This window comes from Bradyrhizobium sp. JYMT SZCCT0180 (assembly GCF_018130165.1).
In the GTDB taxonomy this organism is placed as follows: domain Bacteria; phylum Pseudomonadota; class Alphaproteobacteria; order Rhizobiales; family Xanthobacteraceae; genus Bradyrhizobium.
On record NZ_JAFCLZ010000027.1, the window covers coordinates 1 to 55,125 of the forward strand.

58 protein-coding genes, 1 tRNA gene and 1 pseudogene are annotated in these 55,125 nt (G+C 62.5%); 25 read left to right on the forward strand and 35 right to left on the reverse strand.

Translation table 11 applies throughout. The features are described 5' to 3' along the window. Positions 1–239: 239 nt before the first annotated feature. A complete protein-coding gene (locus tag JQ641_RS31535) occupies positions 240–2,552 on the reverse strand; it encodes a GumC family protein (RefSeq protein ID WP_211999893.1) in 2,313 nt (770 codons plus the stop codon). 217 nt (positions 2,553–2,769) lie between these two features. Between JQ641_RS31535 and JQ641_RS31540 the strand changes: the two genes are divergently transcribed. The 4 genes from JQ641_RS31540 to JQ641_RS31555 all read left to right on the forward strand — a co-directional run bounded on the left by JQ641_RS31540 (position 2,770) and on the right by JQ641_RS31555 (position 7,609). Beyond that, positions 2,770–3,369, forward strand: coding sequence for a polysaccharide biosynthesis/export family protein (locus tag JQ641_RS31540; RefSeq protein WP_211999903.1), 600 nt, complete (start codon positions 2,770–2,772; stop codon positions 3,367–3,369). Between the two features lie 2 nt (positions 3,370–3,371). After that, positions 3,372–4,505 (forward strand): glycosyltransferase family 4 protein, encoded by a 1,134-nt coding sequence (locus tag JQ641_RS31545; RefSeq protein ID WP_211999904.1) that lies wholly within the window; start codon positions 3,372–3,374, stop codon positions 4,503–4,505. Positions 4,506–4,655: 150 nt separating this feature from the next. Further along, complete coding sequence (locus JQ641_RS31550; protein ID WP_211999911.1) at positions 4,656–6,185, forward strand: undecaprenyl-phosphate glucose phosphotransferase; 1,530 nt, start codon at positions 4,656–4,658, stop codon at positions 6,183–6,185. Positions 6,186–6,334: 149 nt separating this feature from the next. Next, on the forward strand, positions 6,335–7,609 hold the full coding sequence (locus JQ641_RS31555; RefSeq protein ID WP_211999919.1) for an O-antigen ligase family protein: 1,275 nt from the start codon (positions 6,335–6,337) through the stop codon (positions 7,607–7,609). On the opposite strand, the gene JQ641_RS31560 is transcribed toward JQ641_RS31555, so the two are convergent. Then, on the reverse strand, positions 7,581–8,111 hold the full coding sequence (locus JQ641_RS31560) for a MarR family winged helix-turn-helix transcriptional regulator (RefSeq protein WP_211999922.1): 531 nt from the start codon (positions 8,109–8,111) through the stop codon (positions 7,581–7,583). The two genes, JQ641_RS31555 and JQ641_RS31560, sit on opposite strands and share 29 nt — an antisense overlap. An 82-nt stretch (positions 8,112–8,193) precedes the next feature. Here JQ641_RS31560 and JQ641_RS31565 point away from each other — a divergent pair, with 82 nt between their 5' ends. Continuing rightward, on the forward strand, positions 8,194–9,387 hold the full coding sequence (locus tag JQ641_RS31565; protein ID WP_211999923.1) for an FAD-dependent oxidoreductase: 1,194 nt from the start codon (positions 8,194–8,196) through the stop codon (positions 9,385–9,387). 105 nt (positions 9,388–9,492) lie between these two features. Here the strand turns inward: JQ641_RS31565 and JQ641_RS31570 are convergent, their stop codons facing one another. The 8 genes from JQ641_RS31570 to JQ641_RS31605 form a co-directional block, all read right to left on the reverse strand. Further along, a complete protein-coding gene (locus JQ641_RS31570) occupies positions 9,493–10,677 on the reverse strand; it encodes a saccharopine dehydrogenase family protein (RefSeq protein WP_211999924.1) in 1,185 nt (394 codons plus the stop codon). Positions 10,678–10,713: 36 nt separating this feature from the next. Then, positions 10,714–11,892: a saccharopine dehydrogenase family protein gene (locus tag JQ641_RS31575; RefSeq protein WP_211999928.1), complete on the reverse strand. Its 1,179-nt coding sequence runs from the start codon at positions 11,890–11,892 to the stop codon at positions 10,714–10,716. A gap of 121 nt (positions 11,893–12,013) precedes the next feature. Continuing rightward, a complete protein-coding gene (locus JQ641_RS31580; protein ID WP_211999930.1) occupies positions 12,014–12,799 on the reverse strand; it encodes a DUF169 domain-containing protein in 786 nt (261 codons plus the stop codon). An 80-nt stretch (positions 12,800–12,879) separates the two neighbouring features. Then, positions 12,880–13,686: a YdcF family protein gene (locus tag JQ641_RS31585; RefSeq protein ID WP_211999932.1), complete on the reverse strand. Its 807-nt coding sequence runs from the start codon at positions 13,684–13,686 to the stop codon at positions 12,880–12,882. A gap of 246 nt (positions 13,687–13,932) precedes the next feature. Beyond that, positions 13,933–14,640 (reverse strand): hypothetical protein, encoded by a 708-nt coding sequence (locus tag JQ641_RS31590; protein WP_211999934.1) that lies wholly within the window; start codon positions 14,638–14,640, stop codon positions 13,933–13,935. Continuing rightward, the gene (locus JQ641_RS31595) at positions 14,612–16,507 is read right to left on the reverse strand and encodes a DEAD/DEAH box helicase (RefSeq protein ID WP_211999936.1); all 1,896 of its coding nucleotides are present in this window, start codon (positions 16,505–16,507) and stop codon (positions 14,612–14,614) included. The genes JQ641_RS31590 and JQ641_RS31595 overlap by 29 nt, the downstream gene beginning before the upstream one ends. Next, positions 16,489–17,469 carry a HamA C-terminal domain-containing protein gene (locus tag JQ641_RS31600; RefSeq protein WP_211999940.1) on the reverse strand — a complete coding sequence of 327 codons (981 nt, stop codon included), beginning with the start codon at positions 17,467–17,469 and terminating at the stop codon, positions 16,489–16,491. Before JQ641_RS31600 ends, JQ641_RS31595 begins: the two co-directional genes overlap by 19 nt. Before the next feature lie 46 nt (positions 17,470–17,515). After that, a complete protein-coding gene (locus JQ641_RS31605; RefSeq protein WP_211999942.1) occupies positions 17,516–17,824 on the reverse strand; it encodes a DCL family protein in 309 nt (102 codons plus the stop codon). Positions 17,825–18,442: 618 nt separating this feature from the next. Between JQ641_RS31605 and JQ641_RS31610 the strand changes: the two genes are divergently transcribed. Further along, positions 18,443–19,384 (forward strand): acetamidase/formamidase family protein, encoded by a 942-nt coding sequence (locus JQ641_RS31610; protein WP_211999946.1) that lies wholly within the window; start codon positions 18,443–18,445, stop codon positions 19,382–19,384. 21 nt (positions 19,385–19,405) lie between these two features. Here JQ641_RS31610 and JQ641_RS31615 read toward each other — a convergent pair whose 3' ends face one another. After that, the gene (locus JQ641_RS31615) at positions 19,406–19,753 is read right to left on the reverse strand and encodes a GrlR family regulatory protein (protein ID WP_249150906.1); all 348 of its coding nucleotides are present in this window, start codon (positions 19,751–19,753) and stop codon (positions 19,406–19,408) included. A 292-nt stretch (positions 19,754–20,045) separates the two neighbouring features. Here JQ641_RS31615 and JQ641_RS31620 point away from each other — a divergent pair, with 292 nt between their 5' ends. Next, complete coding sequence (locus JQ641_RS31620) at positions 20,046–20,243, forward strand: hypothetical protein (protein ID WP_192733542.1); 198 nt, start codon at positions 20,046–20,048, stop codon at positions 20,241–20,243. A gap of 74 nt (positions 20,244–20,317) precedes the next feature. Beyond that, complete coding sequence (locus tag JQ641_RS31625) at positions 20,318–20,788, forward strand: GcrA family cell cycle regulator (protein WP_211999947.1); 471 nt, start codon at positions 20,318–20,320, stop codon at positions 20,786–20,788. 36 nt (positions 20,789–20,824) lie between these two features. Here the strand turns inward: JQ641_RS31625 and JQ641_RS31630 are convergent, their stop codons facing one another. The 5 genes from JQ641_RS31630 to JQ641_RS31650 form a co-directional block, all read right to left on the reverse strand. Beyond that, positions 20,825–21,214, reverse strand: a complete 390-nt coding sequence (locus tag JQ641_RS31630; protein WP_211999948.1) for a cupin domain-containing protein — start codon at positions 21,212–21,214, stop codon at positions 20,825–20,827. Positions 21,215–21,254: 40 nt separating this feature from the next. Beyond that, entirely contained in the window at positions 21,255–22,001 is a 747-nt protein-coding gene (locus tag JQ641_RS31635) for an SDR family oxidoreductase (protein WP_211999951.1), read from the reverse strand. 203 nt (positions 22,002–22,204) lie between these two features. Then, on the reverse strand, positions 22,205–23,173 hold the full coding sequence (locus JQ641_RS31640; RefSeq protein ID WP_211999953.1) for an SDR family oxidoreductase: 969 nt from the start codon (positions 23,171–23,173) through the stop codon (positions 22,205–22,207). A gap of 148 nt (positions 23,174–23,321) precedes the next feature. Beyond that, complete coding sequence (locus JQ641_RS31645) at positions 23,322–24,230, reverse strand: dihydrodipicolinate synthase family protein (RefSeq protein ID WP_211999954.1); 909 nt, start codon at positions 24,228–24,230, stop codon at positions 23,322–23,324. A gap of 233 nt (positions 24,231–24,463) precedes the next feature. Beyond that, positions 24,464–24,601, reverse strand: coding sequence for a hypothetical protein (locus JQ641_RS31650; RefSeq protein WP_211999955.1), 138 nt, complete (start codon positions 24,599–24,601; stop codon positions 24,464–24,466). 225 nt (positions 24,602–24,826) lie between these two features. Between JQ641_RS31650 and JQ641_RS31655 the strand changes: the two genes are divergently transcribed. The 7 genes from JQ641_RS31655 (at position 24,827) to JQ641_RS31685 (ending at position 32,380) form a co-directional block, all read left to right on the forward strand. Next, on the forward strand, positions 24,827–25,078 hold the full coding sequence (locus JQ641_RS31655) for a hypothetical protein (protein WP_211999956.1): 252 nt from the start codon (positions 24,827–24,829) through the stop codon (positions 25,076–25,078). A gap of 279 nt (positions 25,079–25,357) precedes the next feature. Beyond that, positions 25,358–26,296 (forward strand): ABC transporter permease, encoded by a 939-nt coding sequence (locus JQ641_RS31660; protein ID WP_249150908.1) that lies wholly within the window; start codon positions 25,358–25,360, stop codon positions 26,294–26,296. Next, entirely contained in the window at positions 26,293–27,180 is an 888-nt protein-coding gene (locus tag JQ641_RS31665) for an ABC transporter permease (protein WP_211999958.1), read from the forward strand. Before JQ641_RS31660 ends, JQ641_RS31665 begins: the two co-directional genes overlap by 4 nt. Next, positions 27,177–28,739 (forward strand): ABC transporter substrate-binding protein, encoded by a 1,563-nt coding sequence (locus tag JQ641_RS31670; protein ID WP_211999962.1) that lies wholly within the window; start codon positions 27,177–27,179, stop codon positions 28,737–28,739. Before JQ641_RS31665 ends, JQ641_RS31670 begins: the two co-directional genes overlap by 4 nt. A 19-nt stretch (positions 28,740–28,758) precedes the next feature. Continuing rightward, positions 28,759–30,327 (forward strand): ABC transporter substrate-binding protein, encoded by a 1,569-nt coding sequence (locus tag JQ641_RS31675; protein ID WP_211999970.1) that lies wholly within the window; start codon positions 28,759–28,761, stop codon positions 30,325–30,327. Beyond that, positions 30,327–31,304, forward strand: coding sequence for an ABC transporter ATP-binding protein (locus JQ641_RS31680; protein ID WP_211999972.1), 978 nt, complete (start codon positions 30,327–30,329; stop codon positions 31,302–31,304). The genes JQ641_RS31675 and JQ641_RS31680 overlap by 1 nt, the downstream gene beginning before the upstream one ends. Continuing rightward, positions 31,301–32,380 (forward strand): ABC transporter ATP-binding protein, encoded by a 1,080-nt coding sequence (locus JQ641_RS31685; protein ID WP_211999974.1) that lies wholly within the window; start codon positions 31,301–31,303, stop codon positions 32,378–32,380. The genes JQ641_RS31680 and JQ641_RS31685 overlap by 4 nt, the downstream gene beginning before the upstream one ends. 29 nt (positions 32,381–32,409) lie before the next feature. On the opposite strand, the gene JQ641_RS31690 is transcribed toward JQ641_RS31685, so the two are convergent. Next, entirely contained in the window at positions 32,410–32,574 is a 165-nt protein-coding gene (locus JQ641_RS31690) for a hypothetical protein (RefSeq protein ID WP_211999976.1), read from the reverse strand. Positions 32,575–32,724: 150 nt separating this feature from the next. Here JQ641_RS31690 and JQ641_RS31695 point away from each other — a divergent pair, with 150 nt between their 5' ends. The 5 genes from JQ641_RS31695 (at position 32,725) to JQ641_RS31715 (ending at position 34,659) form a co-directional block, all read left to right on the forward strand. Further along, complete coding sequence (locus tag JQ641_RS31695; protein ID WP_211999978.1) at positions 32,725–32,898, forward strand: hypothetical protein; 174 nt, start codon at positions 32,725–32,727, stop codon at positions 32,896–32,898. Positions 32,899–33,119: 221 nt separating this feature from the next. Then, positions 33,120–33,374 carry a GlsB/YeaQ/YmgE family stress response membrane protein gene (locus tag JQ641_RS31700; protein WP_192733557.1) on the forward strand — a complete coding sequence of 85 codons (255 nt, stop codon included), beginning with the start codon at positions 33,120–33,122 and terminating at the stop codon, positions 33,372–33,374. A gap of 362 nt (positions 33,375–33,736) precedes the next feature. Further along, on the forward strand, positions 33,737–33,985 hold the full coding sequence (locus tag JQ641_RS31705) for a hypothetical protein (protein WP_349628652.1): 249 nt from the start codon (positions 33,737–33,739) through the stop codon (positions 33,983–33,985). A gap of 186 nt (positions 33,986–34,171) precedes the next feature. After that, a complete protein-coding gene (locus JQ641_RS31710; protein ID WP_192733559.1) occupies positions 34,172–34,327 on the forward strand; it encodes a hypothetical protein in 156 nt (51 codons plus the stop codon). Between the two features lie 179 nt (positions 34,328–34,506). Continuing rightward, positions 34,507–34,659: a hypothetical protein gene (locus tag JQ641_RS31715; protein ID WP_211999984.1), complete on the forward strand. Its 153-nt coding sequence runs from the start codon at positions 34,507–34,509 to the stop codon at positions 34,657–34,659. A 196-nt stretch (positions 34,660–34,855) separates the two neighbouring features. On the opposite strand, the gene JQ641_RS31720 is transcribed toward JQ641_RS31715, so the two are convergent. Next, a complete protein-coding gene (locus JQ641_RS31720; protein WP_211999985.1) occupies positions 34,856–35,665 on the reverse strand; it encodes an ABC transporter substrate-binding protein in 810 nt (269 codons plus the stop codon). A 29-nt stretch (positions 35,666–35,694) separates the two neighbouring features. Between JQ641_RS31720 and JQ641_RS31725 the strand changes: the two are divergent. Beyond that, a pseudogene (locus JQ641_RS31725) lies at positions 35,695–36,452 on the forward strand (IS5 family transposase). Between the two features lie 386 nt (positions 36,453–36,838). Here JQ641_RS31725 and JQ641_RS31730 read toward each other — a convergent pair. From JQ641_RS31730 to JQ641_RS31760, 7 genes are all read right to left on the reverse strand, one after another. Continuing rightward, positions 36,839–36,916 (reverse strand) — tRNA-Pro (locus tag JQ641_RS31730). Between the two features lie 185 nt (positions 36,917–37,101). Then, complete coding sequence (locus tag JQ641_RS31735; RefSeq protein ID WP_211999988.1) at positions 37,102–37,671, reverse strand: MerR family transcriptional regulator; 570 nt, start codon at positions 37,669–37,671, stop codon at positions 37,102–37,104. A gap of 112 nt (positions 37,672–37,783) precedes the next feature. Then, the gene (locus tag JQ641_RS31740) at positions 37,784–38,113 is read right to left on the reverse strand and encodes an integration host factor subunit alpha (protein WP_192734233.1); all 330 of its coding nucleotides are present in this window, start codon (positions 38,111–38,113) and stop codon (positions 37,784–37,786) included. Between the two features lie 129 nt (positions 38,114–38,242). Beyond that, positions 38,243–39,220: a beta-ketoacyl-ACP synthase III gene (locus JQ641_RS31745; protein WP_211999989.1), complete on the reverse strand. Its 978-nt coding sequence runs from the start codon at positions 39,218–39,220 to the stop codon at positions 38,243–38,245. Next, a complete protein-coding gene (gene plsX, locus JQ641_RS31750; protein WP_211999991.1) occupies positions 39,217–40,278 on the reverse strand; it encodes a phosphate acyltransferase PlsX in 1,062 nt (353 codons plus the stop codon). Before plsX ends, JQ641_RS31745 begins: the two co-directional genes overlap by 4 nt. 301 nt (positions 40,279–40,579) lie before the next feature. Then, positions 40,580–41,167 (reverse strand): YceD family protein, encoded by a 588-nt coding sequence (locus JQ641_RS31755; protein ID WP_211999992.1) that lies wholly within the window; start codon positions 41,165–41,167, stop codon positions 40,580–40,582. 10 nt (positions 41,168–41,177) lie between these two features. Further along, entirely contained in the window at positions 41,178–41,729 is a 552-nt protein-coding gene (locus JQ641_RS31760) for a ubiquinol-cytochrome C chaperone family protein (RefSeq protein WP_211999994.1), read from the reverse strand. A gap of 152 nt (positions 41,730–41,881) precedes the next feature. On the opposite strand from JQ641_RS31760, the gene JQ641_RS31765 reads away from it, so the two are divergent. Both JQ641_RS31765 and JQ641_RS31770 read left to right on the forward strand, forming a co-directional pair. Further along, positions 41,882–42,367, forward strand: a complete 486-nt coding sequence (locus JQ641_RS31765; protein WP_211999997.1) for an outer membrane protein assembly factor BamE — start codon at positions 41,882–41,884, stop codon at positions 42,365–42,367. A gap of 235 nt (positions 42,368–42,602) precedes the next feature. Then, positions 42,603–43,607: a Bug family tripartite tricarboxylate transporter substrate binding protein gene (locus tag JQ641_RS31770; RefSeq protein WP_211999999.1), complete on the forward strand. Its 1,005-nt coding sequence runs from the start codon at positions 42,603–42,605 to the stop codon at positions 43,605–43,607. A 255-nt stretch (positions 43,608–43,862) separates the two neighbouring features. Here the strand turns inward: JQ641_RS31770 and JQ641_RS31775 are convergent, their stop codons facing one another. From JQ641_RS31775 to JQ641_RS31820, 10 genes are all read right to left on the reverse strand, one after another. Then, positions 43,863–45,983: a sodium-translocating pyrophosphatase gene (locus tag JQ641_RS31775; protein ID WP_212000001.1), complete on the reverse strand. Its 2,121-nt coding sequence runs from the start codon at positions 45,981–45,983 to the stop codon at positions 43,863–43,865. 445 nt (positions 45,984–46,428) lie between these two features. Continuing rightward, complete coding sequence (locus JQ641_RS31780) at positions 46,429–46,638, reverse strand: cold-shock protein (protein ID WP_192733570.1); 210 nt, start codon at positions 46,636–46,638, stop codon at positions 46,429–46,431. Between the two features lie 203 nt (positions 46,639–46,841). Then, positions 46,842–47,834, reverse strand: coding sequence for a thiamine-phosphate kinase (thiL, locus tag JQ641_RS31785; RefSeq protein WP_212000012.1), 993 nt, complete (start codon positions 47,832–47,834; stop codon positions 46,842–46,844). After that, complete coding sequence (nusB, locus tag JQ641_RS31790) at positions 47,827–48,324, reverse strand: transcription antitermination factor NusB (RefSeq protein ID WP_192733572.1); 498 nt, start codon at positions 48,322–48,324, stop codon at positions 47,827–47,829. Before nusB ends, thiL begins: the two co-directional genes overlap by 8 nt. A gap of 2 nt (positions 48,325–48,326) precedes the next feature. Continuing rightward, complete coding sequence (gene ribH, locus JQ641_RS31795) at positions 48,327–48,818, reverse strand: 6,7-dimethyl-8-ribityllumazine synthase (protein ID WP_212000013.1); 492 nt, start codon at positions 48,816–48,818, stop codon at positions 48,327–48,329. Positions 48,819–48,988: 170 nt separating this feature from the next. Next, positions 48,989–49,597, reverse strand: a complete 609-nt coding sequence (locus tag JQ641_RS31800) for a riboflavin synthase (RefSeq protein ID WP_212000105.1) — start codon at positions 49,595–49,597, stop codon at positions 48,989–48,991. A gap of 114 nt (positions 49,598–49,711) precedes the next feature. After that, positions 49,712–50,857, reverse strand: coding sequence for a bifunctional diaminohydroxyphosphoribosylaminopyrimidine deaminase/5-amino-6-(5-phosphoribosylamino)uracil reductase RibD (ribD, locus tag JQ641_RS31805; protein ID WP_212000014.1), 1,146 nt, complete (start codon positions 50,855–50,857; stop codon positions 49,712–49,714). Then, the gene (gene nrdR / locus JQ641_RS31810) at positions 50,854–51,336 is read right to left on the reverse strand and encodes a transcriptional regulator NrdR (protein WP_192733576.1); all 483 of its coding nucleotides are present in this window, start codon (positions 51,334–51,336) and stop codon (positions 50,854–50,856) included. The genes ribD and nrdR overlap by 4 nt, the downstream gene beginning before the upstream one ends. Positions 51,337–51,361: 25 nt before the next feature. Beyond that, entirely contained in the window at positions 51,362–52,663 is a 1,302-nt protein-coding gene (gene glyA / locus JQ641_RS31815) for a serine hydroxymethyltransferase (protein ID WP_212000015.1), read from the reverse strand. Between the two features lie 325 nt (positions 52,664–52,988). Further along, positions 52,989–53,615, reverse strand: a complete 627-nt coding sequence (locus tag JQ641_RS31820) for a glutathione S-transferase family protein (RefSeq protein WP_212000016.1) — start codon at positions 53,613–53,615, stop codon at positions 52,989–52,991. A 162-nt stretch (positions 53,616–53,777) separates the two neighbouring features. Here JQ641_RS31820 and JQ641_RS31825 point away from each other — a divergent pair, with 162 nt between their 5' ends. Both JQ641_RS31825 and JQ641_RS31830 read left to right on the forward strand, forming a co-directional pair. Then, positions 53,778–53,987, forward strand: coding sequence for a hypothetical protein (locus JQ641_RS31825; protein ID WP_212000017.1), 210 nt, complete (start codon positions 53,778–53,780; stop codon positions 53,985–53,987). Positions 53,988–54,132: 145 nt separating this feature from the next. Beyond that, positions 54,133–55,059, forward strand: a complete 927-nt coding sequence (locus JQ641_RS31830) for a ketopantoate reductase family protein (protein ID WP_212000018.1) — start codon at positions 54,133–54,135, stop codon at positions 55,057–55,059. Positions 55,060–55,125 lie beyond the last annotated feature (66 nt).

A 55,125-nucleotide genomic window follows, 5' to 3' on the forward strand; every position in this document is an offset into this window, starting at 1 on the left:
GCGACAATTCAAACCGCTGATTTGCCCGACGAGGAAAGCGGAATTTTGCCCGTCGGGTTAATTTGTCGCAGCGCGAGCAATCCATCCGCCGTCATTCCCCGATGCGCAATTGCGCATCTGAGGGCGATGCGTAGCATCGAGCCCGGAATCCATCGTGCAACAGAGCATGCGGCCTGATGGATTCCGGGCTCGCGCTGCGCGCGCCCCGGAATGACGAGAGAGTCGGGCTTACCGCCCCCTTACGCCGCCACCACGCGCGGGGCGCGTTCGGCGGCGTCCGAGGGCTGGCACGGCTTGCGCAGCATCGTGACGTCGGAGAAGCCGACCGCCCGGAGCTGATCGCACATGATGCTGCGGGCGTCCGAATCCATCGAGGCGTCGGGGACTACGACCGCGCGGGCATGCGCGGTCAGTAGTTCCGCCGGCAGGTCGGAGGCCGAGCCGGCATCGAGCAACACATGGTCGTAGACCCGCAGCAGCGCGTCGATCGCCAGCGTCAGCCGCGGCGATTGCAGTTGGGATCGATCAAAACCCGGACGTCCGGCGCTGACGAGATGGACGCGCGACAGCCGGTCTTTGGTGATGATCTGCGCAAAAGTTGCTTCGCCCTGCATCAGTTCGGCGAGCCCGGGGGCTGCCGGATCGACCGAGACCGCCGTCATCGTCGGCGAAGACGCGGTCAGGTCGACCACCACGATCTTGGCCTGCCGCGCCATCAGGCGCGCCAGCGTCAAGGCGGTCAGCGTGATGCCTTCGCTCGACGCGGTGCCGAGAACGGTCACCTTGCGCGCGGCCTCCCCCGCCTGGCCGAGCCGGTCGGCCAGTTGCTCGATCTCGTCGATCCCTGCCGCGAGCTCGGCACGAGGTTCGCTGAAGGCAGGCTTTGAATCGTCCGTCACGGGATGATCAGGTTCCGGTCCGAAATCATCTTGCGGCTCGAAATACGGTGCAGTCGGAGGCGCGGAGACGCCAGCCGGTTCCGCGGCCGAAGTCACGGCAGCGGGCATGGCTGCGGCGGCCGCGCGCGGCGCGGTCATGCGCAGCAGCTCGCCGGTCACGATCGCGCCTGAGGTCAGCAGCAAGGTCGCCAGCGTCGCGATCAGCACGATCGGGAGCTTCTTCGGATAGGCCGGCGTATTGGAAACGGTGGCGCGCGAGATGATGCGGCCGTCAGCCGGCGCGGCCTCGATGTTTTCGCGGGCGGCCGCCTCGCGGTATTTCGCCAGATAGGATTCCAGGAGATCGCGCTGCGCCTTGGCTTCGCGCTCCAGCGCGCGCAGCTGAACGTCCTGGCCGTTGGACGCAGAGGCCTGCTTCTTGACCAGATCCAATTCGTTTCTCAGGCTATCGACCCGGCCGCTGGCGAGGCGCGCGTCATTCTCGAGCGAGCGCGAGATCTTGCTCGCCTCCTCGCGCAACTGACGATCGAGATCGCCGAGCTGCGCCTTCAATTCCTTGATGCGGGGGTGACCGTCGAGCAGCGTCGACGACTGTTCGGCGAGCTGCGCGCGCAGCGTCACCCGCTGTTCGGACAGCCGGCGGATCAATTCGGAATTGAGCACCTCGGAAGCCTCGATCGGCTTGCCGCTCTGAAGCATGTCCTTGATCATGCGCGCCTTGGACTCGGCGTCCGATTTCAGCGCGCGGGCGTTGTTGAGCTGGGTGTTGATCTCGCCCATCTGCTGGTTGGACAGCGAAGTGTTGTTGGTGCCGATGAACAGGCTCGACTTCGACCGGAAATCTTCCGCGCGCTGCTCGGCTTCCGCGACTTTCTTGCGCAGATCCTCGATACCGCCCGACAGCCAGCCGCTGGCGGATTTCGCCTGGTCCTGGCGCGCGCCCTGCTGCAACGCCAGATACCCTTCCGCGATCGAATTGGCGACGCGCGCGGCCAGCTCCGGATCGCGCGACTGGAATTCGATGACGATGACGCGCGACTTGTCCACCGCATACGCCGTAAAGCGCTCGTAATAGGCGTCCAGTACGCGCTCTTCCGGCGTCAGCGACAACGGATCGCGTCCTATGCCGAACAGCGCCAGCAGCGACTTCAGCGGCGAAAAGCCCTGCAGCACCGGATCGAATTCCGGGCGCTCGGCCAGTTTGTTCTTCTTGATGATTTCGCGCGCCAGATCGCGCGATAACAAGAGCTGCACCTGGCTCGTCACCGCCTCGGCGTCGACCGTGTTGCGCTCTTCATTGCGCTCGCCGTTCGGCCGCAGGAACACGTTCTCGCGGCCATCGACCAGGATGCGGGCTTCGGATTTGTAGCGCGGGGTGATCATGTTGACGGCGGCGATCGACAGCACCAGCGCCAGCACCGTCGGGACGATGATCCAGGCGCGCTTGTGGATCAGGGCCTGACCGAGCGCGTGGAGGTCGAGATCGCCGGATTCGGACGCGGCAACCTGTTTCGCAACGGCAGGCTTGGTGACGGCAGGCTTGGCGACGACGGGCTCTGTGGCGACGGTCTTGGTGACGGCCGGTGCGGGCTTTGGAAGCGCCCGCTCCAACACGGCCTTGATCCGGTCCGTACGCCAAAACTCAAAACGCATCGCACACTCCCGCGGACGCCACTTAAAATCGTGACGCGTTTTCGCTCGAAAACGCCACGACCCTACCTCGACCCCGGCGATTACACTCCATTAAGGTTGCTGCTGAGTTAATCCGCGCGAATTGCGGGCTGCAATGACTGCCCCGCAGGGCCGCGGTCATGTTTTGTTAACCATGAACGCCCTTAATCGGGCGGATAGCTTTTCAGGATTCTCCCCCATGCGAGGCGCGCTCGCCCCGATCCCATGTCTGGTTGCTGCGCTGGCGCTTGCGGGCTGCATGGGCCGGACCACGCCGGTTGCCGTGGCGCCCGCCCCGATGGCGGTCGCCTATGCCGAACCGGCGCCGCCGCGCTTTGACGCGGCCTATCATCTCGATACGGGCGACAAACTCCGCGTCGTGGTCTACGGCCAGGAAGGCCTCACCAACACCTATGCGATCGATGCCAGCGGCTCGATCACGATGCCGCTGATCGGTTCGGTCCCGGCGCGCGGCAGCACGCCCGCGGGGCTGGCCGCCGATATCGGCGCCAGGCTGCGCCGCGGTTTCATCCGCGAGCCCTCGGTCGCCGTCGAGGTCGAGGCCTATCGGCCCTTCTTCATCCTCGGCGAAGTGGCGGCGCCCGGACAATATCCTTATGTACCGAACATGACCGTTGAAAGCGCCGTTGCCATCGCTGGCGGCTTCTCGCCGCGGGCGCTGCGCGACCGGGTGACGGTCACGCACACCGACGGAGCCGGAACGGCGCGCTACGTGGTGCCGCCGGGAACGTCCATCAGCCCGGGCGATACGGTGCTCGTTGGCGAACGCTGGTTCTGATTATGCCTGTCGCCGACGGTCAGCCCCTTCGTATCCTGCACGCGACGCGCGCCCCGGTGGGCGGTATTTTTCGCCATATCCTGGATCTCGCCAACGGCCAGGCCGATAAGGGCCATCACGTCGGCATCATCGCCGACAGCCTCACCGGCGGCGAGCGCGCCGAGCAGGCGCTGGCGGAAATCGCCCCCCGCCTCAAGCTCGGCGTTCATCGCGTCGCCATCCACCGCGAACCGCGCCCCAGCGACACCCTGGCATGGGTGCGCTTCCTGCGCCTGGTCCGGAACCTGAAACCGGACGTGCTGCACGGCCATGGCGCCAAGGCCGGTGTGTTCATACGCGCCGGGATCGCCGCCAGGAATACGATCCGGGTCTATACGCCGCATGGCGGGTCGCTGCATTACCCACTGTCGACGTTCAAGGGCAACATCTACGCCCGCCTCGAGCGCGCGCTGATGGACTCGACAGACCTGTTCCTGTTCGAAAGCGCGTTTGCGCGCAACACCTATCAGCGCACCATCGGCACCCCGAAAGGGCTGGTGCGCTGCGTTTTCAACGGCGTCACCGCCAATGAGTTCGACCCGGTCGTCAAGGCCGCGGACGCCACCGACGTGCTCTATGTCGGCGAGTTCCGGCACATCAAGGGCGCCGACCTTTTGATCGACGCGGTGGCCCGGCTGCGTACCGACGGCCGGCCGGTGACGCTGACGCTCGCCGGCGACGGCGAGGAAAGCGCGAGCCTGAAGGCACAGGTGCAGCGGCTCGGCCTCGGCGAGGCCATCCGCTTCATCGGCCACGTCAAGGCGCGCTACGGCTTCTCCAAGGGCTCGCTGCTGGTGGTTCCCTCGCGCGGCGATTCCATGCCCTATGTCGTGATCGAGGCCGCGGCGGCGGGCATTCCGATGGTGGCTGCCAATGTCGGCGGTATTCCGGAGATTTTCGGCTCCCATACCGAGGCGTTGTTCGCCCCCAACATCGCAGCGGCGATGGCGGACGCGATCGAGGTTGCGCTGGAGAATCCGGCCGTGACGCTGGAGCGGGCCAAATCCCTGCGCGAGCGGATTTTCCAGCACTTCTCGCAGAAGGCGATGGTCGAGGGCGTATTGACCGGCTACCGCGACGCGTTTGCCAATCGTTAACCGTTCTTTACCTACGTAACTGTTTCTTCCGATTTGTCCCTTAAGCCGGATGGCAGGGAATTCCGCATCGGCAGGCGCATCCCTATGTGCCGGCCTAAGAACGGAATCAGAATCGGACTTGGAACAGTGGAACCGCTTAACGCTCGCTCGATGTTAGACGCCGCCGCAGCAACGGCCGCGGCGACCGCTACCGGTGAACGCCCGCCGATCGAACGGCGCCGCCGGTTGTCGCCGGCAGCCCTTGCCGTCACCAACCAGAAAGTCAGCCGCGCCTATTCGCCGATCGTGATCGCGGGCGCGGTGCGCCTGGTCGATTTCGTCATGCTCAGCCTGATCGGCCTTGCGCTCTATTTCGCCTATGTCGTGCGCCTCAAGGGTTTCCATTGGGAATATGTCGCGGCGATCGTCGGCATGACGGCGACCGCCGTGATCTGCTTCCAGGCCGCCGACATCTACGAAGTCCAGGTGTTCCGCGGCCAGCTGCGGCAGATGACGCGGATGATTTCGTCCTGGGCCTTCGTGTTCCTGCTGTTCATCGGCGCCTCCTTCCTGGTCAAGCTCGGCAGCGAGATCTCGCGGATCTGGCTCGCATCGTTCTTCTTCGTCGGCCTTGTGGCCCTGCTGATCGAACGCGCCTTCCTGCGCACGCTGGTGCGCAGCTGGGCGCGGCAGGGCCGGCTCGACCGCCGCACCATCGTGGTGGGCTCGGACCAGAACGGCGAACAGCTGGTCGAGGCGCTCAAGACCCAGCATGATTCCGATATCGATGTGCTCGGCGTGTTCGACGACCGCAACGACAGCCGCGCGCTGGAAACCTGTGCCGGCAGCCCGAAGCTCGGCAAGGTCGACGACATCGTCGAATTCGCCCGCCGCACCCGCGTCGACCTCGTGCTGTTCGCGCTGCCGATCTCGGCCGAGACGCGCATCCTGGAAATGCTGAAGAAGCTGTGGGTGCTGCCGGTCGACATCCGACTTTCGGCGCACACCAACAAGCTGCGCTTCCGTCCCCGCTCCTATTCCTATCTCGGCGAGGTGCCGACGCTCGACGTGTTCGAGGCGCCGATCACCGACTGGGACCTCGTGATGAAGTGGCTGTTCGACCACGTCGTCGGCTTCGTGATCCTGATGCTGGCGCTGCCCGTGATGGGACTGGTCGCGCTCGCCATCAAGCTGGACAGCCCGGGGCCGGTGATCTTCCGCCAGAAGCGGTTCGGCTTCAACAATGAGCGCATCGACGTCTTCAAGTTCCGCTCGATGTACCACCATCTTGCCGATCCCACCGCCTCCAAGGTCGTGACCAAAAACGATGCCCGCGTTACCCGCGTCGGCCGCTTCATTCGCAAGACCAGCCTCGATGAACTGCCGCAACTGTTCAACGTCGTGTTCAAGAGCAATCTGTCGCTGGTCGGCCCGCGCCCGCACGCCGTGCAGGGCAAATTGCAGAGCCGGCTGTTCGACGAGGCCGTCGACGGCTATTTCGCGCGCCACCGCGTCAAGCCCGGGATCACTGGCTGGGCGCAGATCAACGGCTGGCGCGGCGAAGTCGACACCGACGAGAAGATCCAGAAGCGCGTCGAGTTCGACCTCTATTACATCGAGAACTGGTCGGTGCTGTTCGACCTCTTCATTCTGCTCAGGACGCCGATAGCGCTGATGACGAAGAACGAGAACGCATACTAGAGTTTCTGAGGCTAACTGCTGTCATTGCGAGCGCAGCGAAGCAATCCATAGCGCGGCATAGCGGATAGATGGATTGCTTCGCTGCGCTCGCAATGACGAAAGCAGCAGTGGTTGCGTACTGTAGTGTCTAGTGTGTGCGTGAGTATCGAATGGCGTATGCGGCGACAGCCGAGGGATCCCTTCCATCGTTGACGGCCGCGCCGGGCGTGCTCGCGGTGCAGCGCGCGATGGTATGGCTGGTCGGCGCGTCCGGGGCCATCGTCTTCATCGAGCCCAGCCCTTATGAGATCGCAACGCTGCTGGCTTCGCTGGTGTTCTTTGCCACCGGCGGTCTGCGGATGCGGTTGGCGTTCATTCCGCTGCTGCTGGCGCTGTTCCTGCTCAACACCGGCTATACGATCAGCGCCATTGCCGTGATCGACCGGCCCAATGTCAGCATGTGGATCGCGACCTCCTGGTACATGGCCATCACCGTGATGCTGTTCGCGATGGTGGTGGCCGAAGACACCGCAGCACGGCTCGACATGCTCAGGCGCGGCCTCGTCGTCGGCGCGGTGATCGCGGCGAGCCTGGGTGTCGCCGGCTATTTCAACCTCGTCCCGGGCGGACGCGACCTCCTCACCCTGTACGATCGCGCCCGCGGCACCTTCAAGGACCCGAACGTGCTCGGCGCGTTCCTGATCCTGCCGGCGCTGTTTTGCCTGCAAAGCGTCGTCTCGGACAAGCTCGGAAAGTCGCTGCGCAACACCATAGCCTTCGGCATCATGTCGCTGGCGATCCTGCTGGCGTTTTCACGCGCGGCCTGGGGCGGGTTGATCCTGACCTCGATGTTCATGCTGGCGCTGATGGTGCTGACCAGCCGGTCGCAGGCGCAGCGCTCGCGTATCATCATGATCGCGCTTGTCGCTGCGATCCTCGCGGCAGCGCTGGTGGCGGTGCTGCTGTCGTTCGACTCGATCGCGCAGATGTTCAAGCAGCGCGCCAGTTTCGATCAAAGCTATGATACTGGCCGCTTCGGCCGGTTCGGGCGCTACGTCCTCGGCGCCAACATGGCGCTCGACCTGCCGTTCGGAATAGGTCCGCTGCAGTTCACCCGCTATTTTCCCGAGGACACCCACAATTCCTATCTGAACGCGTTCATGTCAGGCGGCTGGATCTCCGGCGTGTGTTATCCGGCGCTGGTGTTCGTCACGGCGCTGAACGGCTTTCGCTATATCTTCGTCCGCGCGCCCTGGCAGCGCGCCTATCTCGCCATCTTCGCCGCCTATCTCGGCACGGTCGGCGAGAGTTTCATCATCGACACCGACCATTGGCGGCATTTCTGGATGATGCTGGGGTTGATGTGGGGCATGTTCGTCGCCGCCGAGCACTACAAGGCCCGCGCCGGCCAGACCTTCAACGGCGCGGCCGTCCCAGCTTCTTAGGCGCCTTCGCCTTCGGCGCGTCGATCAATCCCTTCAGCGCCTCGGTCGCTTCCAGCACTGACTTGTAGCTCTCGCTCGCAAACCGCAGCAGCAATTGCAGCTCCGCTTCCGAATAGGTGCTCCATAGCTTGTGCATCGCCTGCTGCATCGGCACGTAGAAGCGTCCGATCTGCGCGATGCTATCAGGCACGGTCGCGATAAAGACCTTGCGCCGGTCGGTCTCGTCGCGCTCACGGCGCACCAAGCCGGCTTTCTCCAGCCGGTCGACCACGCCGGTGATGGCGCCCGTCGTCAGCCCCGTGACCTCGGCGAGACGGCCGGCGGTGACGCGGCCCTCCAGATTGAGAAAGTCCAGGCATTCGAGGTCGGAACCAGAAATTCCGGCCACGTTGGCAACGGTTTGCCCAAAGATCACGCCCTGCGCCGACGACCGCCGCATCGCCTCTTCCAGTTCCTGCAACAGCGCAGCCCGCGCCTTCGGCCTTGACACCGTCGATTTCATATCTTAGTCCACAACTATCTTAGCTACTAAGATAATTAGCAGCTGATATTTCCTACCACCCGACGGATGCATGGAGCAAGGCATGACCAAACGTCCCAAAGCCCTGATCATCGGCGGCGGCATCGCAGGTCCCGTGACGGGAATCTTCCTGAAGCAGGCCGGCATCGATGCCGAAGTGTTCGAGGCCTGGCCCTACGCGGCCGGGATCGGCGGCGGCCTGCAGATCGCGCCGAACGGCATGCACGTGCTGGCCGAGATCGGCCTCGCCTCCGACATGATCGCGCGCGGTTCGGTCGCCGAATCCTTCGATTTCTATTCGCAAGGAGGCGACCGCCTCGGCTCGCTCAACCGCAACATGAAAGAACGCTTCGGCCAGCCCGCGGTCAACATGTGCCGCGCCACGCTCAACGAATTGCTGGTCAACAAGGCCTGGTGCTCGAATGTCGAACTGCGGTTCGAGAAGCGGCTGGTTGGAATCGAGGATCGCGCCGACCAGCCGGTCGTGGCGCATTTTTCCGACGGCAGCTTTGCCGAGGGCGATTTTGTGATCGGCGCCGACGGCGTGCATTCGGCCGTCCGCGGCCACGTCATTCCCGACGGACCAAAGCCGTTCGACACCGGCCTGATCGGTTTCGGCGGTTTTGTCCCACGCGCCGTAATCGAGAATTCGACGATCGGCCAGCGCGTGGTGACGACGTTCGGCCAGAGTGGATTCTTCGGCTATGGCTTCTGCAGCTCAGATCCCGACGACGGCCTGATGTGGTGGAGCACGCAGCCCTCGCACGGCGTCAGCGCCGCGACCTACCGCGCCATGAGCCAGGACCAGCTGCGGCAGCATCTTCGGAAATTCCACGCCGGCTGGCACGATCCGATCCTGCAAATCATCGATGCGGCCGAGAATATCGTGGTGACGGACACGCTCGATGTCGCGACCCTGCCGACCTGGTCGCGCCAGCGGACGCTGCTCATTGGCGACGCCGCGCACGCCACCAGCCCGCATGCCGGCCAGGGCGCCTCACTGGCGCTGGAGGACGCGATGCGGCTTGGCCGCTTGATGCAGGCCAAACAGGAATTGTCCCTGACGTTCCAGAATTTCGAGGCCGAGCGCCGTCCGCGCGCGGAAAAGATCGTGGCGCTGGCGCGCCGCAACGGCAACAGCAAGCGCGAGTTCTCACCGACCGGCGCCTGGATCCGAGACCGCATGCTGAAACTGCTGCTGCCGGTTACGTCCAGGGGCATGGACTGGATGTACAGATACGATCCCCGCGCGGCGTAGTGGCGATTTGTAGGGTGGGCAAAGGCGCACAGGCGCCGTGCCCACCGTCGCAACCGTGCTCTGCATGGTGGGCACGCTGCGCTTTGCCCACCCTACAAGACGCCGCTACCCCTCCACGCTGAACGTCAGCCCGGCATGATCTTCAAGCCGCTTGATCAGTCTGTGCTGCATTGCCGCCCCCGGCGTCCAGATGCCGGCGGGCACCTCAGGCGTATCGCGCAGCAGGCAGATCGCGCATTCGGTGATCATCTTCGCCGTCGAGCCATAGCCGGGATCGCGGTCGCCCTTCACGCCAGCCCGCGCCTGCTTGCCGTCGGGCGAGAGTGCGACGAACAGCAGATCGAAGAAACCGCTCTCCCGTATCTCTTTCGAGGGACCGTCGCCGGGCTTCAGCCCGCTTGCGCCGCCCATCCGCTCGGCATTGACGGCGGCGACGAGCTGTTTGGCGTTGGCTTCGCCTTGCTCTCCCGCACCGGTCAGGACCATCTCGTCATAGACGAAGTCCTTGCCGTACGGAAAGTTCATCAGCAAATTGGAACGGTGCACGTTGCGGGTGTTGATGGTCGCCATGGCGAAGGGCGCGGTCCACGAGCCCAGATCATCGTCGAACAGCGGCTTGTTGCCGCGCGGCTGCTTCGGACCTTCAAATCCCGGCGCCAGCAAGAATGGATCCTTCAACAGGGCGACCAGACTGAGGTCTTGCGCGGCAGCCGCGAACGTCGCCCAGGTGCTCGCGGCGGTACCACCGGACAACGTGCCGCTCATGTCGCGGATCCGGCCCTTGACGCGGTTGGCCGGTGCGCCAAAAATCTTTCTCGCTTCTTGCTGGACGGAGAACACGCCGAGTTCGAACGGCAGCGAATCGAAGCCGCAGGAAAATACAATGCGCGCGCCGGTCGACTTTGCGGCCGCCTCGTGCGCGTCGATCATCTGCCGCATCCAGAGCGGCTCGCCGCAGAGGTCGAAATAGTCGGTGCCGTCGGCGACGCAGGCTGCGACCAGTTCGGAGCCATAGCGCTGATACGGACCGACGGTCGAGATCATCGATCTGGTTTGGCCGACCATCGCCTTCAGCGAGGCGGGATCGTCGGCATCGGCAACGATCAGCGGGGTATCAGCCGGCGCGCCGATCGCGTCGCGCACGGCAGCGAGCTTGTGCAGGCTGCGCCCGGCCATCGCCCATTTCAGATTACCGTCGCCCTTGTACTGCGCGGCGAGATATTCCGCGATGAGCTGGCCGGTAAAGCCGGAGGCGCCATAGACGACGATGTCGAATTTCGACGAAGACATTGCCTGATTTCCGGGAAGATGATGCTCGAGCTGGAGCTATTTCTCCACGGTGAACGTGAGGCCAGCGTTGTCGACCAGCCGCTTGATCAGCCTGTGCTGCATCGCCGCCCCCGGCGTCCAGATGCCGGCGGGCACATCAGACGTGTCGCGCAGCAGGCAGATCGCGCATTCCGAGATCATCTTCGAGGTCGAGCCATAGCCGGGATCGCGATCACCCTTGACCGCCGCACGGACCTGGCGGCCATCGGGAGCGATCGCCACATAAAGCAGGTCATAGAGGCCGTTCTCGCGCTCTTCCTTCGATGGCCCCTCGCCCGGCTTGGGCGCACCCGGGCCGGTCTTTTCGGTGTTTGCGGCCATCACGAGCTTGGCGTTGGCCTCGCCCCTCTCGCCGGCGCCCGTCAGCACCATTTCGTCGTAGACGAATTCCTGCCCGTACGGAAAGCCCATCAGCATGTTCGAGCGATGGACGTTGCGGGTGTTGATGAGCGCCATCATGAAGGGCGCGATCCAGGACTGCAGGTCTTCCTCATAGGACGGCTTGCTGCCCGGCGGCTGTTTCGGCCCCTTGAATCCGGGCGTCAGCGCGAACGGATCCTTGAGGATCGCAACGAGGCTGAGATCCTTGGCTACGGCTTCGAAGGTCGCCTTGGCACTCGCGGCAGTGCCGCCGGACAAGGTGCCGCGCATATCGCGCACGCGGCCCTTGACGCGCAAAGCCGGCGCGCCGAACACCCGCTTGGCTTCCTCCTGCACAAAGAAGGCACCGAGTTCAAACGGCACCGAGTCGAACCCGCACGAAAACACGATGCGCGCGCCGCTCGCCTTCGCCGCGGCTTCATGCTTGTCGATCATCTCGCGCATCCAAAGCGGCTCGCCGCAGAGATCGAAATAGTCGATACCTGCTTCCACACAGGCCGCGAGCAGCTCGTTGCCATAAAACTGATACGGGCCGACCGTCGAGATCACGGATTTCGTCTGCCCAACCATCGCCTTCAGCGAGGCAGCATCTGACGCGTCGGCCACGATCAGCGGCGTATCCGACGGCGCGCCGATCGCGTCGCGCACGGCAGCGAGCTTGTCCTTGCTGCGTCCGGCCATCGCCCATTTCAGGCTGCTGTCGCCCTTGTACTGCGCGGCGAGATATTCGGCGACGAGCTGGCCGGTGAAGCCGGTGGCACCGTAAACAACGATGTCGAATTTCGACGAAGACATGTTCGATTCCTTAAGACTCGTCATTGCGAGGAGCGAAGCGACGAAGCAATCCATACTTCCTATGTCGCTGTGGATTGCTTCGCTGCGCTCGCAATGACGGTTTCTACCTCATTTCGCAAGGTTATTTCTTCGCATACGAAACGCCCATGCCGGCGCGGACGTCGGCCTGGATGCCATAGGGCGCGATCGGATAGCGCAGGCCGTTTTTCGCCAGTTGCTTCATGCCGACAATGGCCTTGGCGAGATGGGCGGGCTGCAGCGCCATCAACATCTCTTCGTCGGGCACGCCGCCATAGCGACGTTCCGCGAAACACGGCAGCGACAGCGAGGGCTCGCCGGTCTTGAGCGCCCGCCCCCAGGAATCCGCGCAGGCGGTCTCGCCGACCACGCCCCATTCGAACTTCTTGTAGCCGGTATATTGCAGCCCGTTGATCAGGATGATCATCTGGCCCGGCGTCGCATAGACCAGACAGATATCAGGCGGATTGAGCCGTCCGCTGGTGAGCGGGCTCACCGCCATCGCCTGGTACTGGCCGTACGGCACGACGTCGAGCGCTTCCTGGCGCAGCCTCGCGTCCTCCTCGGTGCCGTGCCAGACGCCGACATAGTTTTTTCCTTCCAGGAATTTTTCGTCCTGCGGTGCGAGGCCAATCACCGCGCGGCATTGCGCGCCGACGAGGTCTTCGCCGGTGATGCCGACGGTCCAGCCGAGCCTTGAAGCCATGCTGACGATCTGGTCGGTGGTGTGGACCGCACTGGGGCGCCGGATCTTAGGGATTGCCGCCATCTCCTCGACGGTCGTGAACATCTTGATGCCGATCACGGTGGTCCGGAGCCGCAACAGGCTGATCAGGTCGGCGGCCATGCCGTTCAAATCGAACGCTTCCGGCGGCGTTTGCTGTTGCATGGCGTAAACTCCCAAATCGGCGCGGTGCGCATGTTGTTGTTGGCGTCAATTCTAGCCCGGTCGCCCGGCTGTTGCGACCTCTACTTCGGCGCTGGTCCCGGCAGCAAATCGTCGATCTTGCCGGTGGCCCGGTACGCAACCAGTCCCATCCATTCGCGCGCCGCGGTTTCGGTCCGTCCGAGACCATCAAGAATGGAGTTCGAGAACTTCGTGAAATCGCTGTGGCCGCCGACCCGCCAATCGACCGGATAGGCTTCGACCGTAAATCCTGCCTTGCGGAACAGGCCGACCGATCGCGGCATATGAAAGGCCGAGGTCACCAGCAGCCAGCGCTCGCCGTCCTTCGGCGCCACCAGCGCTTTCGAGAACTGGGCATTCTCCAGCGTATTGCGTGATGCCCGCTCCATGATCAGCCGCGATTTTGCGATGCCGAGGCTCTCGAAAATCGCGCCGGCGAAATCGGCCTCCCGCGCATCGTTCGAAATCAGATTGGCGCTGCCGCCGGTGAACAGAATGCGTGCATTCGGATAGCGGTGCGCCAACGCCGCCGCCGCGATGATACGGTCAGGTGCGCTGCGCACCACCGGCGTGCCATGCGCGGCCGATAGATCCGCCTCGATCGACGCGCCGAGGACGACGATTCCGTCCGGCGGCGCACCCGCTCCGGCCTCCCATCGCGGAAAGCGCTGCTCCAGCGGATAGAGCAACAGGTTTCCGAGCGGCGACAATCCGCAGATCACCAGCAATATCACCGCCGCCATCACGAGCTTGCGGCCAAGCGATGCAAATCGCGTCAGCAGCAGGATAGCGCCAACGAAACCGACGCCGATCAGGAAATTCGTCGGCATCAGCATGTAGCCGAGCGTCTTGGAGAGAACGAAGAACAAGGGGCGACTACCTTACAGACCGGCGTTTGTGGCAAGCACTGTCATACGCGGGCTTGACCCGCGTATCCATCTATCTTCACATAAACCTTGTCCGACAAATGATGGATTGCCGGGTCAAGCCCGGTTGCTTTTGCGAATATTTACCGGGGATTTTCGGGGTCCGCCACCCCCGGGGCTACGGACGGGGCTGGCAGGACAGGAGCCGCGACGACGTCGGCAATCGTCCACCGCGATCCACGACGCCGATCAGCTTGACAACTGTGAACCCAACACCAGTTCTATTTCGCGTTGAATATGCGTCGAGAAGCCAAAGAAGTCCAAATCCTGACTTGCCAGCCAATTTCGCGAATCCACCACGCCGAGCGATTTGTTTGGGCAAAGACTATTCAACCGCTTTGCGGTCATTCGAGAAAGACCGAGTGCGACGAAGCTGATCATCGTTCGATCCGACGCACCAACCTCCAAGTATAGCGAAAGCGCTGGTATGCTCGCCGCAAGATCGGCGAGGCCAACCCTTGAAAGAACGTCGGCTAGAAGCGCATTATAGCAGCCAAACGCTCTAACATAATTGAAGCGCAACTCCTTCTCGACCAAGTCGAGTGTTGCTCGGATATGTGTACTGATAGACGCGCTCTGAAATCGAGCACGATCATCGATTAGTTCTGGAATAGGGATTCCCTGCATCCATTTTAAAAGCATGACAGCAAAAAACCGATTCTGCTTTTCACTGTTCGCTTTCGGCAATATGGTCCGATGGAGAAGCTCGAGCACCTTTACGTAGGAATCAAAAGCCGAACCTTCACGCGGGTGGGCTGGGATGAAATTGCGAGCTACACTCTGGAGGCCAGAGGCCATCTCCGAAGCCAAGACGTCGTACAATTCCTGCTGGCGGTGTGCAGAAATCGTGGGTGACAATCGCAAGAGTTCACCCGTTAGAGATTCGCTTGTCAGCATTCGAAAGTGCATTTTCAAGTTGATGCCTCGATGTTGGGCTGGGAGCCGGATACGAGCGATCGAGTGTTGCGGCTATTCGTCCACTCTTATAATCACTGAGCAATCGAACAAAGGCCGTCTCTAACTCGCCCCTCGCGCTAATTGCGGCTGTGGAATCATCATCGATGACGGCATTAAGGTCGGAACTGCGAAGGTCAATTGCCTGCTGCATCGCTGGGACTATCGGCGAGAGGCGTGGACCAGAGAGCGGCTGCTCTTTCCATTCCCGATAGTTGAGCAGATAAATATTCCCCTGAAACTCCTTTCGTAGCCGACCCGCTCGTCCGGATAGATTCCAAAAGTCAATTGACTCAAGCGGCGTGCTTTTCTTTCGCTGTGGCGTGTGCATGAAGATGTTCTGCGCCGGCATATTCACACCGGCCAGCAGCGTACTTGTGCAGACGAGATATCGGAGTTGTCCTACAGAAAAGGCCTCTTCGATCGCGTTTCTTAGGACCGTTGGTATATTACCGTAGTGAAATCCAACTCCGTTCAAAACCGTCGCGGCCAGGACATATTTTGAGTGCACCGCCTCCTTCGCCAAATTTGACAGTTCTTGCAGCGAATCAGAAGCAGGTTGATGCTCATGGTCGGCTCCGCGCAATGTGCTGATTTGTAGAGCGATCTTTTCTGCGTCTGCCTGTCCGTCCGCATAGACGATCGACTGCTTCTCTGATCCGAATCGATGAGAGAGATGGACAAGGCAGTCGGTTCTCGATGCCAAGGTTTGCCCGAGTTGGGCTTTGCCAATCTCGTTGCGACTTGCGCCGTCTCTGGCATATAGAGCAACGTCGCCGCGCTTTACGCCAGTTACTTCCACCTCGATAAAGTTTTGGGAGACCGTGGCCTCATCGGTCGACTGTGGGCTGATATCTGATCGGCCGGTCATCCGCCCGAAGATGTCAAGGTTTGAGACTGTCGGGCTAGCAAACAGTAACTGCGTGTCGATCTTGCGAGCAACGAGTTCGTCAATCACGCCTTGAAGCAATATTCCTCTGTCGCCGTCCTGCACGGAGTGCGCCTCGTCAATGACGAGGAAATGGACTTTCCGATTTGGGTCGTTATTCAAAAGGATTTGGAGGCGCTCCTGAGTGAAGACGAAGACGACCTTGGCGGGAAGCTGCTCGTCGGGCTCCGGAGGAACGGTTATGACCTCGACATCGTTCGCCCCTGCATCACCAAGCGCCAATTTCATATCGGCCTGCACTTGCGAGATCAAAGCTCGCGTTGGGACGACATAACAAGCGCAGAATCCTGGACGAGAAGCGTATGCATTCGAAATGAATGCTTGCAGAATAAAGGACTTCCCAGTCGATGTCGGTGCGGAAATAGCAATCGACGCTCCACCGCTAAGGTTGTCCCAGAGCTTCTTCTGAAAGTCGGTCAGCAGAAGCGACTGTCGGGCTATCAAAACCTCATTCCCGCGACGCCTAACGAGCTCCTCCTGAGCGATTGCCCAAGGAGTTGAAACCAGAGCCTGATCAATGGAGGCATTTGTCAATACGCTTGGGAAATTGCCTAGTCGAACGAGAACTGCACGAACCGCAGCGTCTAATCCATCAATACTGCCGGCGAACAATTCGTGGACATAGGTCGCTAGGCGATACGCGGTCAGCCGATGAGCACTTTGTGACGAACAAGCAAGGATCGCGGCAGCCTCGACGTACCGAATCGCATTATCGGTATCGATAGAACTGCTGGGCCCAGAAGGTTCGACGCCAGCGGATCTTGCTATCCAGAGCCGCTCCAGTGCCTCCATTGCTACAGGCAGTCGCGGGCTAGACCACACGCGTTCGATCAGTGCGTCGATCATTTCTTTTTCGCCCATCCTATCCGAAGCTGCCATTCGTCTCGCAGCTTTGCTACAGATTCCACCGGGAGAAAGAAGACCTCCAGTCTGTGATGGCTCACTTTCTTTGACGCTAGCAACGACTGCAGAGAATCCGATGCTTTCTTCAGCTCCGCTTCCAACTGCTTAACAAAGAATGACTCGATCTCGTCAGGCTTGACTCCAGCAAGCTTACTGAATGCAGCGAAGTCAAAGCCAATCAAGCAAGTCGATGCGTAGAGCTTCTGATCGTAGCTCTCACTCAACGGGTCCAGATACTCAACAATTTTGGCCTGAGCCTGAGCCGTCAATCCGGTTGTGTTGATAAAACGTCGCACTAATCTAATATCTTCTTTCAGTTTGGAATGCTCCAGCGCCGAGGAGATGGAAGTCACCGCATCGCTCAAAGCGCTCCCGATCGTTTTGTGTATCTTTGCCTCACCCCAGAAGAAAATCAGCTTGTTTGATTGAGCGTCGAACTTGACGTGGATTCCATCAGAACTATGAACCGGCATCGATGAGGTGGTCTTCATCGACATTTTTGCCAGCAATTGCGGCGCTTCGAGAATCCACTCTGTCAAAAGGTACAGTAATAGTTCACCGCATTCCCCATTTCTGTTCGTTGATTCCTGCGCCTTGATAAATAGCTCGGCCGCGGTGTCGCGCAAACGAACGTAAGCGAGCAGCTTGTCCTGATCGCTAGCGGCTTGGACTTTCTGATGCACTGCTTCGATTTCGGAGCGACTTAGGGCAAAGTTGCAAATATAAATCGAAATATGCTCCAGCAACTCACCTAATCGAGGCATCGCGCCTTGAAATGGAAGATAGTGACCCCGGATTGTAATGTAGTCGTTGCCGCAGCTCTCAGGTTTGAGCGAGCGTATCAACTTCGCTAGCGACGAGAAATCGCCCTGCAGCGAAGATACTATATCTGCAGTGCTGATATTGTTGTTGTTAGACACAATCGACCCGTTAGCTCCTTATCAGTTGAGCTACTTGCCCCAAGTTTTACCGCTTACTCGCGGATCTTATGCAGACTAAGTAGGAGAAATCGACACGCGACCCATCACGTCTAACGACCGCAAAGCACTTGGTATTGAAATCTGCTCGCATCACCTCGAAATGGTGGACGCCATTCCCGATCTTCTCGTTCACATTAGGATGCCGCTCCAAGAGAGCACTCAAAAATAGCGCGTCGGACTCTGACACCCAATCATCGGGGCGGTACTTCGAAAGCATGCTTTTGCAAAACAGCAGAGCGTCCCCCTGCTTTGCGAACACCTCCGTGCCGACCGTAAGCGGCTTCGCTTTCCCCATATCGCCATCAATAGCAGGTTTATTTCGGTGGAGTATTAACGCTGCAACTGAAGCGTGCAAGCCCCCTAAGGCCTAGCCATCGCCGTGAGGCGGTGGTGTGTACGGCGGCGATCTTGTAGGAGGCCGGATAGTGCACTGCAGCGACCACCACGTTGTCCGGATCGTGCTTGCAGGATGCCGCGCAGCCGCACATTCCACAGCCCGAATTCCAGCTGCTTCTCGTCGGCGTAGTCGCGCACAAACGCCAAAGCACGGCACCTTCGTGTCCCAGTGCTCGACGCGCTTGCCGTGCGGCGCGGCGGCGCAGACGGCGAATATACTTGTCGGTTAAGACTGCGCTCGCTTCACTTGGTCCGTTCTCCCTCCCGGGGGGCACGGCTAGTGACATGCTTTGAAGCTATCATCCTGGGGCTGCGCCGAGGCTACGGAGCGCATGTGGTGCTACGCCGCGCGATTCCCTGCAACGGCACGCAGGGGCCGGGCGCGACGCTGAGCAAGCGAATTATCCCCAGCTTTGTCACTTGCGCTAAGCGATGCTATGAGGTCCGCGGACCGGGCACCTAGGTCAAGCCCGACAATGACAGAGTGGTGAACGAGCGTCAGACAAGAAAGCCCCCCATGACCCATCATCACCTGCATTCCAGCCCCAAAACCTGCCACTGGGGCTTTTTCGAAGCGAAATTGAAGCCGGTCCTGACCATTGCCAGCGGCGATGAGGTCACGGTCGATACCATCACCGGCGGACCCGACGTGGTGCCGGACCGCAGCAAATTTCATGTGCCGCCGGAGCTTGCCGACGTGCACGCCCAGAACGAACGGATGGTGCCGGGCCATATCCTGACCGGGCCGATCGCGGTTGAAGGCGCCGCGCCCGGCGACGTGCTCGAGGTCGACATTCTCGACGTCCAGCTCCGGCAGGACTGGGGCTACAATCTGATCAAGCCGCTGTCAGGCACCCTGCCCGACGATTTCCACGAGACGCGGCTGCTGAACATTCCGCTCGACCGCGAACGGATGGTGGGCCGGATGCCGTGGGGGCTCGACCTGCCGTTAAAGCCGTTCTTCGGCGTGATGGGCGTGGCGCCGCCGCCGGCCTGGGGCCGCATCACCTCGCTGATCCCGCGCGCGATGGGCGGCAATCTGGACAACAAGGAGTTAGGGGCTGGCGCCAAGCTCTATCTGCCGGTGTTCGTGCCCGGCGCGCTGTTTTCCTGTGGCGACGGCCACGGCGTGCAAGGCGACGGCGAAGTCTGCGTCACCGCGATCGAGACCGCGCTGCAGGGGCGCTTCCGCCTGACGCTGCGCAAGGACATCAAACTGGATTATCCGCGCGCGGAAACGGCTGACCATTACATGACGATGGCGATGGACCCCGACCTCGACCAATGCGTGGTGCGCGCGCTGCGCGACATGATCGTGCTGCTCGGCGAGAAGCGCAATCTGTCGCGCGAGGACGCCTACACGCTGTGCAGCCTTGCGGCCGATCTGCGGGTGACGCAGACGGTCAACGGCTCCAAGGGCATCCACTGCATGATCGCAAAGAGTGTCGTGCACGACTGATAGCCGTAACGCGGTGCGCCGTCACAGCGGCGAAAGCAGCTCCAATGTGGAGCGAATCCTGACGCTGGTCTTTCCAACCAGCGCCGCGCCCTGCACTTCCGCGCGATCGGCGGCATAGCTGCCGCTGAAGCCGGTGGTGACCTCGCGCCCGCCAAACAGCGGCAGCACGCCGGCCGATTTGGTGTGCTGGTTGGTGGTCAGTTCGCCGCGCCATTTGCCGCGATCGGCGGTGTAGGAGCCCGTATAATAGAAATGCGAGTCGCCGCCGGCGATCTTGCCGTCGAGCAGCACGATGACGCCGCTGGCATGGCCATGCCCGCCCTCAATCATTTCGGTCAGGATTGAGTAGAGACCGTTGGTCATCGTCATCGCAGGATTGCCCCTCGTCGAAGCAGCATCGACCGTGCAGACCACCTGAGGCAATCGGGAAATGGGTGGAGGAACTGGATCGTTTCGCCGCGGCTGCGTGGCCGCCGTCAGGCCGGTAGCTGGTCGCGCAGCGCTGTCCAACATTAGAGCCTGTGTGGCGCCAGTCGAATTTTTCGACGCCGTTACAAGGAGATAGGCTGCGACCTTGGCGGCAATTGACTTATCCCCATGAAACTTAATAGAGTCTAAATAGATACTTTTCAGTACAGCGTTTAAAAGTTAGCGTTCTTGCATGGCTACAGAAAAAGCCGAAACCGACCGCATTCCCGTGACGTTGGCGATCTCGACCATCAGCTATCTCGAAAAACTGGTGAGACAGGGCACCCACGGCACTAGCGTTCCCGGCGTTGCGAAGACCCTGATCGAGGAAGGCATCCGGCTCGCCATCAAGGATGGGCTGCTGTCGATCCGCGACAATGGCAGGCCTTGATGGCACGCCAGCGGAAAATTCGCTGACGGGAGACAGGAACGCGGCGGTTCCTCAAAGAATTTGGGACCGCAAGCATGTTCGCAAACATACCGACCTGGACCACCGAGCGCGTCGAACTCCTCAAGCAACATTTCGAATCCGGCCTCTCCTGCCGCGAGATCGCCGCGCACATCGGCGTCAGCCGCAACGCCGTGATTGGCAAATTGACACGGCTCGGCCTGACCCGCGGGCCGACCAACATCGAACAGCATTTGCAAGGGGCCACGAAGGAACGCAGCCCGAAATCCGTTCCCCGCACGCAGTACCGGATGCTGCAAGTGGTCTACCAGAACGGGCAACCGGCCCCCGACGCCCCGATCGCCAGCGAGCGGCCCTGCTCACTGCTCGAACTCAGCCATGAGCGCTGCCGCTGGCCGATCAGCACGCCCGGCGCGGAAGATTTCTGCTTTTGCGGCAACACACCGCTCAAGGGTATGCCCTATTGCGTCGGCCACACCCGCCTCGCCTACAAGCCCGGTTCGCGCCAGCGCGTGGCCCGTGCCTGACATTGTCTGAAGCACTCTCTGCTTAAAGCGCCGCAGTCACTGCGCGGGCAACAGCGCCTGCGCTCCCTTGTCCTTGATCAAGAGCACCAGGAATTTCGCCGGCTGGGTGCTGCTCGCGTTCCGGTCGACGACATGAATATCATCGGGGCCTTCATAGAAACTTTGTCCTGCTGTCAGTGTCACGGGTTGTCCACCCTTCAGCTGCATCACGACGGAGCCCTCCAGCACATAAACAAACGCATGTGCGTTGTGTCGGTGGACAGCACTCGACCCGCCGGGCGCATGCTCGACCATGATCATCAAAGCTTCCTTGCCGGGACTATCCGGAAGATCCTTGGACATGAGCGGCGTCACCTTGGGGGCCTGAGCTGCCGCCGTTCCGGTCATCAAGCACAGAAGAACCAGCGCAACGAGTTTGTTTGTCATAATCGCCTCTTTCGTTCATTGCCCAGGAGCTGATGCGGGATCAGGCCTTTGCGCGGCGAAGCCATTCGTCGAGACCGATGCGGCCGAGGCGCGCCTCGCCCAACGGCACCAGCGAGTGCTCGTCAACCCGACCGCCCCAGTATCGGGCCTCGGGATCGCTCACGACTTCGCGCGGGTCGCCAACCGCCTTCAGATAGCGAGCGATGATGTCATTGAGCGGCGCTCGTTCCGGTCCGGCGATCTCCACGATGCCGCTTCGCGGCGCCGCGAGTGCCAGATTGGCAACGATGGCAGCAACGTCGTCCGACGCGATGGGCTGGAACAGGATAGGCGGGAGCCTCACTGTGTTTCCGTCCACACTTGAATCCGCGATACCGCGAACGAATTCCAGGAACTGGGTCGCGCGAACGATGGTGTATGGAATGCCGGAGGCTTCGATCAGTTTCTCCTGGGCGACCTTGGCGCGGAAATAGCCATTGTCGGTCCGGTCGATCGCGACGATCGACAATGCGACATGATGCCGGACGTTCGCTGCGGCCTCGGCGGCGAGCAGGTTGCGGCCGGAGGTCTCGAAGAATTCGAGCACCGCCTTGTCGTCAAATGAGGGCGAATTGGCCAGGTCGATCACCACCTGTGTGCCCGCCATGACCTCCTTGAGTCCCTCACCGGTGACCGCGTTAACGCCGCTCTTGGGCGAGGCGGCGACGACTTCATGGCCGCCCTGGCGCAGAATGGCGACTGTCTTCGAGCCGATCAGGCCGGTGCCACCGATCACGACGATCTTCATGTTGATGCTCCCTTGTCGTATCAGCTTAGGTCCGCTTCGAACCCGCAGAATACTATCCCAAGGTACAGGTCGGACTACCAAGCTGAGCCAGCGAGACCCGGTAGACCGTACCGCCACGCGGCGTTTTCCGTCAGCGTGGCAGGCTTAGGTGAGCCAACAACTCTTGTTGAGTTCCGGCTCTGGTCGCTACTCAGATCGGCCCCTCAGGCCAGCTTCCAGCCGACCTCGTCCCGATAGCTCTGGTAGAAATCGAGCGTATACGCCTCCTCCGGCGTCTTGCGCACGCGCTCGTCGAGCTTGTGGGCGTCGTCGCCGACCAGGATGCGCCAGCGGTCGGCCTTGACGCCGTCGAGGATAATTTTCGCGGCGGCCGCCGCCGTGGTCGGCGCATCATCATGAAACGATCGCGCGCGGTCGAGCGCGAGTTGCTGGATGTCCTCATCCGACATGGCAGAGGTGTCGGTGCCCATCCCCTTGAGCCGTTCGCGGGTCACGCCGATTTCAACATCGGTCAGGCGCTCGGTCTCGCTGCCGCTCTGGATCTTGCGCGAGTTCGACACGATCGAGGTGCCGATGTGGCCGGGCATGACGACCGAGCACTTGATATGCGGCGCGTTGAGCCGCAGGTCCGTCATCAGCGCCTCGGAAAATCCCTTCACGGCGAACTTGGCGGCGGCGTAAGCGGTGTGCGACACGCCGGGGCCGACCGACGCCCAGAAGCCGTTGACGCTGGACGTGTTGATGATGTGGCCCTCGTCGGCCTTCAAAAGCAGCGGCATGAAAGTGCGGACCCCGAGATAGACGCCGCCCCAGCAGATGTTGAAGGTGCGCTCCCATTGCTCGCGCGTGTTGGTGAACAGGCTGCCGCCACCGCCGATGCCGGCATTGTTGAACAGCAAATGGATCTTGTCGGTCGCCTGCTGCTCGATCAGCTCATCGCGAAACCGCTTCAGCTGGTCCTCGATCGCGACGTCGGCGATATGCGTGGTGACGCGCAGGCCCTGCGGCAGCTTGGTTGCCTCACACAGTTGCTTGGTTTCAGCCATCGCCTCGGCGGAGACGTCGCACATCGCGACATTGCAGCCCTCGGCAACGAGCTGGCGCGCCAGCTCGCGGCCCATGCCCGTGCCGCCTCCGGTGATGACGGCGATCTTTCCGGCGAATTCCTTCATGGGGATCCTTTTTCTTTTTCACGACGCTTCGAAACGGTGCCGTCATGGCCGGGCTTGTCCCGGCCGTCCACGTCTTGCTTGATGTTAGACTGTAAAGACGTGGATGCCCGGCACAAGGCCGGGCATGACGACGCATTGAACACTTATCCTACTCCGCCGCCTCAACGCGCTGGCCGGCCGATGCCCCCAACCCCTCCAACGCCTTCTTGATCGCGGCCTGTTGCGTTACCGATGCTTCCGGCATCGGCGCGCGCGGATAGGTTTTTGGCAGTCCCTGCAGCGACTGCGCGTAGCGCGTGCAAGCCGGCAGATTGTCTGAGACTACAGCGTTCCACAGCGTCAGCAGCTTCTTGTGCAGGTCGAGCGCGCGGACGTGATCGCCGGCCTTGACCGCATCCCACAACTCGACCGAGGCATGCGGCGCGGCCGTGAGGATCGCGGCGATCGAGCCGTGCGCGCCGAGCGCGTAGGACGGATACATCAGCGCGTCGACCGCGCTGTAGATCAATTTGTCCGGCGCCATCATCATGAGATCGGCGAACAGTTTCAGATCGCCGGCGCTCTGCTTGACGCCGACCACCAGCGGCACCTCGTTCATGATCCGCGTCAGCAGCGCGGGCGACAGATACGACCATGGCACCACGTTGTAGATGATGATTGGCATGCCGGTCTCGTCGGCCATCCGGCGGAAATGATCGACCATCGCCTGATCGTCCGGCTTGAACAGATAATGCACCGGCGTCACCTGCAGCGCCGCGACATCCATGTCGCGCACCAGTTTGCCGCGCCGGATCGCATCGCGCGTGGAGTCGACGATGATGCCGGCAATCACGGGCGCGCGGCCCCTGGCGGCTTCCACCGTTGCCGCCACCAGGTCGCGATACTCTTCATGATCGAGCGTATGCCCCTCGCCGGTCGAACCGCCCGCCGCCATGCCATGGCTGCCGGCGCCGATCAGCCAGTCGACCTGCGGTGCGACCTGCTTGAAATCAATCTCGCCGTCCTTGCGAAACGGCGTTGTCATCGGCGGTATCACGCCTGTCGGGCGCATTTTCATCATCGACCCCTTGCGTTTCCGTTTCCCAAATCCGACCCCGCTCTTTGGCGGATATTCTCGATCGGCGGGTGAAGCCTAACCGCTGCCGGATGGGCAATCCAGTTGGGACATCGGTGGGCTGGGTCGTGGCGGCGTCATAACGGGCGAAGCCGCAGTTCCAGGTTCGAGCGGCGCAACATCTGAAGCTTTGCACGAATAAACCCCGACAGTTGATGCCGGGGCTATTCGCTCGCTCAACGGGCCGGCGGCTTCGGCGGACCAAAGGGGTTACGGGGCGGAAGGTGCGTGGGGCCGGTGCCCAGCCTGCCGCCGGTCACGATATCCAGCTGGTGTGTCGTCAGTTCGACCGGCTTGTCAGTCCTGCGTTCCATGGTGCTTCTCCTGCTGCTGTCCCGGTGCAACATTGCCTCGGTATGACCGGGACAATGACTGATCGGCGACGGCCGCGCTGTTCCCCAGGTGACAGCCGCGCCAGAACGGAAGTGGCCTTGGCCTTTCCTTTGGCCTTTCCAGATCGTCGTCACTTGCAAGGACTCACGGGCTTTCGCGTTTAACCATACGAAAACTCAGGGCGACGGCGGGAGTGCGCCTGTAGTATGTTTGCGCTTATTGGAATTATTAATTTTTGGTGCCTTATGAACGACGCGTATTTCAAGGAGCAGTCCCGGCGCGTCCGCGCGATTGCGGACATGGCCGATCCCTTCACGAAAAAACGTCTGCTGGCGCTGGCAGAAAGTTACGATGCGCGGATTGGACGGCCCTCGCGGGCAACGCGACAGCTGCCCTTCGTCGCGATCAACAATGAAAAGCCTGCCGATCAGCGCGACGACGGCGAGACCGCGCGCTGATTGTGGCAACTTCCGCATAGCGGTCGCCGCTCACATATTCCGCGACAAGGCATTACGCCTGTACGCGACAAGGGAGCGCAGGCGGAAACGGTTCGGCAAAATGGGCGTGACGGCGCGCGCGGTGCATGCCAGTATCGTCGAATAATCAAAGCGCGCGCACGTCGGACGAAGCGCCGCTGCCAGGGAGGGGACTGCGAAGCGTTCGCGTAAGCGGACGCGCTGCAAACGTCTGCGCAAGCGGACGCGCCGTCCGTTGGCTTAACGGTCCGTTGGCGCCGCATGGGACAACAGATTGTCCATCGTCTGCTGATTTCGTTCCCCGCTTTGCTCGGGGTTCTTTTCCTCTGTTTTTGTCTGTTGCAGGTGGTGCCGGCTGATCCTGCGATGATCATCGCCGGTCCCGACGCCAAGGCCGAGACCATCGCGGCGATCAGGCTCGAGCTTGGCCTCGACCGCTCGATCCCGGTGCAGTTCTTCGAATACATCATGCGGGTTCTGCGCGGCGATCTCGGCCGCTCGATCATCTCGAACCGGATGGTGAGCGAGGAACTTGCGATGACGATCGGTCCGACGGTCGAACTGATGCTCGGCGCGATGCTGATCGCGGTGCCGAGCGGGCTTGCGTTCGGAACGCTGGCCGCCGTCAATCGCGGCCGCCTCGCCGACCGCATCATCATGGCCTGCTCGGTGGCCGGCGTGTCGATGCCGGTGTTCTTCATCGGCCTGATCCTGATCCAGTATGTCGGCTTCAAATGGGCGCTGTTGCCGTTCACGGGCCGCACCGGGCCGATCTGGGACGGCGGATTGCCGAGCCTGATCCTGCCCGCGACCACGCTCGGCCTCGTGCTGATCGGACCGATCGCGCGGCTGACACGCACCGCCGTATTGGAAGTGCTCAGCGCAGATTTCGTGCGCACGGCGCGCGCCAAGGGGCTGCGCGAGACGGTCGTGATCGTCCATCACGCGCTGCGCAACGCCATGATCCCGGTCGTCACCCTGATAGGACTGCAGGCGGCCTTCCTGCTCGGCGGCGCAGTCGTCACCGAAACGATGTTTTCCTGGCCCGGCGTCGGGCGGCTTGCGGTCGGCGCCATCGTCTCCAGCGATTTCCCGACCGCGCAGGGCGCGATCATGATCCTCGCCATAGCCTTCCTGTCGATCAACCTGATCGTCGACGTGCTCTACGTCTATCTCGATCCCAGGGTGGCGCGCCGATGAGCGTTCAGGCCCTCGAACCCGTCTTTGTCGCCGAGCCCGAAACCGGCGCATTCGCCCGTGCCGGCGTGCTGCGGCGCCTCGCGCGCGACCGGGTCGCGGCCGGGGCGGCGTTGACGCTCACCACCATCGTTGCCGCGGCGGTTTTCGCGCCATGGATCGCGCCCTACGACCCCTACTTCACTGATCTCACCAAGGTCATGCAACCGCCGGGCGCCGAGCATTGGTTCGGCACTGACAATACCGGCCGCGACGTATTGAGCCGCGTCATCTTCGGCACCCGCGCCACGTTGATGCTCGGGCTGGTCGGCGTCATCATCGGCGGCCTGTTCGGCGGCGTGCTCGGCATTCTCGCCGCCTACTACAAGCGGCTCGACGGCTGGATCATGCGGCTGGTCGACGTCATGCTGGCATTCCCCGCCATCCTGATCGGGCTCGCGGTCGCCGCGATCTTCGGCGCCGGCCTCACCGCCGTTGTCATCGCGCTGGTGGTCGCCACCGTGCCCGACGTCGCGCGGGTGGCGCGCGGGGCGGCGGTCGGCGTCATGGGCCAGGAATTCATGGAAGCCGGCCGCGCGGTCGGCGTCACCGACGGCGCACTGATCTGGCGCTATCTGACGCTCAACTGCATCTCGACGATCTTCGTGTTCCTCACCTTGCGCTTCGGCCAGATCATCCTGATCGGCTCGGCGCTCGGCTTCCTCGGCATGGGCGCGCAACCCCCGACCGCCGAACTCGGCATGATGGCGGCCCAGGGGCGCGATTTCCTGTTCATGGCGCCGCACATCGCGACGATCCCGAGCTGCGCGATCTTCGTGATCGTGCTGGCCGCCAACCTTCTGGGCGACGCGTTCCGCGACGTCCTCGATCCGAGGCTGCAGACATGATCAGAACCGTTCTGGGTGTCGCATTGGCAATAGGCGTCGCGGGGGCCGCATCGGCCCAGACGCTAACATTGATGAAGGGCATCGACGCGCCGCATTACGACGCGCAGCGCACCACCTGGGGTCCGACGTCCGATATCGTCAACATGTTCCAGGATACGCTGGTGGCGCTCGACTGGGATGGCCGCACGCCGATCCCCTATCTCGCAAAATCCTGGACCATCAGCGAGGACGGCCGGACCTATATTTTCAAGCTGCGCGACGACGTCTCGTTCTGCAGCGGCAAGAAATTCACCGCCGAGGACGTCGTCTACAGCTTCAAGCGGCTGAAGGATCCCGCGATCAAGGGGCCGTACGCCTGGCGCGCCGGCAGCATCAAGGAGTTGCGCGCGCCTGATCCCTACACCGTCGAATACGAACTCGAGGAGCCCTACTCCGAGCTGCTGTTGCAGCTCACCATGTTCACCAACGTGATCCACAACAAGGAAAGCGTCGAGGCGCTGGGCAAGGACTACGGCATCAAGGGCGCCGACGGCACCGGGCCGTGGTGTTTCGATTCATGGCAGCCGCGCACCGAGATCGTGCTGAAGCGCCACGCCGCCTACAAATGGGGCCCGTCGATGTACCAGAACAAGGGCCCGGTGAAATTCGAGAAGCTGGTGGTCAAGATCGTGCCCGAGGAATCCAGCCGGGTTGCGGCGATGATGGCCGGCCAGTTCGACATCACCCACCAGTTTCCGCACCAGTTCATCACCCAGGCCAGGGCCGCCCCGATGCTCAACGTGAGCGAGGCGAAGCCGAATTTCCAGCTGCTTTATTTCGGTTTCAAGACCACCCGGCCGATGGTATCAGACAAGCGCGTGCGCGAGGCCATGAGCATCGCCATCAACCGCGCCGAGATCGCCAAGGGCATCCTGCTCGGCAACGCCACGGCGGCCTTCACCATCGTCGACAAGGATGCGCTCGACCACGATCCGAAGACGGCCGGAATCGTCAAGGAAGACCTCGAACGCGCCAGGAAGCTGCTCGACGACGCGGGCTGGAAAGTCGGCGCCGACGGCGTGCGCGAAAAGGACGGCACCAAGCTGGCGCCGAAAGTCTATTACACCGCGAACGCCAACTCGGCCAAGGTCGCCGACGCGATCCAGGGTTACTTGCGCAAGATCGGCGTCGACTGGCGGCTCAACCCGCAGGACTCGACCATCGCGGCGGCCAAGATGGCCGAGCAGGACTACGAAATCTGGTCAGTGACGGTGCCGTATCTGTCGGCCGGCGACCTCATGAACATCTACTTCGATTCACGCAACATCCCGACGCCCAACCGGATGAACTGGAAGGACGCCGAAACCGACGAGTGGCTGAAACTCGGCCGCTCCGCGCTGACCGAGCCCGATCGCGCCAAATACTACGCGATGGTGCAGCAGAAGGTCATGCAGGAGCATTTGTGGATTCCGGTCCTCAACATCAACATGGACCAGGTCGCCAACAAGAAGATCAAGGGCGCGCGGCCGCACATGATCTACCAGAACACGTTCTACAAGGGGTTGGACGCGTCGCTATAACAAACAGGAGCAAACGACGATGCGCGGATTGTTCACGACGGTTGCAGTGCTGCTCGGATTGGCGGGAGCCTCCCCGCTGGAGGCGCAGACCCTGAAGATGATGAAGTCGCTCGACGCGCCGCATTATGACGGCCAGCGCACGACGTGGTCGCCCTCCTCCGACATCGTCAACATGATTCAGGATACGCTGGTCGCGATGGACTGGGACGGCAAGACGGCGATCCCCTATCTGGCCAAGTCGTGGACCATCAGCGAGGATGGCAAGACCTACGTTTTCAAGCTGCGCGATGACGTGCAATTCTGCAGCGGCAAGAAATTCACTGCCGCCGACGTGATCTATTCCTTCAAGCGCCTGACCAGTACCGAGCTGAAGGCGCCGCTGGCCTGGCGCGCCGGCAACATCAAGGAGTTGCGCGCGCCCGATCCCTACACGGTCGAATACGAACTGAACGAGCCGTTCGCCGACCTGCTGCTCCAGCTCACGATGTTCACCACCGCGATCCACAACCAGGAGAGCGTCGAGGCGCTCGGCAAGGATTACGGCATCAAGGCGATCGACGGCACCGGTCCCTGGTGCTTCGAGAACTGGCAGCCGCGCACCGAGATCGTGCTCAAGCGCCACGACGCCTACAAATGGGGCCCGTCGATGTACCAGAACAAGGGCCCGGTGAAATTCGAAAAACTCAGCATCAAGATCGTGCCGGAGGACTCCAGCCGCGTCGCCGCGATGCTGGGCGGACAATTCGATGTCAGCCATCAGATCCCGCTGCAGTTCATCCAGCAGGTCAAGGCCGCCCCCACCCTCAACGTGCAGGAGGCGCAGCCGAACTTCCAGCTGATGTATTACGGCTACAAGACCACGCGGCCGATGGTAGCCGACAAGCGCGTGCGCGAGGCGATGAACATCGCGATCAACCGCGCAGATATCGTCAAGGGCATCATGCTCGGCAATGCCGAACCGGCCTACACCTTCATCGACGACAAGGCGCTCGACTTCGCCGCGTCCACCAAGGGCATCATCAAGGAGGATATCGAGCGCGCCAAGAAGCTGCTGGACGAAGCCGGCTGGAAGGTCGGCGCCGACGGCATCAGAGAAAAGGACGGTGTCAAGCTCGCGCCGAAGGTGCTGTTCACCCAGGTCTCCTATTTCGGCCGCGTCTCCGAGGCGATCCAGGGCTACATGCGCAAGATCGGCATCGACTGGAAGATCGTCGGCTTCGACTCCACGATCGCGCCGGCCGAGATGGCCAAGCAGGACTACGAATTGTGGACGGTGACATTCCCCTACATATCGGCAGGCGACCTCCTGAACTTCTACTTCGATTCGAAGAACATGCCGGCGCCGAACCGGATGAACTGGAACGATCCCAAGACCGACGAGTATCTGAAGATGGGCCGCGCGTCGCTGACCGAGGCCGATCGCACCAAATATTACTCGTTGGCCCAGCAGCGGGTCACCGAGGAACATCTGTGGATGCCCGTGATGAACATCGCGATGTACACGACGAGCCAAAAGAAGCTGAAGGGCGTGCGGCCGCACATGCTCTACCAGAACACGTTCTACAAGGGCCTGGATTACTCGTTCTGATGGAAAACCTGCTCGAGGTCCGCGGCCTGAAGACCCATTTTGCCACCGACCGCGGCCTGTTTCGCGCGGTCGACGGCATCAGCTTCAACGTACCGCGCGGCCGTACCGTCGGTTTGGTCGGCGAATCCGGCTGCGGCAAGAGCGTGACGTCGCTCTCGGTGATGGGCCTGGTGGCGAGCCCGGGCAAGGTCGAGGCCGACGCCGTTATGTTCGGCGACCGCGACGTGCTGAAACTGTCGGCCGACGAGCGCCGCCGGCTGCGCGGCGGCAAGATGTCGATGATCTTCCAGGAGCCGATGACCTCGCTGAACCCGGTCCACACCATCGGTCAGCAGATCGTCGAAGCTATACTCGCCCATACTCAGCTGTCGCCGCAGGCCGCGAAAGCGCGCGCCATCGAAATGCTGGAGCTGGTGCGGATTCCGTCAGCGAAGCAGCGCATCGACGACTTTCCGCATAATTTGTCAGGCGGCATGCGCCAGCGCGTCATGATCGCGATGGCGCTGTCCTGCGAGCCGGCGCTGTTGATTGCCGACGAGCCGACCACCGCGCTCGACGTCACCATCCAGGCCCAGATCCTCGATCTGCTCGGCGAATTGCAGCGCCGGCTCGGCATGGCGATCCTGATCATCACCCACGATCTCGGCGTGATTGCCGAGGTCGCCGACCAGGTGCTGGTGATGTACGCCGGACAGATCGTCGAAAGCGCTGACGTCGCCGATCTGTTTGCCGATCCGCAGCATCCCTACACGATCGGTCTGCTCGGCTCGATCCCGCGCCTCGACGTCGACCGTATCAGGCTCGCTACCATCGAAGGCACGGTGCCGAGCCCCAACAACCAGCCAAAGGGCTGCCGCTTCGGGCCGCGCTGCCCGTTCGCCGACCGGCGCTGCCGCGAGGCGCCGCCGCCGCTGCGCGAACTCGCGCCGGGTCATCTGGTCGCCTGCTGGAAGGCCCCGGTCGAGGTGGCGTCATGAGCGCGGTCCCGGTGCTACAGGTCGATGGCCTCGTAAAACATTTTCAGCTCAGCCGCGGCATCATCCTGCGCCGACAAGTGGGCCTGGTGCGCGCCGTCGAGGACGTCAGCTTCGAGATCGGCCGCGGCGAGACGCTGGCGCTGGTCGGCGAGTCCGGCTGCGGCAAGTCGACGACCGGACGCCTGGTGCTACGCTTGATGGACCCGACGGCCGGCTCGGTCCGCTTCAAGGGCGAGGAAATCGCTGACCTCGGCAAGGATGAACTGCGGCGGCTGCGGCGGCACATGCAGATCATCTTCCAGGACCCCTACGCCTCGCTCAATCCGCGCATGACCGTTGGCGAGATTCTGGCCGAACCGTTGCGGGTGCACGACATCGGCGATCCCGCCTCGCGCGAGACGCGGGTGAGCGAGCTCCTCGATATCGTCGGCCTGCTGCCCGAACATGCACGGCGCTATCCGCATCAATTCTCCGGCGGGCAACGCCAGCGCATCGGCATTGCGCGGGCGCTGGCCGTCAATCCCGATTTGATCATCTGCGACGAGCCGGTATCGGCGCTCGACGTCTCGATCCAGGCGCAGATCGTCAACCTGCTGCAGAATTTGCAGCAGCGTTTTGGTCTGTCCTATCTGTTCATCGCGCATGATCTGGCGGTCGTAAAACACATCAGCGATCGCGTCGCTGTGATGTATCTCGGCAAGCTGGTCGAGATCGCGGACAAGAAGACGATCTACGCAAAGCCGTTGCACCCCTATACCCACGCGCTGCTGTCGGCGATCCCGAAACCGGACCCGAGCCTGCGCACCAAGCGCGTGATGCTGCAAGGCGACGTGCCGAGCCCGTTCAACCCGCCGTCCGGCTGCCGCTTCCACACCCGCTGCCTGCACGCCCAGCCGCGCTGCTCGGCCGAGGAGCCGAAGCTGCGCGAGGCAGCGCCCGGCCATCGCGTCGCCTGTCATTTCTTCGAGACGATTCAGGCCCCGACCATTGTCGCACGCGCCGGTGCGGCGAACGGCAAGTTCGCCGAACGGCTGGCCGCCTTTGAAGCGGCCAAGCACGCGCGAACGCCGGCCTGACGGCAATCCGTGGCTGGCGGGTTCGGGATTCAGGCCAGGACGGGGCTTGCCTTGTCGTAATGCTTGATAAACACGAACGGGCTGGGCGTGGCTTTTCCCTTGCCGCCGCTGACATTGGCGAGTTCGCGATCAGACAGCGCGTCGGCCTGACGGTCCCGTTCGCATGCTTCAGCGCGATTGACGATGGTGCTCATGGTGACGGCTCCCTTTCGATCAAGGTCGGATTATTGCTGATGAAGGCGATTTAGCCGCCCGGCCGTCGCCGTCGCTGTGACATCAATCACAGTCACGAGCCTCTCACCGGGGTCAGGATGGTTGGCATCATCCAGCCACCGGAGCGCATCATGACCGCATTTCAAACACTGCCGAGCGTCGACCAACGGGCCGCCGCGACCAACGAACTTTGCGCGACCGAACTGGATGCGGTGATTGGCGGCACGTCCTGGTTTGAAGTCCTGAGCAATATTTTCAAAGCGCAGAACGAGACGCTCAAATCCATCGCCGGGAATATTCGGTAAGAAGTTGTTGCGGTGCGATTGACCGAACCGGAGCCAGCTACTGGTTGACAAGCCAACGAGAGCGGATCGTAATACTACCTAAGATCGATCAACGGCGAACGGCAGCGCTGGCGCAATGCCAAGCTCCCAAAGCGTCTTGCTTCCTAAACGTCTTGCTTCCTGAACGTGTTGGCTTCGAGGGCAGCGATCGCGGGACACCGCGGCGCTCAGCAATGGGGAGGATGGTCGTGATTGAATCTCTCATCGTCTGGCTGATCATCGGCGCGATCGCAGGCTGGCTGGCCGGGCAGATCGTCAAGGGCTATGGCCTCGGCCTGGTCGGCAACATCGTGGTCGGCATCGTCGGCGCCGTGATCGCCGGCTGGCTGTTGCCGATGATCGGGTTTGTCCTGGTCGGAGGCTATCTGGCCGCGATCGTCAACGCAGTCATTGGCGCGGTGATCCTCCTGATCATTGTCGGCTTCTTCAAGAAGTAGTCCGATCAAGAAGTAGTCCGTTCAAGAACCAGCTTCCGCCGTCCGCAGCGATGCGGCGCGATCTTTTGCGCCGCAGCAACGCTGTTGAAAGAGGCGGCCCCAGCACGGGGGGAGAGCTGAGGCCGCCTTTTGCCGAACGCGACGGGGCTAGTTCGCGTCCGGGCGTGCCCGACTAAGCTCCCCGGCAGTAGTTTGTTCCCCACAGACGGCGGTGGAAAAAATTTCGGGGGCATCGGCCGGGAACCAACGGCGACGTCGCGGGTTATGAGTTTCGTGGTGGGATGCCCATCATCATCTAGCGGCTGGGGCCGCTTTTCTGTGACCGAGGAGCTCGACGACGAATGGATGGTGCTGAGGTTCCAGTGAGTTTTGATGTTCCTGCGATCATCCGAAAATGGCCGTCGCTCCACAACGCCCGCCGCCTCGACAGCTCCGGCCCCTATATGGTGTTCGAGGGCACGCTCGATGAATGCATGAAGGAATTCATGGCCAAGCCTGAAACGACCCGGCACCTCTACGAGATTCTGACCGCGCCGCAGCCGCCAATGATCCCCGAGGTCCTGTCCGCCGAGCACGTCGCCGAGCTGGTGCGGCTGCGCGAGTTTCTTTAGCAGCGGCGGACTCACCGGCGTTGCCGGCAAGCTGACGTGGGCCTTAGCGGCCAGAAAATTCATTAACCAGCGAGCGCTATGGTTCGGGCAATCGCGGACGGCTCCCAAAGCCCCCACGAGACGTAAAAGCGTAGGGAAACCCACCGCCTCAACCCGGTGGGTTTTTCCGTCGGAAGGGCGTCGCCAATGTCACTATCATCCGCCAAGAATTATGCGCTGCGCGCCGAACGCTGCCAGGACGCCAAGGAAGCCGCCGACCTTCTGGCAAAGGCGATCCTGGAATTGGCGGCATCAATCGAAGCCACCGACGCAAAAGTGAAGAAGATGAACAAGTCCGGCTGAGATTCGGCCCTCCCACCCCCTGCTCGCCTTCCACAACCTCGGCGCAGGATATGCCCGCTTCGTGAATCCGTGCCCGTATCCGGGCGTGTCGGTTCCGCGCGAGTTCCCCGTTTACGTTAAAATCACATCATCGACCGAGCCGAACAGCCAGATGCTAATGATTCCTTAACGAGGGAATCATGATCAACGGACGCAAAAACGCCGTCGTGGGGCTGACCACGGTTTTCACTTTCATGATGGTCGAACTGGCCGTGGTCGTTTGCGCGGTCGCATTGGTGCTCGAATTGGTGTTCGACGTGGACGTTCCCCTGCTTGCTTTCAGCGACGAGTGAGGCGGAGGACGGCGGCGCTCATCAGCGGACCGGCAGCGAGAATAAGTCCAACACCGAAATCGGAAGTCATCGGCGCGTCAAGTCGACGCGAATGACCCGGACCGGACATGGGCAGTTTAGGCGATGCAGTCCAGACATTGCCAAGTCCGTGCATGCACAGATGTTACTTCCGTATTACGCCTCGGCCCGAGCAGCCTCATATTGAATAATCCGCTACTCGATCACCTTGTCCGCCATGAGCAGCACCGACTCCGGAATGGTCAATCCAAGCCCTTTGGCTGTGCGGAGGTTCACGACGAACAGAAATTTTGTGGGCTGCTCGACCGGTATCTCGGCTGGCTTCCCGCCTTTGAGAATACGGTCGACGTATCGGGCGGCTAAACTGAAAAAAAACCGGGACATCAGGGCCGTAACTCATCAGGCCGCCCTCCGTCACGTAGGTGTTCACCTGATAAATGGTCGGCAATCCGGATTTCAGGGCGATACCAGGAATGGCCGGACGCACCGGGTCCGCCAGAACATACACAGCGTCGCAGTTAGCGGACTTCATTTCCGCAAATGCCCTTTCAAGGTCGTCGGGATTTGGCGCGACAAAGCCCTCTGCGAAAATGGCCATTGAGGCGGCGGCCTGTTTGGCGACCTCCAACAGGCGCGGATGGGTTGGATTATTCGAGATCAAGACTCCGATCATTTTTACGTTCGGAAGAACCAAGCGAATTATGTCCAGCGTCTTCGTCGTGGCATCGCCGAACATGTTTGCCACGCCAGTGATGTTTCCGCCCGGCCGAGCAAAGCTCTCGACGAATCCGGAGCCAACAGGATCGCTCGCCGGGGACATCACAATCGGAATAGTCGACGTCGCCTTCTGTGCGGCCGCGACGGCTGGTGTGGCCTCTGCAACGATGACATCTGGCCTCAGGCCAACCACCTCTTTCAGGAGATCGGGTAGGATGGCGTAGGGCCGATCGACATTCAGGATTCCCAAGAGGTGTAATCGCTGATTCATAGGGTTCCGTGATTTGCACGGAGCGCATGATGGCGACGAGAAGATACGAGTTGAACGAGGCGCAGTGGGTAAAGATTTCACCACTGCTGCCGGGCAAGGGTGGCGATCCTGGCCGGACGGCCGCGGATAACCGTCTGTTCGTGAACGGATGTTTGTGGGTTCTGCGCTCAGGGGCGCATTGGTGCGACCTGCCGGAGCGGTACGGCAAGTGGAAATCGGTGCACCGGCGGTTCAGCCGCTAGTGCCATGCGGGCGTCTGGGAACGTGTGTTCACTGCCCTGACGGCGGACCGTGACAATCAGTATCTGATGATCGATAGCACCATCGTTCGTGCCCACCAGCAGGCAGCGAGCGGAAAAGGGGGGCCAAAGATCAGGCGTTGGGGCGCTCCCGAGGCGGACTGACGACGAAGATCCACATGCTGGCCGATGCGCTCGGTCGCCCGCTCCGCTTCGTCATTACGGCCGGCCAGACTGGCGACGTCACCCAGGCGCCTGCCTTACTTCACGGTCAGAACGGCGATGCCGTGCTCGCTGACAAAGCCTATGACAGCAACGCCATGCGCGCGATCATCGCTGATATGGGCGCAACAGCGGTCATCCCGTCCAACCGAACCCGCAGGATCATCATCCCGCACGACACCACGGCCTACAAACTGCGCAATCGCATCGAGCGCTGCTTCTGTCGCCTCAAGCACTTCCGGCGCTTGGCCACACGCTACGACAGACGATCTTCCCACTTTGCCGGCTTCGTCCACCTCGCCGCAGCAATCATTTGGGGGCAATGAATGTCGATCGGCCCTAGTGCCCATTCGCGGCGCGGATATCGAGGATAAGGTTCTTACCCTCTTCATAGCCCAGCTGCCGAAGCGCTTCCCTTAAGATCGGTACGGCTACTGTGGTTCTGCCAGAGCCGACGTAGGCCACGCGCCACTGCCGCGAACGATCCGCCTTCGCCGCTCCGGCCACTAAGAGACCAAGACAAGCCGTCAGCATTCGGCGGCGGGCGATCGATCGACGCATGAGCCTGCGCTCCACGTTGATGGATCAGACTAGCCCAGATACGCCAAAGCGAAATAAATTCTTGGTGCTACAAAATCATACCGCCCACGGAGGAGTTGGGAGCTCTCCGGTGGTTTCAGGTATGAAAAAGCTCCACGTTGGGGGCTTTTATTGGTCGGAGCGAGAGGATTTGAACCTCCGACCCCTAGTCTCCCAGACTAGTGCGCTAACCGGGCTGCGCCACGCTCCGATGCCGTTCCATTAGCTGCGATCGGCGCCCTGCGCAAGGCGCGCGATCCGATCCGCAAACGAACTGGAGTCGGCCCCGAAACGACCCACCGGTCTTCTGTTTTGACGCGTTTTCTTCACGCCCCGCATCAAGTGCGGGGCAGGCTTTCGCTCGAAAACGCTCTGGCGCCGGTTCCGGCCCTGCCCTCAGCCGTCCTTCAGCGCGGTGTCCAGCAATTGCCGGCAGGCCACCAGGTCCTGCAGCACGCGTTCGAGGCGTTCGCGGTCGGGGCCGCCTACCGGGCCGGGCACGGCAGCCGCCTTGCCCTTGCCAAACGGGGCGAGGAAACCATCCTCATCGGTATCGACGAAGCGGTAGTCGATTTCCGTGGCTTCTCCCTCGTAATCATCGTCATCGGATCCGGCGAGCGTACCTGCGCCCTCTTCCGGCTCCTGCAGGCTGAGGCCAATCGCCTCCTCGACCGCGCCGAACGAGACGGCGGAGTTCTGGTCGCTCAGACCCTGCACCGATTTGACGCCGTGTTCCTTGAGGATTCGCTGCACGCCGCGGATGGTGTAGCCCTCGCCGTACAGCAGGCGGCGGATGCCCTTGAGCAGATCAACGTCGTCGGGGCGGTAATAGCGCCGCCCGCCGCTTCGCTTCATCGGCTTGATCTGGGTGAATCGCGTTTCCCAAAATCGCAGCACGTGCTGGGGAATGTCGAGATCGTCCGCGACCTCGCTGATGGTACGGAACGCATCCGGCGCTTTGTCCAAATGCCAGCTCCTCTCAGCTCAAGAGAATGAAGAGAAACTCTAAACGCTTAACATGACTATCTTCACGCGCATTCTTGACGCGAACTGAACTTCGCCTCGCGCTGAAAACGCCTCAATCGTCCTTGGCGTCGCCGTTCGTCACCGCGTGACCATTGATGCGCTGCTTCAAAATAGCCGACGGCTTGAACACCATCACGCGTCGCGGAGAGATTGGTACTTCGGTGCCGGTCTTCGGGTTACGTCCGATCCGTTGACCCTTCTTGCGCACCATGAACGAGCCGAACGACGACAGCTTCACCGTCTCGCCCTTCTCAAGACAATCGGTGATCTCTTTCAAAACGAGTTCGACAAACGCAGACGACTCCGTTCGCGACAAGCCCACCTTCTGGTAGACCGCCTCGCACAAATCGACACGTGTGACTGTTTTTCCGGTCCCGGTCATCGCCTGCCCCGCACTCTCGGCGAACAATTTATTCTCTGAAATTATGAGGTTAGCACGCAATGGTCAACAGCGACCATCATGCACACGCATGGAACAACGCGACAAATTTGACCGAGTTATTTTGCGGGCCTACCAGCGAACGAGCGCGGAACCCCAGGTGAAGCCGCCACCCATCGCTTCCAGCAGCACCAGATCGCCCTTCTTGACGCGTCCATCCTTGACCGCGACGTTGAGCGCCAGCGGGATCGATGCCGCCGACGTATTGCCGTGCAGGTCGACGGTCAGAACCACCTTCTGCGGCGCAATATGCAGCTTGTGCGCTGAAGCATCGATGATTCGCTTGTTGGCCTGATGCGGGACGAACCAGTCGATCTGCTCGGCGGAAGCCCCGGTGGCGTTGAACGCATCGACGATCACATCGGTGATCATGCCGACCGCGTGCTTGAAGACTTCGCGGCCCTCCATGCGGAGGTGGCCGACGGTCTGGGTCGAAGACGGCCCGCCATCGACAAACAGCTTTGACTTGTGCCGTCCGTCGGAACGCAGATGCGTCGTCAATATACCACGGTCAGTCGGCTTGCCGGGCTGGTCCTGGGCCTCGAGCACGACGGCGCCGGCGCCGTCGCCGAACAGCACGCAGGTACCGCGGTCGCTCCAGTCGAGAATGCGCGAGAACGTCTCCGCGCCGATCACCAGCGCCCGCTTGTGCGAGCCGGAGCGCAGGAAATTGTCGGCGGTCGCCAGCGCAAAGACGAAGCCGGAGCAGACCGCCTGCAGGTCGAAGGCGACGCCATGATTGATGCCCAGCGCGTGCTGGACCGCGACCGCGGTCGCCGGAAAGGTGTTGTCCGGCGTCGAGGTCGCCAGCACGATCAGATCGATTTGCTGCGCGTCGATGCCGGCATGGTCGAGCGCGGCGCGCGCGGCGTTGATCGCCAAATGCGAAGTGAACTCGCCATCCGCGGCGATGTGGCGCTGCCGGATACCGGTGCGCTGCACGATCCACTCGTCCGAGGTATCGATCCGAGCAGCCAGTTCGGCATTGGTCAGGACCTTCCGCGGCAGATAGGAGCCGCAGCCTAGCACGACCGAACGTTTAGCAGTCACGAGACAGCCTCCTGCGCGGTTTGCGCTTGAGCCAGCGCACTGCCGTCGCGATTAAGCATCTGATTGATCTTGGTGAGGAGATCGCAGCGGACCATCTCATAGCCAACATCGACCGCGTAAGCAAAGCCTTCGGCGTTGGTTCCACCATGGCTTTTGACCACCACGCCCTTGAGGCCGAGCAGCACGCCGCCGTTGGATTTGTTGGGGTCGAGCTTGTGCCGCAGCGCCTTGAAGGCGTTGCGGGCGAACAAATAGCCGATCCGGGAGCGCCAGCTCGACGCCATGGCGCTTCGCAGGAACTCCGACATCTGGCGCGCGGTTCCCTCGGCGGCCTTCAGCGCGATGTTGCCGGAAAAGCCTTCGGTCACGATCACGTCCGCCGCACCGCTGCCGATGCCGTCGCCCTCGACGAAGCCGATATAATCGAGTTCAGGCAGGTTCATCGCGCGCAACTGCTCGGAGGCGGCGCGAATCTCCTCGCCGCCCTTCACTTCCTCGGTGCCGATATTGAGCAGGCCTACGGTCGGGCGCGGCTTGCCGAACAGCACGCTCGCCATCGCGCCGCCCATCACCGCCAGCGCCACGAGGTGATGATGGTCGCCGCCGATGCTGGCGCCGAGGTCGAGCACGACGGACTCACCGCGGCTGGTCGGCCACACGCCGGCGATGGCCGGGCGGTCGATCCCCGGCATGGTGTGCAAATGAAAACGCGCCATCGCCATCAGCGCGCCGGTATTGCCGGCAGATACCGCGACGTCGGCCTTGCCCTCTTTCACCGCGTCGATCGCAAACCACATCGACGACTTCTTGCGGCCGCGGCGCAGGGCCTGGCTCGGCTTGTCGTGCATGGCGACGGTGACGTCGGTATGGGTCACACGCGAGGCCTTCTTCAAAGCCGGATACTTGGCGAGCTCCGCCTCGATCAGCGCGCTGTCGCCGTACAGCAGAAACTCGATGTCGGGATGCCGGGCCAACGCCCTTGCAGCGCCGGGAATGACGACCGATGCGCCGACATCGCCACCCATGGCGTCAAGCGCGATTCGAACCTTTTGAGGCATGAACGTCCCGGAAACCTGATCTCTTGCAGCCCTGTTAGAGCCCGGCCGCGCGCTGGAAGCATCCGCCGATAGCGGTGCTCGGCCGAGCGCATCGCTATCGCCCCCGCCGGGCCGCGACAATAGCGTGTCCCCGTTCTGACACAACCTCTTGACCACGGCTTTGGGGAATGGGACCCAGCACCGCCCGCAAGCGGGAATACAGTGCAATATTAGCAAATTCAATATCTTATGCAAGATTCCTGATGAGGCATTAGAGCCACATCAAGTGAAATCCTGCTTCACCGGCCACTTTAAGTGTCGGTTACTTGTCTTTGGGCTTCTTCGCGCCCGACTTTTTCGGCGTAACCTTCAGCGCCTTGAGCGCCGCAAACGGGTGATCCTCGGGATCAGGGGCTTCGACCAACGGTTCAAAAACCGCGTCCGGTTTGCGCGGATAAGGATCGACCGCGAGATACAGCGCGTCGGTCGCAAGCCGGCCGAGATCGATAATGCCGTTGTCGATCGGCTCCGGAGGATCAGGTGTGTCCTCGTCGCTCTCTTCTGCCTCGTCGACCAGCGCGGCCATTTCCGGAATCTGGTCCGGCGGCGCGAAGATCAGATCGATCGGCTCGTCGATATCGCTCTCCATCTCTTCCAGCGTCACCACGCAGGTCTGCCCGATCCGGGCCCGCACGCGCCCCTCGACCTGAAAGCGGCCGCCGCTCTTGGGCGTCACATCGAACGAGGCCTGCAGCACAAGCACTTCACGCAGGCTTCCCATCTCCGCCACCGCAGCACGCGTGGCCTGATCGGCCTCGAGGTCGCGATGCAGACCCGTGTCCGGGATTTTCTCCACCGCGACGGGAACGCGCCACGGGTCCGGCTTCTCGATCATGGCACTCTTGGTCATCGCCGTTTGCTCATGCTTGTGCGCCGGCTTGCTCCGGCGATGGAAACTTGAAAGTGCCGCCGGCCAGCGCCGCCTCGTCCTGCCGGTCCAGCGCCGCCATGACGGCCTCGGCATAGGCTGCGAGCTGGCGTGCCTTTTCGATGTTCTCACCGTTGAGGACGTTCTTGCACAGCGCCTGCGCCAGGGCCTCGCGGCCCTCGGTCAGCGCCAGATCATAGGCCGCGGTGCGGCCATAGAAGGCCTCGCCGAAGGCCTGCATCTTTTTCGGCACTTTGAGGTCGCTGACGCCCAGTTCGCGCAGATTATCGTCCATATCGTTGCAAAAATGGTCGAACAGCGCCTGCGACAGGACCTTGCCCTCCGGGACCGATTTGAGCCGCCGCAATACCAGCCACAAATGCATCAGAAGCAGGTCAAAACGGCCGTTAACCGTGTCCGGGACCGCCAAGTCCCGATAAAACAACGGTTCTCGCGCCTGCGTCACGATCATGCCATAGATGGCTTCAATGGTGCCGCGCGGGGCGGACCGGGGTTTCCTGAAGTGATTGAACGGCCAAAGCATTGTGGGTTCCGCATGCGAGCCCCAAAGGTTTCCGCCATGAAGGTTCCAGCCTTCAGGGTTTCAGCTTCGGGCGCCCGCGCATGTTGCAATCCTGCGTGCTGCCCGGTACGTCAACGCCTCGCGCGATGCAAGGGGACGGGATCGATTCCGGAATGACCGAGACGGGCCACTCAAGCTCATGCGCGCCCTCGCCGCGCCGCCTGACCACGCGCTGGCGCGGTTTTCGCGGCTTTGCGGCCATGGCGCTGCTCTGCGCCGCGCTCGGCGGCTGCACCGGCGAGCAATTCCAGAAGGGCTATATCCTGCCCCCCGGCGCGCTCGAACAGATCCCGATCGGCGCCAGCCAGGACCAGGTGCTGATCGTGATGGGCACGCCCTCCACGGTCGCGACCCTGAACGGCGAGGTGTTCTACTACATTTCGCAGCGCTCCGAGCGCAAAGTCGCCTTCATGAACCAGCAGGTCGTCGACCAGCGGGTGATCGCGATCTATTTCGACAAGAATCGCCAGGTGCAGCGGCTCGCCAATTACGGGCTGCAGGACGGCAAGATCTTCGACTTCATCAGCCGCACCACGCCGACCTCAGGCCAGGAGCTCAGCTACCTGACGCCGCTGTTCAAGCTGCTCAGCTTTAACTAAGCCTCGTGTCCCGGACGCGATGCGGTGCGCAGTACCGCTTCGCAGAGCCGGGACCCATGCGGCCGAGGTGTAGACCCCGGATCAGCAGCGCACCACGCCACAAGGGTGGCGCGCTGCGCAGCATCCGGGGATAGATCGAACACCTTACAGCCCTGCGCCAAGTCGCCCGCTTGCCCTGCGCGTGCGCGCTGCCTACGGTCGCCTGCAAAATAAAAAACCCGCAGGGAGTGACCTCGTGACCAGCCGATTTTTTTCCCGCCGCCATATTCTGACCGGAGCCGCCGCGCTCTCCACTGCGGCCATTCTGCCGCGCAGCAGCCTGGGCGCCGACTGGCGGCCCACCGAAACCGTCCGCCTGATCGTGCCGGCCGCGCCGGGAGGCACTACGGACGTGATGGGGCGCTTGCTGGCGGCGCATTTGCAGAAGGCGTGGGGCCAGTCCGCGGTGGTCGAGAACCGCTCCGGCGGCGGCGGCACCATCGGCACCGCTGAAGCCGTACGGAGCAAGGGCGACGGGCACACCATCCTGGTCGGCAATCCCGGCCCCAACGCCATCGCCTACACCATCTTCCGCAACATGACCTACAAGGCCGACCAGCTGCAGCCGGTCTCCAACCTGATCCGGATCCCCAACATCATCTCGGCGCACCCGTCGGTACCGATCAAGTCGATCGGCGACCTGATTGCCTACATCAAGGCCAATCCGGACAAGCTGACCTACGGCTCATCCGGCATTGGGCAGAGCCCTCACCTCACCGGCGCCTGGTTCCTGCAATTGACGAAATTGAAGATGGTGCACGTGCCGTTCCGCGGCGCCGGGCCGGCGCTGCAGGCCGCGCTTGCCGGAGACATCCAGGTCCTGTTCGACAATCTCTATCCGACGCTGCCGCAGGTGCAGGATGGCAAGCTCAACGCGCTGGCGGTGACCACGACGGAGCGCAGCGCGCTGGCACCCAACATTCCGACCATGCGCGAAAGCGCACCGGAGCTTGCCAAGTTCGACGTTTCGTCCTGGTTCGGAATCTTCCTGCCCAAGGCCTGCCCGCCTCCCGTCGTCGATGCCCTCAACAAGGAAATCAAGGTGTTCCTGGAGCGCGACGACATCAAGGAAAACATGGCCAAGATCGGCGCGCGCACCGATTACGGCTCGCCGCAGCAGTTTTCCGACTTCATCCAGGCGGAGACGGACAAGTTCGGCGCCATCATCAAGCAGGAAGGCCTGCAGATGGACGCCGGCTGATCCCGTGTCCCGGACGCGGTGCAGCGCCCTCAGGATCGCGCATTGCGCGACTCCGACGGTGCACCGCAGAGCTCAGATGCGCAATTGCGCATCGGGGGACCCACTCTCACGATAGACCCCGGATCAGCAGCGCACTACGCCACAAGGGTGGCGCACTGCGCAGCATCCGGGGAACGCAGGCTGATAGATCGGACGACAAAGAAAAACCCCGCGGCTCGCACCGCGGGGTTTTTATTTTGATCAGGTCAGCGCCGCTCAGTGCGCCAGGATCGCCAGCAGCAGCAGCGCCACGATGTTGGTGATCTTGATCATCGGATTGACGGCGGGGCCGGCCGTATCCTTGTAGGGATCGCCGACGGTGTCACCGGTCACCGCCGCCTTGTGCGCGTCGGAGCCCTTGCCACCGTAATGGCCGTCCTCGATGTACTTCTTGGCGTTGTCCCAGGCGCCGCCGCCCGAGGTCATCGAGATCGCGACGAACAGACCGGTCACGATCACGCCGAGCAGCATGGCGCCGACGGCCGAGAACGCCGCCGACTTGCCGGCCGCGCCGCCGCCCGCGATTGCGAAGATCACGAAGTAGACGAAGATCGGCGACAGCACCGGCAGCAGCGACGGGATGATCATTTCCTTGATCGCCGCCTTGGTCAGAAGGTCGACCGCGCGGCCGTAATCCGGCTTGTCGGTGCCCTGCATGATGCCGGGCTTTTCGCGGAACTGACGCCGCACTTCCTCGACGATCGCGCCGGCCGCACGGCCGACGGCCGTCATGCCCATCGCGCCGAACAGATACGGCAGCAGGCCGCCGAACAAGAGGCCGACCACGACGTAGGGGTTGTTCAGCGAGAAGTCGGGCAGCACGCCCTGGAAGTACGGATACTTCGCGGCATTGGCGATGAAGAATTTGAGGTCTTCATTGTAGGCCGCGAACAGCACCAGCGCGCCGAGACCGGCCGAGCCGATCGCGTAGCCCTTGGTGACCGCCTTGGTGGTGTTGCCGACCGCGTCGAGCGCGTCGGTCGACTTGCGGACTTCCTTCGGCAGGCCGGCCATTTCGGCGATACCGCCGGCGTTGTCGGTGACGGGACCGAAGGCGTCGAGCGCGACGATCATGCCGGCCAGCGCCAGCATGGTGGTGGTCGCGATCGCGATGCCGAACAGGCCGGCAAGGCTGTAGGTGACGAGGATGCCGGCGATGATGACGATCGCCGGACCGGCGGTGGATTCCATCGAGATCGCGAGGCCCTGGATCACGTTGGTGCCGTGACCGGTGACCGACGACGACGCGATAGACTTGACCGGGCGATAATCGGTGCCGGTGTAGTATTCGGTGATCACGATGATCAGCCCGGTAACGACCAGACCGACGACGCCGCACTGGAACAGCGCCATGCCGGTGTATTTCACACCCGCCAGCGGACCGAAGCCGATCAGCCAGTAGATGACGCCGGCAACACCGACGAGCGACAGGACACCGGTCGCGATCAGGCCCTTGTAGAGCGCCCCCATGATCGACTGGCTGGCGCCGAGCTTGACGAAGAAAGTACCGGCGATCGAGGTGAGGATGCAGATGCCGCCGATGGCGAGCGGCAGCGTCATCATGTTGACCAGCAGCGGCGAGGTCGCGAAGAAGATCGCAGCCAGCACCATGGTGGCGACCGCGGTCACCGCATAGGTCTCGAACAGGTCGGCGGCCATGCCGGCGCAGTCACCGACGTTGTCGCCGACGTTGTCGGCGATGGTGGCCGGGTTGCGCGGATCATCCTCGGGAATGCCGGCCTCAACCTTGCCGACGAGATCGCCGCCGACGTCCGCACCCTTGGTGAAGATGCCGCCGCCGAGACGGGCGAAGATCGAGATCAGCGAAGCGCCGAAGCCGAGTGCGACCAGCGCGTCGACCACGACGCGGTCGTTGGCCTTCAGACCCAGCATCTGGGTCAGGTAGGCGAAGTAGATGGTGACGCCGAGCAGCGCCAGACCCGCCACCAGCATGCCGGTGATCGCACCGGCCTTGAAGGCGAGTTCAAGTCCGCCGGCCAGCGACGTGGTCGCCGCCTGCGCGGTGCGCACGTTGGCGCGAACCGACACGTTCATGCCGATGAAGCCGGCGGCGCCCGACAGCACCGCGCCGATCAGAAAGCCCACGCCGACCTTCATGCCGAGGAACCAGACCAGCAGGGCGAAGATCACGACGCCGACCATGCCGATCGTCATGTACTGCCGCTTCAGATAAGCCTGTGCGCCCTCGGCCACCGCGGCTGCGATCTCCTGCATGCGCGGATTGCCGGCGTCCGCCTTCAACACCGAAGCCGTCGCCCAGATCGCGTAAACAATCGAAAGCGCTCCGCAGAGCACAATCACCCATAATGCTGTCATTGAATTTGCCTCAGACCTTGATGTTCCCCCGCCACACCGCGAGCGCGGCAAGCGCATAAAAAGGAGGCCTTTCCCCGCCCAAAAGGGTGGCCCCTCAAATCGCCGGGACCTTGCCAAAATCGTTTCCCCGGCGCAACGCCGCGGAGGCCAGAAACCGTCTATTTTTGAAAGGAATCCCCGGGAACGACGGGCTGGTGGCGGGGCCTAGCTGGCGGCTGGACCGTCCGGCGGAAAATCCGAGGCCTGTCAGGCGCCCGCGGGGCAAACCTTCGAATCGTCTGCCGACAGCGATCCTGCGGGTACAGCAACCCCAAATAGCGACCAAGAAATGTCTGGGCCTGAAAATACATTCGCCCGAAAATACATGGGCCCGCCCAACCCCCGTGGGGGTCGAGCGGGCCCGCGATCCATTTCAGTACATCCGTGAAACGACCGTTTCGAGGCCTCAGGCCAGCGACAGGTTCTCTGCGCTTACCTTGCCCCGCATCTTGTCGGTCTTGAGTTCGAACTCGACCTTCTGGCCTTCGGCCAGACCGGTCAGGCCTGCGCGCTCAACGGCGCTGATGTGAACGAACACATCCTTGCTGCCGTCGGTCGGCTGAATGAATCCAAAACCCTTTTGACCGTTGAACCACTTCACAGTTCCCGTAGCCATTTTCTATTCTCCAAAGCACGTAGGCTTTCATTCCGTACGGCGATCGCACGGATTCAAATCCAATCGACGATGTCTCTGGAAAATGCCCTAACAGGCGCGTTCAGCAAGGCACGGCGGCAATCGAATGCGCGCACAACTATAGATTTTTCGGGAAATTGCAATGGCCGGTTGCAAATAAGGGCCCGCAGGCAGCGCTGCGACGCTCAAAAATGGCTGTAGGAGCGCCGTTTCAGCACGATTTCGCCGCCCTGCCCGTCGAGGAATTTTGGCGCGCCGCTTCCAGCGAGCACGGTTCCGATGGAACTTACCGCCACACCGGCGCCCTGTGCGGCCTGCACGAACGCATCGACACGGTCTTCCGCCACCGTGCACAGGATTTCGTAATCGTCGCCACCGGCGATCAACGTTTCGATTCCGACGATGCCGCGCGACAGCAGATCGCGCGCGGTATCCGACAGCGGAATCGATTCCAGGTCGATCGCAGCGGAAACACCGGACACGCCGCACAGCTTGGTGAGATCGCCAGCGAGCCCGTCGGACACGTCCATCGCCGCTCCGGCATGGTCGCGAACGATTTCCGCGAGCACCACGCGCGGTTGCGGCACCCGATAACGCCCGACCAGCAGATCGCGCGCGGCGATATCGCTCACCGCAGCATGGACCTTGCCGCCGCCGAGCACGGCAAGCCCGAGCGCGGCATCGCCGATCGTGCCGGTCACCAGCACCCGGTCGCCAGGCTTGGCGCCGCTGCGATGGACCATTCTGCCTGACGGCACGCGCCCGAACGCGGTGATTGAGACCATCAGCGGCCCGGGTGTCGACACAGTATCGCCGCCGAGCAGCGGACAGCCGAATTGTGCGGCATCCTCGCCAAGCGCGGCCGCGAACGGCTTGAGCCAGGCTTCGCCGGTATCGCGGAGCGCCAGCGTCAGCACGAAACCGGCCGGCACCGCGCCCTTGGCGGCGAGATCCGAGAGGTTCACCCGCAGCGCCTTGCGCGCAACGGTATCAGGCGGATCGTCGGGGAGGAAATGCACGCCCTCAACGATGGCGTCCGTCGTCACCACGATGTCGTCGCCATCAGGCTTCAGGGCCGCCGCGTCGTCATCGAGATTGAAGGCGCCAGGGTCGGTCGCGATCGGCCTGAAATAGCGCGCGATCAGCGAGTCCTCGCCGGACGCGGGCGCGCTAGCCACGCGCGAACTCGTCGGCGCGGAACTGGCGCGCGATCTGGTCGAGTACCGCGTTCACCATGCCGGTCTCGTCCTTTTCGACAAAGGCGTGCGCGACGTCGACATATTCGGACACGACGACGCGGCCGGGCACGTCCTTGCGATGCTCCAGTTCATAGGACCCTGCCCGCAGCACCGCGCGCAAAATTGCGTCGATCCGCTTCAAGGGCCAGCCCTTCGACAGCGCATCGTCGATCAGCGGATCGAGTTTGGCTTGATCCCGCACCACGCCCGAGACGACGTCGCGGAAAAACGCGGCTTCGGCCGGCAGATATTTGTCGCCCTCGACCTCGTTGCCGAGCCAGTGGCTCTCGAACTCGGCGAAGATGTCGTTGATCCCCGCGCCGCCAATGTCCATCTGGTACAGCGCCTGCACCGCGGCGAGCCGCGCCGCACCGCGCCGGTTGGCTTTCTTGTCCGGACTTTTCGGAGCGGGCTTCTTGCTGTCTGCCATCGTCAGGCCTTTGCCAGCCGGCGTTTGATCCGCAGCATCGCGAGCGCCGCGCGGGCGGCGTCGCCGCCCTTGTTGAGTTCACTGGCGCGCGCCCTCGCCCAGGCCTGCGCCTCGGTGTTGACCGTAATGATGCCGTTGCCAAGCGGGAACTTTCTGGCGACCGCAAGGTCCATCAGCGCGCGCGAGGATTCCATCGAGACGATCTCGAAATGAATGGTGTCGCCCCGCACCACGCAGCCGAGCGCGATCGCGGCGTCATAGGGCTTGCCGTTTTTCTCGGCGGCGTCGATCGCGATCGCGATCGCGGCGGGGATTTCCAGCGCGCCGGGCACGGTGATGACGTCATGCGTGACACCGGCTGCCTTCAGTTCGGTGATGGCGCCTTCCAGCAGCGCATCCTGGATATCGTCGTAGAAGCGTGCCTCAACGATCAGCGCGCGCGCGCCTGTGATGTCGGTCTGGTCCTTCAGGGGTGCGCGCCGTGCGTCTGCCATCAATCTTTCCGTCTCGTTTGTCCTCATCCTGAGGAGCGGCCCCTTGGCCGCGTCTCGAAGGATGTAGGCCCGTCTGTGGCCTCATGGTTCGAGACGGCGCAAGCGCCTCCTCACCATGAGGGTTTGGCCGGCGTTTTAGGCGCAGCGACGTCCAAAGCCAAGGGTTACGCCTACTTCATTTCCGACAGCCGCGCCGCATAGCGGGCCATCAGATCGACCTCGATATTGACCTCGCTGCCCGCGTTCCAGCCGCCCAGTGTCGTGACGCTGAGCGTATGGGGAATGATCAGCACCGAAAATACGACGTCTTCGACCGTATTCACGGTCAATGACACGCCATCCAGCGTGATCGAGCCCTTGGCGGCGATGAAGCGCGCCAGTTCCCGCGTGGTGCGCAGTTCGAACCTGGCCATATCGGGCAGATCGTCGCGCTTGACGACGGTCGCGATGCCGTCGGCATGGCCGGCCACGATGTGGCCGCCGAGTTCGTCGCCGATCTTCAGCGCGCGCTCGAGGTTGAGTTTTGTGCCCTTGCCCCAGTGCTTGGCCGTGGTCATGCCGAGCGTCTCGGCCGCGGCATCGACGTCAAACCAGGTCTTGCCACCCTCGACGCCGGAGGCGACCACGGTCAGACAGACACCGTTGCAGGCGATCGAGGCGCCATCGGCGATGGTGGCGCGATCGTAGCGGCAGGCGATGCGCAAGCGATGCAACTGCCCCTGCGCCGTTGGCGTCAGGCTGACGATTTCGCCGATATCGGTGACTATTCCGGTGAACACAACAAGTCCCTCTAGCTCCGTCATGGCCGGGCTTGACCCGGCCATCCACGTCTTCTCTTTCATTTGCAGCCAAGACGTGGATGCCCGGGACAAGCCCGGGCATGACGAATTTGGCTATGTGCGCTCGTAGATCGTAAGTATGTCTTTACCGACGCTTTCGCTAGCACGGACCTTGAACGCAGGCGACTGCGTGATGGCAGCGAGCGGCATTGCGTCTAGCGCAGGAACACCGGCGGCGCCGACCATATCAGGCCCCCGCAGCAGCCAGACCTCATCGACTAGGCCCGCGGCAATGAAGGACGACGCCACCCGCGCCCCGCCTTCGACCATGAGCCGCGTAATGCCGTTTTCCGCGAGCGCCAACAGGACGACGGAAAGACTCGGGCGCGCCCTGTACTCAGCGATGCGTATCACCTCAGCGCCGGCAGCGCCTAGCTTCGCGATAGCGGGGGCTTCGGCGAGTTGCGAAGTCACTATCCACAATGGCGTCCGACGTGCCGAATGCACTAGCACACTGTTGCCGGGAATCCGCAAGCTCCGATCCAGCACCACCCGTACCGGCGACAAATGCTCCATCCCCGGCAGGCGGCAGGTCAGCGCCGGATCATCGGCCAGCACGGTGCCGATCCCGACCAGGATGGCATCGCATTGCGCGCGCAGCAGATGCACGCGCGTCCTTGCGGCCTCGCCCGTGATGGCGACCGGCTTGCGGCCGGCGGCGCCGATCCTGTCGTCGGCGGAGACCGCCAGCTTGAGGATCACATGCGGGCGCTTGTCGCGGATGCGGCGGAAATGCCCGGCATGATCGTATGCTGCTTCCGCGGCATTGAGACCGACATCGACGATAATCCCGGCGGCGCGCAGTTTGGCGTGGCCCTGCCCGGCCACTTCCGGATTGGGATCCTCGATCGCGGACACCACGCGGGCGATGCCCGATGCAATCACCGCATCGACGCAGGGCGGCGATTTGCCGAAATGCGAGCACGGCTCCAGCGTCACATAGAGCGTGGCGCCGCGCGCGGCGTCACCGGCGCGCAGAAGCGCATCCGGCTCGGCATGCGGCCGGCCGCCGGGCTGGGTCCAGCCGCGCCCGACGATGACGCCGTCCTTGACGATGACGGCACCGACGGCGGGATTAGGCCAGGTACGTCCCTGCCCGCGCCGGCCGAGCGCCAGCGCGAGCTGCATGAAGCGCGCGTCCGCGGCCTTGGCTTCTCTGGATTTCTGCGCGTACTGGTCTTCCAGAATGCGGAAGATCATTTGCGCAACGCGGTGACCCGTGCGTCTTCCTCGCCGGACAGCTCGCCGAGCACGGCTTCAAAGTCCTTGGCCTCGCGAAAGTTGCGATAGACCGAGGCAAAACGCACATAGGCGACATCGTCGAGCTGGCGCAGATGCTCCATCACGATCTCGCCGATCGCCTCCGAGGAAACCTCCGCCTCGCCGCCGCTTTCGAGCTCGCGCACGATGGCGGAGACCATCTTCTCGACGCGCTCCGGATCGACCGGGCGCTTGCGCAAGGAGATCTGCAGCGAGCGCACCAGCTTGTCGCGGTCGAACGGCACGCGGCGGCCGTTGCGCTTGATCACGGTCAGTTCGCGCAGCTGCACCCGCTCGAAGGTGGTGAAGCGGAAATTGCAGGCGATGCAGACCCGCCGCCGCCGGATCACAGCGGAATCCTCGGTGGGGCGCGAATCCTTCACCTGCGTATCGAGACTGTTGCAGCTGGGGCAGCGCATCCCAAGAATCCCTTACCTGTGACCCTTACTGATAGATCGGGAAGCGGTCGGTGAGTGCCTTGACGCGTTCCTTGATCGCGGCTTCCACCAGCGGCGCCTTGCCGTCGGGCGACTGCGCCAGCGCGCTCAGCACTTCGGCGATCATGGAGGCGACCTGCTGGAATTCAGCAACGCCAAAACCGCGCGTGGTCGCCGCCGGCGTGCCCAAGCGAAGCCCCGACGTGACGAACGGCGTTTCGGGATCGAACGGAATGCCGTTCTTGTTGCAGGTGATCGCGGCGCGAACCAGCGCCTTTTCCGAGACGTTGCCCTTCAGCCCCTTGGGCCGAAGGTCGACCAGCATCAGATGGTTGTCGGTACCGCCGGAGACGATGTCGAGGCCCTGCGCGCGCAGCGCCTCCGCCAGCGCCTTGGCGTTCTCGACGACGTTCTTGGCGTAGATCTTGAAGTCCGGACGCAGCGCCTCGGAAAATGCCACCGCCTTGGCGGCGATAATGTGCATCAAGGGACCGCCCTGCAGGCCCGGGAAGATCGCCGAGTTGAGTTTCTTGGTCAGCGTCTCGTCGTTCCACAGCATCAACCCGCCGCGCGGGCCGCGCAGCGATTTGTGCGTGGTCGTGGTCGTGACATGGGCATGCGGCACCGGCGAAGCATGGACGCCACCGGCGACCAGGCCGGCGAAATGCGCCATATCCACCATCAGATAGGCGCCGACGCTGTCGGCGATCTCGCGGAAGCGCTTGAAGTCCCAGGCGCGCGAATAGGCCGAGCCGCCGGCGATGATCAGCTTCGGCTTCACTTCCTCGGCGCGGCGCTGAACGTCGTCCATGTCGATGATCTGGTCGTCGCGGCGCACCGTGTAGTGCTGCGCCTTGAACCATTTGCCGGACATGTTGACCGGCGCGCCGTGGGTCAGATGGCCGCCGGCGGCAAGATCGAGGCCCATGAAGGTGTCGCCGGGCTGCAACAGCGCCAGGAACACCGCCTGGTTCATCTGGCTGCCCGAGTTCGGCTGCACGTTGGCAAACTGGGCGCCGAACAGTTTCTTGGCGCGATCGATCGCCAGCGTCTCGGCGACGTCGACCCATTCGCAACCGCCATAGTAGCGCGCGCCCGGATAGCCCTCGGCGTATTTGTTGGTCATCACCGAGCCCTGCGCTTCCAGCACGGCGCGGCTGACGATGTTTTCCGAGGCGATCAGCTCGATCTCGTGGCGCTGCCGGCCGAGTTCACCCTTGATGGCGGCGGCGATTTCCGGATCGGCCTCGGCGAGGGTTGCCGTGAAGAACGAGTCGGGCGCGGAGGCGGTCTTGCTGCTGGACGTCATGGGCCGAATATCTCCACCGCCGCAAGGCCTTAAGCGGCACAGCGGTCGGTTACGTGTGGCGGTCGAAAGAAGCGCTTGCGAGATACCACATCGGCCCGGGCCGGCCAAGCACTTGCGGTATCCGTCTGATATTTATGCAAGATATGGTGGGGATGGCGGGGGACAAGGGGACTGTCTTGTGTCCCGGACGCGGTGCAGCGCCGCTTGGCGGTGCGCCGCAGAGCCGGGACCCATCGGAGCCGCGGACAGAGCTGGGTCCCGGTTCTGCGGAGCATCATTCGCTTCGCGAATGCTGCACCGCGCCCGGGACACGACGCCCCAATCCTTACTTGGCGAACCGGTACGCCCCGCCCTTTTCGATCGAGCGCTGGAACGCCGGGCGCGCATGCATGCGCGTCAGCCAGGCCGCCAGGTTCGGATAGGGCCCAAGCTTTTCGAACACCTTTGCCATCTCGCCGACAAAGCTCATCTGGATGTCGGCACCGGACAGCGACTGGCCGACGAAGAACTCGCGCCCCTTCAGTGCGCCATCGACATAGCCGAGATGGTTGGCCAACTCGCTGTCGATGCGCGGATGCAGCGGCGCGCCCGCCTCCTTCAGCCTGCCAACATAGAGGTTCAGCATCAGCGGCAGCATCGCGGAGCCTTCCGAATAATGCAGCCACTCATTATACGCCTCATAGTCGGCGCTGCCGGGCGCCGGCATCATCGCGCCTTTTCCGTATTTGCGGATGATGTAGTCGACGATCGCACCGGACTCCGCGATCGTGGTGCCGCCATCGGTGATCACGGGCGACTTGCCAAGCGGATGGATCGCCGTCAGTTCCGGCGGCGCCAGCCGCGTCGTGGCATCGCGCTGATAGCGCTTCATCTCATAGGGCGTGCCGAGCTCTTCGAGCAGCCACAGGATCCGCTGCGAGCGGGAGTCGTTGAGATGATGAACCGTGAGCATGGCAGTTTCCTCGAGGGTTTTCTTTGTTTGGAGGCGCACGTTAGCAGAGCTTTGGAGCATCGTCATGATGCGTGATCGCAATCACTGAGCTGCTTTCTCTCCGTCGCTACGCTCCATCCGGGTTGGCATGTTCGAGCCAATCGCAACCAATGGAGAACGGCTATGAACGAAGGCAATGCTGCGCACGAAATCAACGGCGAGTTGTCGCTCGATCAACTCGATGCCGCCGCAGGCGGCCTGACGATCGGCCCGATCACCTATGAAGACGGCATTCTCGCGATCGGCATCAAAGGCGTCGGCGGCATCTTCGTCGGCGCGGGCTGCATCGGCGGCTGGCTTGGCGGCACCGCCATCGCTTACTGCCCCAAATAAGCAACCGCCGTCGCCAAACAGATTGAGGAATAACCGGATTTAGCGTGTCCGGTTCTTCCTGCTGTTTGTTGATGCATGCCCGAAGTTTTATCCTCGCCCACCGTCCGCCTGCGATGCTAGGCTTTCGGCGAGCGAGGAGAGAACGATGCGAATTGCGATTGTCGGCACCGGCGGCGTAGGCGCCGGTTACGGAGCGGCGCTGGCGAAAGCCGGCGCGGATGTCACCTTCATCGCGCGCGGCGCGCATCTGGCAGCCATGAAGCGCGACGGATTGAAGGTGCAAAGCCCGCGCGGCGACATCCACCTGGTGCCGACACAGGCGACCGACAATCCCGCCGACATCGGCAAGGTCGATTTCGTGCTGTTCTGCGTCAAGCTGTGGGACGTCGAAAGCGCCGGCGAGAGTATCAAGCCGCTGATCGGCCCTGATACGGCTGTGATCCCGCTGCAGAACGGCGTCGATGCCGCAGAAAGGCTGATCCCGATCCTCCGCGAAAACGCCGTGATGGGCGGCGTGGCGCAAATCAGCGCCAACATCATAGCATCAGGCGTGATCCAGCAGGTCGGCACCTTCATGCGCATGGTGTTCGGCGAACTCGACGGCAAAAGCAGCCCGCGCGGCGAGGCATTTCTCGCGCTGTGTCTGAAGGCCGGTTTCGATGCCAAGCTGAGCGATGCGATCCTCACTGAACTGTGGATGAAGTTCATCCTGCTCGCCGCCAACGCCAGCGCGGTGGCCTTGGCGCGCCAGCCGATCGGTGCGTTGCGCGACGATCCTGATATTCGCCCGGTGCTGATGTCGGCCTACCGCGAGGTGATGGATGTCGGCCGCGCCTACAGCGTGGCGCTGCCGGACAACGCGGTGGAGACGATATCAGGATATTCCGACAGCCTGCCCGCCCACCAAAAGCCGTCGATGGCGCTCGACCTCGAGCGCGGCAACCGGCTGGAACTGCCCTGGCTCGGCGGCAAGGTGGTCGAGCTCGGCAAAAAGCTCGGCGTGCCGACGCCGACGCACAGCCTGATGTATGCGATGCTGAAGCCGTACATCATGGGCAAGCCTGCCGGCTGACAGAGCGCACGCCTGTGTAGCCACCATTTCGCGACGCGCCTCGATGCGCGACATCACGGAGACGCA

Excerpts from the sequence above, each read along its gene's own strand:
- plsX (WP_211999991.1), bottom strand. The coding sequence starts at position 40,278 with ATGCCTCAAAAGGTTCGAATCGCGCTTGACGCCATGGGTGGCGATGTC.
- JQ641_RS31830 (WP_212000018.1), top strand. The coding sequence starts at position 54,133 with ATGCGAATTGCGATTGTCGGCACCGGCGGCGTAGGCGCCGGTTACGGA.
- JQ641_RS31590 (WP_211999934.1), bottom strand. The coding sequence starts at position 14,640 with ATGCTGACAAGCGAATCTCTAACGGGTGAACTCTTGCGATTGTCACCC.
- JQ641_RS31625 (WP_211999947.1), top strand. The coding sequence starts at position 20,318 with ATGTTCGCAAACATACCGACCTGGACCACCGAGCGCGTCGAACTCCTC.
- JQ641_RS31565 (WP_211999923.1), top strand. The coding sequence starts at position 8,194 with ATGACCAAACGTCCCAAAGCCCTGATCATCGGCGGCGGCATCGCAGGT.
- JQ641_RS31650 (WP_211999955.1), bottom strand. The coding sequence starts at position 24,601 with ATGGAACGCAGGACTGACAAGCCGGTCGAACTGACGACACACCAGCTG.
- JQ641_RS31695 (WP_211999978.1), top strand. The coding sequence starts at position 32,725 with ATGACCGCATTTCAAACACTGCCGAGCGTCGACCAACGGGCCGCCGCG.
- JQ641_RS31605 (WP_211999942.1), bottom strand. The coding sequence starts at position 17,824 with ATGGGGAAAGCGAAGCCGCTTACGGTCGGCACGGAGGTGTTCGCAAAG.
- JQ641_RS31595 (WP_211999936.1), bottom strand. The coding sequence starts at position 16,507 with ATGGGCGAAAAAGAAATGATCGACGCACTGATCGAACGCGTGTGGTCT.
- JQ641_RS31645 (WP_211999954.1), bottom strand. The coding sequence starts at position 24,230 with ATGAAAATGCGCCCGACAGGCGTGATACCGCCGATGACAACGCCGTTT.
- ribH (WP_212000013.1), bottom strand. The coding sequence starts at position 48,818 with ATGGCAGACGCACGGCGCGCACCCCTGAAGGACCAGACCGACATCACA.
- JQ641_RS31740 (WP_192734233.1), bottom strand. The coding sequence starts at position 38,113 with ATGACCGGGACCGGAAAAACAGTCACACGTGTCGATTTGTGCGAGGCG.
- JQ641_RS31615 (WP_249150906.1), bottom strand. The coding sequence starts at position 19,753 with ATGACGATGACCAACGGTCTCTACTCAATCCTGACCGAAATGATTGAG.
- JQ641_RS31620 (WP_192733542.1), top strand. The coding sequence starts at position 20,046 with ATGGCTACAGAAAAAGCCGAAACCGACCGCATTCCCGTGACGTTGGCG.
- JQ641_RS31825 (WP_212000017.1), top strand. The coding sequence starts at position 53,778 with ATGAACGAAGGCAATGCTGCGCACGAAATCAACGGCGAGTTGTCGCTC.
- JQ641_RS31535 (WP_211999893.1), bottom strand. The coding sequence starts at position 2,552 with ATGCGTTTTGAGTTTTGGCGTACGGACCGGATCAAGGCCGTGTTGGAG.
- JQ641_RS31560 (WP_211999922.1), bottom strand. The coding sequence starts at position 8,111 with ATGAAATCGACGGTGTCAAGGCCGAAGGCGCGGGCTGCGCTGTTGCAG.
- JQ641_RS31610 (WP_211999946.1), top strand. The coding sequence starts at position 18,443 with ATGACCCATCATCACCTGCATTCCAGCCCCAAAACCTGCCACTGGGGC.
- JQ641_RS31640 (WP_211999953.1), bottom strand. The coding sequence starts at position 23,173 with ATGAAGGAATTCGCCGGAAAGATCGCCGTCATCACCGGAGGCGGCACG.
- JQ641_RS31680 (WP_211999972.1), top strand. The coding sequence starts at position 30,327 with ATGGAAAACCTGCTCGAGGTCCGCGGCCTGAAGACCCATTTTGCCACC.
- JQ641_RS31675 (WP_211999970.1), top strand. The coding sequence starts at position 28,759 with ATGCGCGGATTGTTCACGACGGTTGCAGTGCTGCTCGGATTGGCGGGA.
- JQ641_RS31550 (WP_211999911.1), top strand. The coding sequence starts at position 4,656 with ATGTTAGACGCCGCCGCAGCAACGGCCGCGGCGACCGCTACCGGTGAA.
- JQ641_RS31570 (WP_211999924.1), bottom strand. The coding sequence starts at position 10,677 with ATGTCTTCGTCGAAATTCGACATCGTCGTCTATGGCGCCTCCGGCTTT.
- JQ641_RS31775 (WP_212000001.1), bottom strand. The coding sequence starts at position 45,983 with ATGACAGCATTATGGGTGATTGTGCTCTGCGGAGCGCTTTCGATTGTT.
- JQ641_RS31720 (WP_211999985.1), bottom strand. The coding sequence starts at position 35,665 with ATGAATCAGCGATTACACCTCTTGGGAATCCTGAATGTCGATCGGCCC.
- JQ641_RS31580 (WP_211999930.1), bottom strand. The coding sequence starts at position 12,799 with ATGCAACAGCAAACGCCGCCGGAAGCGTTCGATTTGAACGGCATGGCC.
- JQ641_RS31700 (WP_192733557.1), top strand. The coding sequence starts at position 33,120 with ATGGTCGTGATTGAATCTCTCATCGTCTGGCTGATCATCGGCGCGATC.
- JQ641_RS31760 (WP_211999994.1), bottom strand. The coding sequence starts at position 41,729 with ATGCTTTGGCCGTTCAATCACTTCAGGAAACCCCGGTCCGCCCCGCGC.
- nusB (WP_192733572.1), bottom strand. The coding sequence starts at position 48,324 with ATGGCAGACAGCAAGAAGCCCGCTCCGAAAAGTCCGGACAAGAAAGCC.
- JQ641_RS31540 (WP_211999903.1), top strand. The coding sequence starts at position 2,770 with ATGCGAGGCGCGCTCGCCCCGATCCCATGTCTGGTTGCTGCGCTGGCG.
- JQ641_RS31765 (WP_211999997.1), top strand. The coding sequence starts at position 41,882 with ATGACCGAGACGGGCCACTCAAGCTCATGCGCGCCCTCGCCGCGCCGC.
- ribD (WP_212000014.1), bottom strand. The coding sequence starts at position 50,857 with ATGATCTTCCGCATTCTGGAAGACCAGTACGCGCAGAAATCCAGAGAA.
- JQ641_RS31555 (WP_211999919.1), top strand. The coding sequence starts at position 6,335 with ATGGCGTATGCGGCGACAGCCGAGGGATCCCTTCCATCGTTGACGGCC.
- JQ641_RS31755 (WP_211999992.1), bottom strand. The coding sequence starts at position 41,167 with ATGACCAAGAGTGCCATGATCGAGAAGCCGGACCCGTGGCGCGTTCCC.
- JQ641_RS31665 (WP_211999958.1), top strand. The coding sequence starts at position 26,293 with ATGAGCGTTCAGGCCCTCGAACCCGTCTTTGTCGCCGAGCCCGAAACC.
- JQ641_RS31670 (WP_211999962.1), top strand. The coding sequence starts at position 27,177 with ATGATCAGAACCGTTCTGGGTGTCGCATTGGCAATAGGCGTCGCGGGG.
- JQ641_RS31635 (WP_211999951.1), bottom strand. The coding sequence starts at position 22,001 with ATGAAGATCGTCGTGATCGGTGGCACCGGCCTGATCGGCTCGAAGACA.
- JQ641_RS31780 (WP_192733570.1), bottom strand. The coding sequence starts at position 46,638 with ATGGCTACGGGAACTGTGAAGTGGTTCAACGGTCAAAAGGGTTTTGGA.
- glyA (WP_212000015.1), bottom strand. The coding sequence starts at position 52,663 with ATGACGTCCAGCAGCAAGACCGCCTCCGCGCCCGACTCGTTCTTCACG.
- JQ641_RS31545 (WP_211999904.1), top strand. The coding sequence starts at position 3,372 with ATGCCTGTCGCCGACGGTCAGCCCCTTCGTATCCTGCACGCGACGCGC.
- JQ641_RS31630 (WP_211999948.1), bottom strand. The coding sequence starts at position 21,214 with ATGACAAACAAACTCGTTGCGCTGGTTCTTCTGTGCTTGATGACCGGA.
- JQ641_RS31575 (WP_211999928.1), bottom strand. The coding sequence starts at position 11,892 with ATGTCTTCGTCGAAATTCGACATCGTTGTTTACGGTGCCACCGGCTTC.
- nrdR (WP_192733576.1), bottom strand. The coding sequence starts at position 51,336 with ATGCGCTGCCCCAGCTGCAACAGTCTCGATACGCAGGTGAAGGATTCG.
- JQ641_RS31820 (WP_212000016.1), bottom strand. The coding sequence starts at position 53,615 with ATGCTCACGGTTCATCATCTCAACGACTCCCGCTCGCAGCGGATCCTG.
- JQ641_RS31715 (WP_211999984.1), top strand. The coding sequence starts at position 34,507 with ATGATCAACGGACGCAAAAACGCCGTCGTGGGGCTGACCACGGTTTTC.
- JQ641_RS31655 (WP_211999956.1), top strand. The coding sequence starts at position 24,827 with ATGTTTGCGCTTATTGGAATTATTAATTTTTGGTGCCTTATGAACGAC.
- JQ641_RS31710 (WP_192733559.1), top strand. The coding sequence starts at position 34,172 with ATGTCACTATCATCCGCCAAGAATTATGCGCTGCGCGCCGAACGCTGC.
- JQ641_RS31690 (WP_211999976.1), bottom strand. The coding sequence starts at position 32,574 with ATGAGCACCATCGTCAATCGCGCTGAAGCATGCGAACGGGACCGTCAG.
- JQ641_RS31660 (WP_249150908.1), top strand. The coding sequence starts at position 25,358 with ATGGGACAACAGATTGTCCATCGTCTGCTGATTTCGTTCCCCGCTTTG.
- JQ641_RS31685 (WP_211999974.1), top strand. The coding sequence starts at position 31,301 with ATGAGCGCGGTCCCGGTGCTACAGGTCGATGGCCTCGTAAAACATTTT.